The sequence below is a fragment of the Pseudidiomarina aestuarii genome (genome assembly GCF_003987355.1).
In the GTDB taxonomy this organism is placed as follows: Bacteria; Pseudomonadota; Gammaproteobacteria; order Enterobacterales; family Alteromonadaceae; genus Pseudidiomarina; species Pseudidiomarina aestuarii.
This window is the reverse complement of sequence record NZ_PIPR01000005.1, coordinates 1-57,671: the sequence shown is the minus strand read 5'-3', so window position 1 is coordinate 57,671 and position 57,671 is coordinate 1. Positions and strand designations below refer to the sequence as shown.

Genomic DNA, 57,671 nt, shown 5'->3' with positions numbered 1-57,671 from the left:
CCCATAGGCCCACCGATCACGAATTTACCGGTTGGGTTGATGTGAATCTTCTTACTATCTTGCGGGAACCATTCAGCCGGTAGTACAGGCTTCAAGATCGTCTCGATAACGGCTTCGCGCAGATCTTTTTGGCTAATCGATTCTTGGTGTTGCGTCGACAACACAACGGTATCAATACCGACCGGCTTGCCATCCTCGTAGACGAAAGTCAGCTGACTTTTTGCATCGGGACGTAACCATGGCAATGTGCCATCTTTGCGCACTTCAGCTTGGCGCTGCACCAGTCGATGCGCATAGGTAATTGGTGCTGGCATCAACACATCCGTTTCATTCGACGCGTAACCAAACATTAACCCTTGGTCGCCCGCTCCTTGTTCTTCTGGATGCGCACGATCAACGCCTTGATTGATATCTGGTGATTGCTTTCCAATGGCATTCAAAACCGCACAAGATGCGCCATCAAAACCCATATCGGAATGCACGTAACCGATTTCACGAACCGTATTCCGCGCGATCTCTTCGATATCGACCCAAGCATTGGTGGATACTTCGCCACCGACCAAAACCATGCCCGTTTTTACATAGGTTTCACAGGCCACGCGAGCGCGCGGATCTTGTGTGAGAATTGCATCAAGGACAGCATCAGAAATCTGATCCGCGATTTTATCTGGATGTCCTTCAGAAACAGATTCAGAGGTGAATAAGTGGCGTGCCATGCAAAGAGTACCTGTATTGATTCAAGGAATAACTTGAGAATAAAAAGTGGGCGTAGTGTACGCAAACTACGCCCACATTTCTAGTTTTAGACGTCTAAAAGTCTTTATTGCTGTTTCAATGATTTCATATCAATGACAAATCGATACTTCACATCACTTTTCAGCATCCGCTCATACGCGTCATTAATTTCATCGATATCAATCATTTCGATATCAGACGTAATGTTATGCTTGGCACAGAAGTCCAACATATCCTGCGTTTCGCGAATACCACCAATCAATGAGCCAGCCAGTGACCGACGTTTGAAAATGAGGTTCGCAACACTCGGTGATGGATGTGGCGAAGCGGGCACACCAACCAAAGTCATGGTGCCGTCTAAGCGCAATAATTCCATGTACGCATCGAGATCATGTGGCGCGGCCACAGTATTCAAAATGAAGTCTAATCGATTGCGCCAGGCTTTCATTTGGTCTTCGTCTTTCGAAATCACGACGTGGTCTGCACCCAAACGTTTCGCATCGTCAACTTTGCCAGGCGATGTGGTAAATAACACCACTTCAGCACCCATAGCTTTGGCGATTTTCACTGCCATGTGACCCAGTCCACCGAGTCCAACAACACCCACTTTGTGACCTTTGGTGACGCCCCAATGGTGCAGTGGTGAATAGGTGGTGATACCCGCACATAACAATGGAGATACCGCAGCAAGATCTTGATCGTCAGCAATTTTCAGCACGAAATCTTCGCGCACGACAACACGGTTTGAGTAACCGCCATAAGTGGCACCACCGAGATGTTTGTCTTCACCGTTGTACGTGGCGACAAAGCCGTTCTCACAATATTGTTCGTGCCCTTGCTCACAGCTGATACAGGTACCACATGAATCGACCATGCAACCTACACCCACTTTGTCACCAACTTTGTATTTGGTGACGTCGTTACCAACGCGCGTGACCGTGCCGACAATTTCATGACCGGGTAGACAAGGGAAGACGGTACCGCCCCACTCATCGCGAGCTTGATGGAGATCAGAGTGACACACTCCGCAATAAGCAATTTCAATTTCAACATCGTCAGCCTTCGGCTCACGACGTTCAAACTCAAAATAACTCAACGGTTTGTCTGCTGCGCGAGCGGCGTATCCAATTGCTTTTGCCATTATTCATCCCCTTCTTGATATAAAATTGCTTCATTGACCGATTGGGTCAGTGGGTGATAGCCAGAGCGTGCCTCTTGATAGACTTCGCGAGCCCATTTCAGATTATCTGGAGTACGAGCCAACTCGCGATATAAAGGCGCCACTAACTTGTTCCGACCAATGGATAACAGGTAGCTACGCAAACGCTCACGCGCTGGTTCATATTTTTTAATGATAGACAGCTTTAACCAAGCGTGCGCAATTTCTGCATTATCACTGGTGGTGAGCGCATACTCACGATCTAAGCGCGCCAAGTTCACTGCCGAGATGTCGAGCGGTAAGTTGTTGATAAAATGAAGCCATTCGTGCGTGGTCCATTCTGTGGTTTGCAATTGGCCACCTTTCAACCAAACCATCATTTGCTTTTCAACCTGCTCAAAGGCATCAGAAGTCGGGCGTGGCGCATCTTCTGGCAGACCTTCACCATGAATCCACTCGTCCACCTTCTCCATGCTCACCACACCAGGATTTTGCGCGAGTAAGTTTTGCTGCAGATAGTTTTTGAATTGTTCGGTAGAGATACTTTGGAACGCAAAAGCATCAAAATAATCTCGGAGGAATGCATCAAAAACATCACGACCAAACTTTTCCTCCAAATACACGAGGAACAATTGTCCTTTCACGTATGGGATTTGTGAAAATACGTCGTCTGGATGACGGGTGCCGAGATCAATATTCATGACAGTATCAGCAGGCGCTAGCGTTTCTAGGTCACCGAGTAAGTCTTGATAACCCAACGCCAGCTCCATTTGCGCACGACGCTTGCCAAAAATAGCCTCCATGATGCGATTTTCAACGTAACTGGTGAAACCCTCGTTGATCCATAAATCGCGCCAGCTGGCATTGGTGACTAAGTTGCCAGACCAAGAGTGCGCCAACTCGTGCGCAATTAAGTTGATGAGGCTGCGATCACCCGAGACTACTGTTGGGGTGATGAAGCTCAAACGCGGGTTTTCCATGCCACCAAAAGGAAAACTGGGTGGCAGCACCAATAGGTCATAACGATCCCAACGATACGGCCCGTACATTGCCTCGGTCACTTCAATCATTTTGGGAGTGTCCGCCCATTCCCAAGCCGCATCATCAATGATGTAAGACTCAGCAAAGACAGCCACTTTGTCGCTGATGGATTTTACTTCGAGATCACCCACCGCAATAGCAATGAGGTAAGGCGGGATCGGTTGTGGCATGGATAACTCATAGGCATCACTACGTTCTGCCGTCAGCGCGTTATCAGCGCTCATCACTGCGCGCAATTGATCCGGTGTTCGAATGGTTGCGTCATAAGTGAGTCGCAGTGCTGGCGTATCTTGAATTGGAATCCAACTGCGCGCGTGAATGGGTTGTGATTGGCTAAACATAAAGGGATGTTTTTTCCCTGCTGTCTGCTCTGGCGTCAACCATTGCAGGCCACTCGCTGTCGGTGCCGTTTCATAGTGAATACGGACTTTTTCGCTGGAGTCACCTACTTGAATCGTGAGTTTTTGGCCTAATGTTTCATGCGGCTCCGCAAGGGTGAACGGGGTCTCTTGCCATTTATCATTCAACCACAGCTCAGTTTTATGAATGGTAAGATCGCTGGTATCCAAAACCAGCTCATCTGCATCGGCGTGACGAGAAACATTATAAGTGGCGGTGCCCTCAAGTTGCTTTTCAGCAAAGTTCACAGTCAAATCTAACTCTAAATGTGGGGTACTTACGCGATCAAGCTCAGCAAAACTATGTTGATCTTCTGCCTGAACGGTAGCACTGAGTGTCATTCCACTGACTACAATGCTCGACAATAATAAGAGTCTCGACATCGACCTGTATCTCCTCATGTAAGTGACGATTTTATAAATACGATAAGTGACTAGCTTTTAACGATTGGCTATTAGCACGGCATACTCGGGTGATGTTACTATGCAGTTAACCAATGACCGACTGAAAGAACGAGCATGCGAATTCCGCGAATTTATCATCCAGCCGAACAGCCACTGACTATTGCGACTCAGTATACGCTGTCTGATGATGCTGCCAACCATGTTGGCCGAGTTCTGCGTATGCAAGTCGGCGATCCCCTGCAATTGTTTACCGGAAACGGCTATTTATATACTGCAGTCATTACGACTGTGAGCAAAAAATCGGTCACCGTTGAGGTTAATGACCAGCAGATGGTTACGAACGAATCACCGATTGCCGTGCATCTCGGTCAAGCGATCTCTCGAGGGGATCGGATGGACTTTGTGTTGCAGAAATCGGTAGAACTGGGGGTGACGAGTATCACTCCGTTGTTTACTGAGCGCTGTGGCGTCAAATTAAGTGGTGATCGGCTCGAGAAAAAAGTACAACAGTGGCAAAAAATCGTTATTGCCGCCTGCGAGCAGTCGGGTCGCGCCAGAGTGCCGACAGTGCATCACCCAGTGACACTAGCGGCTTGGTTTGCGCAATTGGAGCCAGCATTGCGTTTAACCTTAGATCCCTATGCCCAGCGACCATTGCGAGAAATGGAACTGATTGATCGCAAAGTACAGCTGGTGATTGGGCCCGAAGGTGGCTTTACTGAAGAAGAAGTTGCGCTCACCGCGGCGCATGACTTTATCCCGGTCAAGCTGGGACCGCGGGTACTGCGCACCGAAACCGCAGCACTGGCAGCGCTGAGCGTACTGCAATACCAGTTCGGCGATTTAAGCTAAACCCAAGAGCGCTATTAGCTATTGGTTACTGGTTACTAGAAAAGACGAAAACTGCGCTCGACTTACGAGTAACGAATAACAAGTAACGCTCTTTTTATTACGAGGTGATTATGAAGTTAGCGATGATTATGGACCCCATGGCCAGTGTCAAAACGTACAAAGACACTAGCTTTCGGCTGCTGCTGGAGGCGCAGTCGCGTGGCTACGAAGTTTTTTACCTCGAGATGCAGGACCTGTCGATTGTTCTCGGTGAGCCGATGGCTCGCGCTAAGCCTGTGACGGTGAAAGATCAAGCTGAGAACTTCTACCAGTTTGGTGACACTATCGACTGTTCGTTGGCGGACTTTGACGTCATCATGATGCGCAAAGACCCGCCGTTCGACACTGAATATGTCTATGCTACTTATATGCTCGAGCTTGCTGAGCAACGCGGAACTTTGGTCGTGAACAAGCCGCAAAGCCTACGTGATTGTAATGAGAAGTTATTTACCGCGTGGTTTTCAGAGCATACGCCACCAACTATTGTTACGCGGCGCGCTGAACAGATTCGTGCGTTCCATAAGGAACATAAAGATATTATCCTCAAGCCATTGGATGGCATGGGTGGCGCCTCTATTTTCCGCGTTGGCAACGATGGTCAAAACCTCGGTGTCATTATCGAAACGTTGACAGCACATGGCAATCGCTATTGTATGGTGCAGCGTTACATGCCAGAAATTAAAGATGGCGATAAGCGCATTCTGATTATCAACGGTGAGGCGATGCCATATTCCTTGGCTCGTGTTCCCTCGGCTGGTGAAACGCGTGGCAATTTAGCCGCGGGTGGCAGTGGCCGGCCACAGCCTTTAAGCGAGAGCGACTGGGCTCTGGCCCGCGCAGTGGGCCCGGAACTGAAAAGGCGTGGTTTATTACTCGTCGGATTGGACGTGATTGGTGATCGCATCACTGAAATTAACGTGACCAGCCCAACCTGTATGCGCGAAATTGAAGGTGCCTATGATATTAATATTGCCGCGAAGCTGTTCGAAGCCATTGAAGCTTTGCGCTAACACAGACTAAAGAGTTGTATTGAGCCTATGGAAACACTGTCGAGCCTACAAAATCACTTTTTGATTGCGATGCCCACTCTTGATGACCCGTTTTTTCAACGTTCGGTTACCTATATTTGTGAGCACAACGAAGATGGCGCGATGGGTTTAGTCGTCAATCAACCCGTCGACCTCACCGTCGGTGGTCTCCTCAAGCAACTTGAAATTGTTGTGCCGGACGCATCGAAAACGCTTGACCTTCCCGTGTACGCGGGAGGTCCTTTGGCTCGTGACCGCGGTTTCGTATTACATGCACCCGTAGACCATTGGCGCAGCTCACTCCGGCTCAGTGATGATTTCATGATCACTACCTCCAAAGACATTCTCGAGTCGATGGGGCAAGGTACGCCGCCCGACAAATTTATTCTCACCCTCGGTTATGCGGGTTGGGATGCTGGACAACTCGAGCAGGAATTGGCGGAGAATAGTTGGTTAACCATTCCGGCCGACCCGGACATTTTGTTTAATACCCCGGTTCGTGAGCGCTGGCAAAAAGCCGCTGCGCGACTCGGCATTGATGTTTGGCAACTAGGACCCGATGTTGGGCATGCTTAAAAATAGATGAGCGTCATTATAGGATTTGATTTCGGGACTCATAGCATTGGTGTTGCTGTAGGGCAAACCATCACTGGTAGCGCGCAGCCTATAGCAGCGTTACGTGCCAAAGAGGGTCAGCCCGAGTGGTCCGCTGTCGAGAAGATTTTCCGTGAATGGCAACCTCAGCGCTTAGTAGTCGGGTTACCGCTAAACATGGATGGAACGGAGCAGCCATTGACTGATCTCGCGCGCAAATTTGCGAATCGACTGCATGGCCGCTTTGGTCTACCTGTTGATCTACAAGATGAACGACTGACAACTGTTGCTGCGCGCGAGGAGTTATTTGCCAGCGGTGGCTATAAACAGTTGAGTAAAGGTAAGGTGGACAGCGCCGCTGCCCAACTTATCCTGCAAGATTACTTATCCTCTGCTGAATCTCAGAGTAAGCAGCCTTAGAGATTTTCTTCCGCGTACTGAGCCAGATTACTGCGCACTACACCATTGAGATTCACAGTCGCACTGCCTGGATAGTCTTTAAAACGCTCCACAATGTAGGTCAACCCCGAGGTGACCGCCGTCAAATAGTAGCTGTCTATTTGCGCGAGGTTACCGGAGCAGATAATTTTGGTTCCAGTACCGCAGCGGGTAATAATCGTCTTCAGCTGTGACGCAGTTAGGTTTTGCGACTCATCCAAAATGACGATGGCATTCTGAATACTACGTCCACGCATAAAATTCAGTGACTTCAGCTGGATATTGGCTTTGTTCATGATGTAATTCATGCTCGATTCCATGCTTTCATCATGCTTGTGTAGTACTTCTAAGGAATCGGTGATGGCCGCTAACCAAGGCGCCATCTTCTCCTCTTCAGTGCCGGGCAGGTAACCAATCGATTCGGCAATCTCCGGCGTGTTCCGCGTGACAATGATCTTTTCATAAATACCTTGCTCCACCACCATTTCTAGGGCCGCAGCGAGTGCCAGTAACGTTTTCCCACTACCCGCAGGTCCAGTTAAAATAACCAAGTCAATGGTCGGATCCAGTAGCGCGTTCATTGCCATCGCTTGATAGATATTCTTCGGCTGAATGCCCCATGCTTTATAAGACATCATGCGGTCATAGCCGAGGTCATGTAAGCGTACGACTTCGTTGTCATAAGCGACGACTTTGGCAGCAAAGGTTTCACTCTCATCAATCACATATTGATTGCGAAATGCGCCGGGCAGAATCGTTCGGTCTACCTCATGAAAGGTCTCACGGCCTTCCTGCACACTCTCTACATCGCCAACTTTGGCCCAGAAATCACCCTCAATTTCGACAAATCCCTTCGATAAGTAGCGAATATCGTCAATGAGCTGGTCAGTACGGTAATCCTCAACGTACTTGACCCCAGCCCCCTTCGCCTTCAACCGCATGTTGATGTCTTTCGTGACCAACACCACTTTACTGTCTTTAAATTTCTTCTGCAGTTCCAATGCCGACTGAATGATGCGGTGGTCGTTCTCAGATAAATTAAGCACCGCTTCGGTTTGCTTCAATGCGTAATCTGGGAAGATAGCCAGCGTGCCTTGCGCGTGATGGGCACCCTGCATGTTACTCAACGGCACACCTTCAAGAATTTGCTCTGGAGTGGCATCTTTTAACGCGTCTTCAAGTGAACGAATGGCGACTCGAGCTTCACGACTGACATCTTTATTGCGGTCTTTGATGTTATCGAGTTCTTCCAGGACAACCATGGGTATGATGACGTTGTGTTCTTCGAAATTCAGGAAAGCGAGCGGTTCGTGTAGGAGGATATTCGTGTCGAGCAGATAGTACTTGGAGTGTTTTTCAGTCATGCGTAACCTCAAGCAGCAGTGTTCTTCTATAATTATTTTCACGTGCCTTACACAATTAAGACTAGCGCAGATTTTATGAAAAAGGTGTGAAGATTTAAGTTTTTTTGCAAAATTTTTAGACCTCGGTTTTTGACCTCGTTTTTCTCGCTGGCTTTTTGGTATCATGCGCGCCCTGAATTCATTCGACAGCAGCAAAAGGTAATTTGATGAGCGATACAGCAACCCCGTATGCCGTGGGCCAACGATGGTTAAGCGAAACCGAGACTGAACAAGGCTTGGGTCTGATTACTCAAATGTCTGGGCGCATGCTGACTATCTTATTTCCCGCTACGGATGAAGTTCGCCACTATGCTGCCGCAGAAGCGCCACTGGCTCGCTACCAGTTGCTCGCGGACGAACAAGGACAACATGCTGACGGATGGTATTTTCGCGTTACCGAAGTGACTCAACAACATGGCATCAACACCTATATTGGTGTGCGCGAAGACACTCAAGAGTCCGTGCGTGTGCCTGAGCCACAGTTGTCAGCACAGGTTGCTGTGAATCACCCAATGACGCGCCTGCTAGCCGGTAAGACGGACCGCTTGGATATGTATCGGTTACGACAACAAGCACAACAACATTTGCAGGCTTGGCAACAATCGCAAGTGGCAGGTTTGCTGGGCGCACGAGTGAATTTACTGCCACACCAACTGTATATTGCGAACCAACTGGCTGATCGCTATCAGCCACGCGTGATGCTTGCCGATGAAGTGGGCCTCGGGAAAACCATTGAAGCCGGCTACATTATGCAGCGTCGCTTACTGAGTGGCCGCTCCCAACGAATTATTGTGATTGTGCCAGACTCACTCACCCATCAGTGGATCATCGAGCTACAACGCCGGTTTGCATTGCGCTTTAGCCTCTTTGACGAAGAACGATGTGAACAAGTTGCTCTCGACGGCGGCGATGTGTTTGCCTCTGAACAGTTGGTATTAATTCCACAGTCCTTATTACGGCACCGCACCTGGGGGCCGCAACTGGTCGCGGTAAACTGGGATTTGTTGGTATTTGATGAGGCGCATCAATTACACCCTGAGCAACCCCAATTCGCTTTGATGCGCGAACTTTGCCAAGTGACCGCTGGCATTCTGCTCCTCACAGCAACCCCAGAGCAAGCCGGCGCGGAAGCTCATTTTGCGCGGTTGCGATTACTCGATCCAGATCGCTTTTACGATCACCAAGTCTTTGTTGCAGAGCAGCAGCGCTATCACGAATTAGCCCCACTCGTTGGTGCGCTCGCTGATGCTGCAGGCGATAGCAACCCACTGAATGCGACACAAACTGACGCGCTCGCTGAATTCCTGCAACGCTCGCTGTCAACGGCTGTATTAGGAGACCCAACTGCTCGGCAGGCGCTGCTCGATGAACTGTTGGATATGCATGGCACCGGTCGTGTGATGTTCCGAAACGCACGTGCTCATGTCGGCGGTTTCCCCGAGCGCCATCTAGTCCCGCATGAGCTGGACGATGAAGCGTCAGCGATTGACTGGTTGCAACAATTGCTGAAACAACATCGGCCGGATAAGTTTATTCTGATTTGTAAAAGTACAGCGGGAGCCCTCGATCTCGCAGAGCAGTTGCGGATTCGGTTCGGACTCCATGCGGCAGTCTTTCATGAGGGACTCAGTGTGCTCGAACGCGACCGTGCTGCCGCATTTTTTGCCAGTCCAGAAGACGGCTGTCCGCTCTTGATCTGTTCAGAGATTGGCAGTGAGGGCCGTAATTTCCAATTCGCGCACCACTTGATTCTATTTGATTTGCCTGAGCATCCTGATCTGTTGGAGCAACGGATCGGTCGCTTGGACCGCATTGGTCAAGAACATCCTGTTCAAGTGCACGTGCCTTATGTGGTTGATGGTGCCAGCGAAGTTTGGTTCCGTTGGTACGATGCAATGACCGCATTCACGGCACCGAATGCGGTCGGTGATGCGCTCTACGAAACCTTTGTGGAATCCGTTCGCGAGCTCGCTGAGCAGCAGCCTCTCGATGCGATGGCTGTTGAGCAACTAGCATTGGCAACGGAAGACAAAGCAGAAGCGCTGCGCGCCGAAGTCGCACAAGGTCGTGATCGGCTACAAGAGCTCAATGCCTTTCGGCCGCAACCGGCGCAAGCACTGGTGGACCGAATCGAAACCTTTACCGAGCAAAACTCGGTAGCAGCATTCATGCAAGAATTTTGGGCGCGATTTGGTGTGGATTACGATGAACTCAATGCCGACAGTGGTTGGTTACGCCCGACCGATCAATTACGGACTCCACTTGCCGATTTACCTGAAGAGGGCATCACAGTCACCTTCTCACGAGCCTATGCTCTGGCGCACGAGGACGTCATTTTGTTGAGCTGGGATCATCCACATGTTCAACAAGCTCTCGAGTTACTCACCGAAGATGCATTTGGCAGCACTTGTGTTGCGATGCTACAGAATCGTGCCTTACCTGCGGGAACCTGGTTCCTAGAACTCACCTTTAGTAGCCGTGCGGTGGCACCACGCGAATTGGCAGTACAGGAATTCTATCCACGTCAGGCTATTCGAGTGCTACTCGATAGCCAAGGCCGTGATTTAAGCCAGAAAGTTCCAGCATCTTCGCTCGACAAGCAATTGCAGTTTATGGACAAGAAACAAGCGCGGATGATCATCAAGCAGTTGCGTCCGGCTTTGCAGCAGGCAATGGTCAATGCTGTGGCGCCAGCCGAAGCTCTGCAACGACCGCTCATTGAACGGGCCCAACAGCAGATTGAAACGGTACTGAGCCAACAATTGGCTCGTTTGCAGCAACTACAAACACGGAACCCGATGATTCGTGACGACGAACTCGACGCCATTGTAACGCGCAAAACCGAGTTGCTTGCAGCACTTCAGCAACCGCTGCTGCAGCTCGATACCGCGCGCGTGATCGTGAATATTCCCGCATGACTTTAGTGGCCTATTCACCGCCGCAGACGCCGTACTTAGAGATCCTGTATCAGGATGACGCAATTTTGGTCGTGAATAAGCCGAGCGGATTGCTGAGCGTGCCCGGCAAAGCGAAAGAACATTATGATTCTTTGTGGTCCAGACTCCATCGTGTGCTGCCGACAATCCGCATTGTGCATCGACTGGATATGGCAACGTCGGGACTATTGGTCTTTGCCTTAACTAAATCTGCTCAAGCGCATTTGCAGCGACAATTTGAACGACGCTCGGTAAAGAAAGCGTATCGAGCTCGAGTGTGGGGAGATTTACCTGCAGCATCGGGGTCAGTGAACATTGCACTGCGCTGTGATTGGCCCAATCGACCGCGACAAATAGTCGACCCTTTACTCGGTAAACCCGCGACGACAAATTACCGAGTTCTGGCGTCGACACAGACACTGGGTAAGCCGTACAGCGATATCGAGTTGGAGCCATACACGGGCCGTTCGCATCAACTTCGCGTGCACATGCAGTGGCTTGGCCACCCTATTCTCGGTGACAAGTTCTACGCGCACGATGAGGCCTTCCATGCAAGTGACCGCTTACTTCTCCATGCCGAGTCACTGGCTTTTTATCATCCAATCCGAAACGACTGGTTAACCTTTAACGCTCAAGTTCCTTTTTGATGAGCTCGTAGGCAGCTTGTATTTCCTGTGCTTTGGCTTGTGCAGATTCGCGCATTTCAGGGGGTAGACCTTGCGCAGCCAATTTGTCGGGATGGTGTTTCGCCATTAATTTTCGGTACGCCTTTTTCACTTCTGCGGCACTTGCGGTGTCACTCACGCCGAGAACCGCGTAAGCATTGCGCAATTGGTCTTCAGGACTAGGTGCTGACCGACCGGCTTGACCACTGCCGGTAAAGCGCTGTCCAGCTTGTGCCATGGAAAGCCACGCGTCCAACTGCTGTTGACTGAAACCAAGCGTGGCGGTGACGCGTCGTAGCACTTCGTACTCGGCCGGCTCCACAGTGCCATCATGCATAGCAATGATCAGCACTTGCTCCATGAAAAACTGCAACAAGTCACGGCGCCAAGCGAATTGGCGGCGTAGTGCTCGGACCTTGTCTTCCAGTGGGTAGTCACTGGCTTTACCTTCGCTGAACGCGGCTTGCGCGCGCTTTTGCGCGTCACCTTGCAACCGTAGTCGGGTCATCAATGTCGATACATAGTCGATGTCTTGTTCGGTCACACGGCCTTTCGACTTCGCCAAATGGCCTAATACCCCAAACAACGTGGTGGTGTAGTGCTGCGCGCCCTGCGCAGATGGTCCCGAGCGCATGGCACTGCGCAACGAAGTGTCAAACCAATGCCCAATCATAAAACCAATAATTGCGCCAAATAGTTTTCCAACCATGGCGCCAAACAAGGTTCCCAGAACCTTTCCGACAATCATCCTAACTCCTTATTCAGCTCGGCAAGACGTTCTGGTGTTCCCACATCTACCCAACGCTGTGAAAAAACTGAGGCGCTGATACGTTGCTGTTGCAACGCTTCATTCAGTAAGGGGCGCAACGGCAGAAAAAGTTCCACTCCAGCTGCATACTTGGCAAAAAATTGTGGCCGATATAAGCCTATTCCACTGAACGTGTATGACTTCTCGTCAGTCTGACTATCCACCAACAGACCGTTCTTTATGGCAAAATCGCCTTGCTGATGATGTGGGGGATTATCAACCAACAACAGATGTGCATCAATATCACTTGCCAGTTGTTGCGGTAACGCGTGAAAGTCCAAATCGGTGTAGATATCACCGTTTATGACCCAGAATGGCTCGGCTCCTAACAACGGCAAGGCTCGAATAATGCCTCCCGCTGTTTCCAGGCCCCCTTCCGGCTCTGGAGAGTAAAGGATCTTGATACCGTAGCGCGAACCATCGCCTAAATACTTTTCAATCTTATGGCCCAACCAAGCGTGATTTATCACCACCTCGCGCACACCCAACTGTGCCAGTTTCAACAGGTGATATTCAATTAAACTATGCCGCCCAGCTCGCAACAGAGGCTTTGGCAAGTCATCGGTCAAAGGTCGCATGCGTTGACCACGCCCAGCGGCCAGAATCATTGCGCGCATCAAGACTGCTCCGCCAAAGCTGGCATCACACGCTGTTGTAACCACAACCGATACTCGGTCAATTCTGGGTATCGCGCTGCAACATCATGCAGATAGCTGACGGTGCGCGGGATATCTTGCAAGTAGCCCTTTTTCCCATCGCGATGATACAAACGGGCAAAAATTCCTGCTGCTTTAGTGTGACGCTGCAGACCCATCCAATCAAACCAACGCTGCCACTGTTGCGCAGTTACCGACATCGGCAGTAACTGTTTGGTCTGTAAAGTTCCCCGAAAGTCTTGCATTAATTCATCAACTAATTCGCTCGGCCAGCGCACGTAGCAATCACGCAACAGACTCACCGCATCATAGGTAATAGGGCCTTTGACGGCGTCTTGGAAGTCGATATAGGCCAACTGCTGTTCGGGCAGTACCATGATGTTTCGCGCATGAAAGTCACGATGGACACCAACTTGAGGTTGTTCTAACGCGTTTTGCACCATTTTGGTGCAAAAATCATCCCAAAGGTCACGCTCAGCATCACTGAATATCAAATTGAGGTGTTTTTCGCACAGCCAGTCGTGAAATAGCCCAAGTTCGCGCCGTAAAAGTGCTTCGTCATACGGTGGTAACGCTCCCTCACTCGTCGAGGTCACTCGCATGATCGCCGGCAATGCAGCCAGTGCTTTGCGGTAGTAACTTGGGGCATTGGCTTCTGTCAGTTCGCTAAGCAGCAACGTCGAGCCCAAATCGGTCAATAGCATAAAACCGTGTTCGGCATTGGCTGCAATCACCTCTGGAACCTGCACACCAGCGTCGGCATAGGCTTCTGCAATAGCCATAAAGGGTTGTAATGATTCTTGCGGTGGCGGCGCATCGACAGCAACCACACTGCGCATGCCGTCATGCGTTCGAAAGTAGCGCCGAAAGCTGGCATCCCCGGAAACCGGTTGCAAGCGTCCTTGACTGTGTCCAGTAACCGCTTCGCACCATGCTTGCAGCTCTATTTCACGTTGATTTTCCACACACGATCCTTTCTGGCAGGAGACAATAAATTGCTTTATCATACCCTGCACATAAGAAAGGACAACTCTGGATACGCACACAAATGAGTAGAAGGTTGCAGGAGAGAAGCTGGCTGGCTGTGCTGATATTAACCAGCACTGCGTACGGATCAGTCGCAGCTCAAGAGACATCAGCTCCTGCTATTTATACTGGCTTGTGCCCAATCCCCGCGCCGCTTTTGAGTCAACCGATCCAACCGTTCGAGAACCTACCCGCAGAAGCGATTGGTGTGCGTGCAGACGGCGCAGACATTGATTCAGAAACGCAGCTTGCTTCGTACTTTGGCAATGTCGAAGTGCATTATGGTCAGCAACAATTACGCACCGAAAACGCCCAGATTAACCAAGAAACTGGCAATATTAATGCCAGCGGCGCCACCCAATTTACCGATGGGTACGTGCAAGTTCAGAGTGAAAACTTTCGCCTCAACTCAGGTGAAAACCGTGCTTATTTGAGTGGTGCTCGCTATCAAATGAGCGGCGCCGGCGCCCGCGGTCGGGCCGAAGTATTGTCCATTTCTCCAGCTGAAGTACTCTTAGAAGGGTCAACTTTTACCACCTGCCCAGAAGAAGAGCCGACTTGGCAATTGAGCGCCGAAACCATCGCTATTAGCGAAAATGAGGCGTTTGGTGAGGCTTGGAATGCCAAGTTTGAGTTATTTGGAGTGCCTGTATTATGGGTTCCTTACCTCAATTTCCCGGTGACCGACGAGCGTAAATCTGGTTTCTTGTTCCCTACCATTCGGTCATCACAAAAGAATGGCTTTGAGGTTGAACTACCCTATTACTTCAACATTGCACCCAATATGGACGCGACGCTGGCACCGCGGTACATGGCAGAACGTGGTTTGCAATTGCAGGGCGAATACCGCTATCTCAGTCAGCAGGGCGGTGGTGAATTTAACCTCGCTTATTTGAACGAAGATGATAGCTTGCCCACTGATAACTCGCGGTTCTTGTGGCGGGTAGAACATGAGCAGCAATGGAGTGAGCAGTGGCGTTCGTATGTGAATGCCATTGGAGTTAGTGACGACGATTATCTGAATGACATTGGTAGCGACTTCGCCGGTCGCGCTGATGCCCAGCTTTATCGTCAAGTACAAGCCAATTACCTCACGGATGATTGGCAAGTGACCATTCGCGCCGAAGATTTCGAGCTACTTGGTAATTTCCGCTCACCTTATCGAACGCTGCCGCAAGCGAGTAGCTTCTACACCTTTACTGATGAGCTCGGACTTGAGTACTCACTATTCTCAGAACTCAGTCATTTCCGTAACCAAGACGTCAGTAGTGACTACGCAACCCGAATCCACCTTGAGCCGCAGGTCAAGTTTGCAGTTGAACGCCCAGCTTACGACTGGTTGGCGGAAGTCGGTTATTCGTACACACGCTATGATCAGCAAGCCAATATAATCGATGGTCGCACTGAGAACCCTGATCGCGGTCTGCCGACGGTACGATGGCGTGGACGCCTGAATCTCGAACGTGACTTTGAGTGGAATGGCACCGAATATCATCAAACTCTGCAACCGCAAGTACAGTATTTATATGTGCCCTTTCGCGATCAAACCGGCATTGGTATTTATGACTCCACTATCATGCAGGATGATTATCGCGGCCTCTTTCGTGCCCGTCGATTCACCGGTCTCGACCGTATAGCGGATGCCAATCAAGTCACTGTGGGTGCCAGTAGCAGTATCTTTGATGCGCAGGCCCAAGAGCTCGCGCGCATCAGTTTGGCACAAATTTACTACTTTGAAGACAGTCGTACGCAGCTGTTCGATGATAGCAGCGCCGTGATGACGAATCGCTCGGATATCGCGCTCGAAACACGGTTCCGACTGAGTGACAGCTGGTTTTTTAATAGCGCAGTGCAATACGATATGGAACTCAACCGCACTCAGAAGAGTCAGACTGCACTGGAATACCGCAAAGATAATATGAATCTGGTTCAATTCAGTCATCGTAACGTGACCAATATTCTTGATGACAATATTGAACAGCTAGGTTTGCAGGCCGTGGTCGAGTTATCACCACGTTGGCAAATGGCGTCGAATTGGTATTACGATTTGCAAAACAAGCGCAGTAATGATGCCCTATTGGCATTACAATACAGCGATTGTTGTTGGGCAGTTCGCTTCAGTGCGTATCGTCGAATTAATCGGAACGTTGAGCAACAGCTGATCGACCCGATTGCAAACGCGCCAGAATTCGACAACGGAATTAGTGTACAATTTATTATAAAAGGGCTCGGCAGCGATGACCGGAGTTTACTCGATATGCTCGAGCAAAGCCTGTTTGGCTATCGCCACCCTTTCCATTTAAGTAACTAGGTAGTATTCATGAAACAACTTTATGTCCTGCTGTGCGCAGCCATTATTGGCTTCACCAGTGTTACCGCGTCAGCACAAGAGCTTGATCGAGTCGCCGTTATCGTCAATGACGGTGTGGTACTGGAAAGCGAAGTACAACAAATGTTGAGACAGGTTAAGCAAAACGCTCAACGCGAGAATATGAGCTTGCCGGCTGACGAAGTGTTACGGGTGCAAGCCATTGACCGGTTGGTATTACGTGAACTGCAGTTGCAGATGGCGCAGCGAATGGGCATTGAAGTGAGCGACGCACAACTGCAAGCTACGTTGACTAGCATTGCGCAAGACTCAGGCGTGACTATCGACCAGATGCGCGAGCAAATTGCCAGCGATGGCATGAGCTGGGACAACTATCGCGAATCAGTTCGCCGCGAAATGATCACTGGGCAAGTACAGCGTAATGCAGTACAGCAGCGCGTGTATGTATCGCCGCAAGAAATTAATAATCTCACAAAAATGATTAGCGAGATGTCTGAGCAAGAGGTTGAATATCGCCTTAGTCACATCTTGATTGGCGTTCGCGATGGCGCCAGCAGTGCTGAAACACAAGAAGCACGCGAGCGCGCTGAGCAGGTGTTAGAGCGCTTGCGCAACGGCGCAGACTTTGCCGAAGCGGCGATTACCACTTCATCAGGTAACACTGCTCTGGAAGGTGGTGATTTGGGCTGGATGAACATCAACGCAATGCCAACCTTGTTCGCTGAAGTGGTGCGTGACAAACGCAAAGGTGAGTTGGTGGGTCCTCTGAAAAGTGGCGTCGGTTTTCACATTCTGAAGGTTGCTGATACCCGAGGTATCGAATCCGTTGAAATTGAAGAAGTGAACGCTCGCCATATTTTGATTCAACCTTCTATTATTCTGTCCGATAAACGCGCCGAAGAAATGTTGCAAGACTACCGCCAACAAATCATCAGTGGTGAAGCAACCTTCGCTGACTTGGCTCGCGAACATTCAGCCGACCCGGGGTCAGCTGCCGACGGTGGTAATTTGGGCTGGAATGAACCGAATATTTTCGCCGATGCATTCCGTCGGGTCGTCGAAACTGCGCCGGTGGGTGAAATCAGCGAACCGTTTAAATCAGAATTTGGCTGGCATATTGTCGAAGTTCTGGATCGCCGCACTCAAGATGCGACGGAACGCAGCCAGCAGAATCGTGCGTATCAACTGTTGTTCAGTCGCAAGTATCAAGAAGAGCTTGAGAATTGGCAGCAGGAGATTCGCGACCAAGCTTATATTGAACAGGTCGGTGAATGAAAGTAGCGCGGATTGCGTTTACGCCGGGTGAACCGGCAGGCATCGGCCCCGACATCATCATTATGCTGGCACAACAAGCCTGGCCTTGCGAATTAGTGGTGATTGCGGACCCTGCTTTACTTGAGTCACGTGCGGCAACCCTCGGGTTGCCGTTGCGTCTTTTACCCTACCAAGCAAGCCAAAGCCCGCAAGCGCAAGCCGCTGGGACGCTGACTATCGCGTCCGAAACCATGGCTGCCCCTTGTCAGCTCGGTCAATTAAATAGCGCTAATAGTGCTTATGTGGTTGCCACCCTGACCCGAGCTGGATCAGGCTGTCTCACAGGCGAGTTTGATGCCGTCGTGACTGGGCCTGTGCACAAGGGTGTCATCAACGATGCGGGTATTACTTTTAGCGGTCATACTGAATTCTTTCAACAGCAAGCAGACGTCCCACAAGTAGTCATGATGCTCGCAACCGCTGGACTCCGAGTTGCACTGGTGACCACGCATTTACCTTTGCTAGCTGTTCCGGCGGCCATAACGCACGCGAAAGTCTTGTCAGTACTCCGTATTGTTCACTCCGACTTACAGCACAAATTTGGCATTGCCGAACCGCGTCTTCTGGTCTGCGGCTTGAATCCGCATGCTGGTGAAAGTGGGCACCTCGGTCGAGAAGAAATCGAGGTCATTGAACCGGCCATTCAGCAGGCTCAAACCGACGGTATGAATGCCAGCGGTCCATGGCCTGCGGATACGGTTTTTCAACCGCATTATATTGATCATGCTGACGCGGTAGTGGCGATGTACCATGACCAAGGCTTACCGGTGCTAAAATATAAAGGCTTCGGACAAGCAGTGAATATCACGTTAGGATTACCCTACGTGCGCACCTCAGTCGATCACGGCACCGCACTGGATCGCGCCGGATCATCGACTATCGACATTGGCAGCGCGCAAGTTGCGCTAGAAACTGCCCTAGCCATGGTGAATGCATGAGTAAAACGCATTTAGGCCACCGCGCACGTAAGCGCTTTGGTCAAAACTTCCTCCACGATACTTTCGTCATCAACGATATTGTGGACGCCATCAACCCCATGCCAAATGAACATCTCATTGAGATTGGTCCGGGTTTGGCGGCACTGACCGAGCCGGTCTGTGAACGCATTGACCACCTCACAGTAGTCGAATTAGACCGTGACCTCGCTGACCGCTTGGAACGTCATCCGTTTTTATCGAAAAAGTTAACAGTGCATCGTGGTGATGCACTCAAAACCGACTTCCGTCAGTTTGTTCGTGACGATCAGCCATTACGTGTATTCGGGAATCTGCCCTACAACATTTCCACGCCGCTGATCTTTCATCTCCTTGAGCATCTTGATGTCATTCAAGACATGCATTTTATGCTGCAGAAGGAAGTGGTCGAGCGCCTCGCTGCAGAGCATGGCAGTAAGGCTTACGGTCGGATCAGTGTGAGTGTGCAACAAGCGTGCGCCGTTGAATTTGTGCTCTTGGTACCACCGGATGCGTTTACACCGCCGCCCAAAGTTGAATCTGCGGTGGTTCGGTTAGTCCCTTATAAAGAGTCACCGTATCCTGTGCATGATCGCAAAGCTCTGCACACCATTTGTCTGATGGCCTTTAATCAACGACGGAAAACCATCCGTAATAATTTGAAATCGATTCTGTCAGATGAACAATTACGAGCCTTGGATATCGATCCTGATGCTCGTCCCGAGACGCTCTCTGTAGCGGATTTTTGTCGCCTTGCAAATTGGTATTTTGAGAATGAACCACATCGAGATTGACGTCAAAACGCAGTATCTAAACGCCCAATCCGTGCCGTCCGAAGGACAGTATGTTTTCGCCTATACCATCACCATTACCAATAATGGAGAGCACCCTGTGCAACTCCTAAATCGGTCGTGGCAAATTACGGATGCTGATCACAAAATTACCCGCGTCGCCGGTGACGGCGTAGTCGGTCAACAGCCAAGAATAGCGGCTGGCGAGAGCTTCACGTATACCAGTGGAACCGTGATTGCGACGCCGCTGGGTATGATGCATGGCCATTACGGCATGGTCACCCATACGGGTGATCAGTTTATTGTCGAAATTCCGTCGTTCCGACTCGCTGTTCCGAATATTCTGCATTAAGGTCAAGCCATGGCAAGGTATCTGGTAGGCGATGTTCAAGGTTGTCGAGTCGAACTCGACAGATTGCTTGAGCGCGTCAGCTTTAATCCTCGTCACGATGAACTTTGGTGTGTCGGTGATCTCGTTGCACGTGGAGCAGACTCACTCGGCTGTTGGCAACTGGTGCGTGAACTCGGTACCAGCTTCAAAATGACGTTGGGCAACCACGATCTCAATCTGTTGGCTATTTTACTCGGTCAACGAGAGCCCAATCCGAAGGATAAATTAGCCCCTCTTCTTGACCAATCCGCCGCCGATCGCGACGCTTTGATTGAGTGGCTTTGTCAACAACCCTTGCTACGACAAGATTACGACTGTGTCATGAGCCATGCGGGTATCTATCCTTGGTGGACAACGGCTCAATCTGCAAATTACGCACGCGAAGTAGAAGCGCTCCTAAAGAGCGCCAGTGCGGCAGAATTAGAAGTCTTTCTGAGTGAAATGTACGGTAATTCACCAGCTCGGTGGCAGGATGACCTTACTGGTTCCGAGCGTTATCGCTTTATCATCAATGCGTTTACCCGGATGCGGTTTTGTACCAGCGACGGAGCGCTCGATCTGAAAGCCAAGATGGCTCCCAGTGCTGGTGATAAGCCGGACCATCTTATCCCCTGGTTCGAACTCTGGCCGGTTACTGAACAAACATTAATTTTTGGTCATTGGGCCGCATTAATGGGTGAAACTGGACGAGATGATGTCATTGGCCTCGACACGGGGTGTGTCTGGGGTGAACATTTAACCCTGATGCGGTGGCCGGAGCGACGTTTCGAGCAACAATCGGCATTGCCACCCGAAACGACCTAATTTTAGCGCTTAACCGCTTAAACTATGCCAAGGTAATTCGCGCAAATTTGCGTTTGCCGACTTGGTAAACTGCCGTGGAACCGGCCTGAACTATCAAGCGCGTGTCGTCTACTTTCTCACCATCAATTTTTACCGCGCCCTGCTTAATCATGCGCATTGCATCTGAGGTCGAGGCGACTAAATCTGCAGCTTTGAGAAGATTTGCGATAGCCATTGAGCCGTCGTCACTGGACAAGGTCAGTTCAGTCATTTCATCCGGAATGGCATTCTTACTGAAGCGTTGAATAAAGTCTTGCTCAGCAGCATCCGCAGCCGCGTCATCATGAAACCGCGCAATCAGCTCTTTCGCCAGCAACACTTTATAATCGCGAGGATTCGCACCTGCAGCGATAGCCTGCTTGAAGCCAGCAATCTCTTCTAGCGGACGGAAACTCAACAATTCGTAGTAACGCCACATGAGCTCATCCGAAACCGACATGACCTTACCAAACATATCGTTGGCAGGCTCTGTGATGCCAATGTAGTTACCGAGCGATTTTGACATTTTTTGAACGCCATCGAGGCCTTCAAGCAATGGCATCATCATGACTGTTTGTGGGCGTTGGCCTTCGTCTTTTTGTAGCTCGCGACCCATCAATAGATTAAAGCGCTGATCGGTGCCGCCTAATTCGACGTCAGCTCGCAGAGCGACAGAGTCCCATCCTTGCACCAACGGATACAAAAACTCATGGATAGCTATCGGCTGACCGCCTGCATAACGCTTTTTAAAGTCATCGCGTTCCAACATCCTTGCGACGGTTTGCTGTGCCGCAAGTTTAATCATTCCAGCGGCACCAAGATCGTTCATCCACTCGGAATTAAAACGAATCTCAGTTTTCGCCGGATCGAGGATTTTAAACACTTGCTCTTTATAGGTTTCTGCATTTTTCAGCACATCTTCGCGCGTTAGCGGCTTGCGCGTGACATTTTTTCCAGTCGGATCACCAATCATGCCGGTGAAATCACCAATTAAGAAGATGACCTTATGACCGAGGTCTTGAAAAGCCTTCATTTTGTTGATGAGGACGGTATGCCCGAGGTGCAAATCAGGCGCAGTTGGATCGAAACCAGCCTTAATAACCAATGGTTTACCGCTCGAAAGTTTATCTTTTAGCTCATCGGCAAGAAGTATTTCTTCCGTGCCTCGCGCCAACTCTGCGAACGCATCCGCCACTGCCATTGTCATAGTTTCGTTTCTCCTGACCTACAGAATCTTGGTGTAAACGCAGCATTGTATGGTAAAGCGACTGGAAAATCAGCACACTTCGTATTATTCTGCGGTCAGAATAAAAGATAATTTGTGCGCTAACTAGATGGAATAGTATGAAGTCAGTTCCTCGACAACTCGCAGCGACAGCAGCGCAGCGCGCTACCTCGCTGGTGAAACAATTACCACGTCGACACCAAGTGCTGCTCGCCGCGGTATGCTCGTTCACGCTTTTGTTTCTGTTTATTCCAACGGAACCTGCGAGTGCCTCCAAACAAACAACTGACCCGCTGATCCCGACCCAAGAACTCATGCTCGGGCAACGTTATCAGTTGGAGTTAAAATTGCCGGAAGCGAAGCCCGAGGCTCCAGCAGAGGCAGCGGTTACCGACATTGAATTTGCTCCCGACCCAGCTGCGGTTTTAAATGATATTAACTGGACCGGATACGAGGTTCGCCGAGGAGATAGTTTAGCTCTGATTTTTGACCGCATGGGGCTCACTCCGCAGCAGCTTTATCAAGTCACGCGTGACCCGCAAGGTGAGAAAACTCTGCGCAAAATTCATCCTGGTGACACGCTTAGATTCGCGCGCAATGACGCAGGTGAGTTGGTACAGCTTGCCTACCAGTTGAATCCTATCGAAACACTGATCATGACCAAGACTCCAGCCGGCTATGTCAGTGAAGTAGAAAGTAAGTCGATAGAAGTCCGTGAGAGCTTTGCTCACGCAACCATCAAGTCGAACTTCTGGAACGCAGCCATTGATGCAGGTATGAACGAGAGCCAAATCATGGCACTCGCTGATATGTTCGGTTGGGACATCGATTTCGCTCTCGATATTCGTTCGGGTGATGAATTCAGTGTGCTTTATGAAAAGCGTTACGCAGATGGCGACTTTGTCGGGTATGGTCGAATTTTGGCGGCAGAATTTGTGAATCGCAGCAAATCGTTTGTTGCCATACTGCATGACAATGGTGATTACTATACTGCTGATGGTCGGGCAATGCGTAAGTCATTCCTGCGTTCACCAGTAAAATTCACCTATATCAGCTCCAGCTTCAATCCGCGCCGCATGCATCCGGTCACGGGTCAGGTGCGTCCGCACAATGGTATTGACTATGCGGCAAATGTAGGAACGCCGGTGATGTCCTCTGGCGACGGTAAAGTTATTGCGAGTGCGTACAACAATCTGAATGGTCACTACGTGTTTATCCAGCATGGCGAACGTTACGTCACCAAGTACTTACACCTCAGTAAGCGCCTCGTAAAAAATGGTCAACGGGTTCGTCAAGGCGACCTGATCGGTCGCGTCGGTGCGACAGGTCGAGTCACGGGCGCACACTTACATTACGAGTTCTTGGTAGATGGTGTGCACCGCAATCCGCGGACGGTTGAACTCCCGCAAGCAGAAGCTTTGGCAAAGACAGAAATGCCGCGCTTTAAAGAAATCGCTAACCAACGGATGGCGATGTTGCAGGATAATAAACGCGTTCTCCTCGCGATGAATTAATACGATGTCAGCGCGTTATCTTGGACTCATGTCAGGCACCAGTATGGACGGCCTTGATATTGTTCTCGCCGACTTTGTTCCACGACCGCAACTACATGCGCACCATCACTTTCCACTACCTGCAAGGCTTGCCGATCAGCTCGACGCACTCACTCGATCACAAGCCAACGAAATGCATTTGGCGGCGCAACTTGACCGCCAATTTGCCGAGTTTTGCGCAGACTGCGTGTTGACCTTTCTGGCTCAGCAAAATATCTCGATTGAAGCCATCCGTGCCATCGGTAGTCACGGCCAAACGATTCGTCATGCCCCCGCAGCCGCGACACCATACACCGTGCAAATCGGCGACCCGAATACATTAGCTGCACTGACCGGTATTGATGTCGTCGCTGACTTCCGACGCAAAGATGTCGCATTGGGCGGACAAGGGGCTCCGCTGGTGCCCGCCGTGCATCATGCACTGTTTGCCGAGCCCAATACGGCCCGAGTGGTTCTCAATTTAGGTGGTATAGCCAACCTAACCTGGCTACCAGGTCAAGCTAGCGACGTATTAGGTTTTGATACTGGACCTGCCAACACCCTGCTCGACTTTTGGTGGCAAGCGCAACATCCCAATGCTTCAAAAACTTATGACGTCGACGGAGCTTTCGCTCAGCAAGGAACCGTCCAAGCAGAGGTCTTAGAACAGTTGCTAGCGGATCCGTTTTTTTTACAACCACCCCCCAAAAGCAGCGGGCGCGATTATTTTCATTTGGGTTGGTTGCAACAGCAGGTGGCACAGCTGGATCGTTACGCGCCAGCCGACATACAGCGGACACTAGTGGAACTGACCGCGATCACCGTGGCGAAGGCTATGAGCACTTGGCTGCCCGCGCGCCCGCAACAAGTCTTCGTTGCCGGTGGTGGTACCTTCAATCCGGTTTTAATGGAAGCCTTGCGCCAACACCTGGCCGACAGCCAAGTGCACTCTATCGCTGAGTTGGGTATGCATCCACAACACCTCGAAGCTTTTGCGTTTGCGTGGTTGGCGCATGCCTATATGGAGAAGATTCCGGGGAATTTACCAGCAGTTACCGGAGCCCGCCGCAGCGCAGTGCTGGGCGGACTGTATTCGGCGAATTAACTCTTAGAGTAAAAAACTACGACTCGATTTGAGCGAATGCATCGCGGGTGAGATTTTCATTGTTACCGTTCTCACCGACCACAACACTATCCTCAATACGCACGCCACCATACGGCCGTAACTCGTCAATACGCTGCCAATTAAAGTCATTGTTCCCGGCAAAGTCTTCGAGTAACTGATCGACAACATACAAGCCCGGCTCGATAGTGAATACCTGTCCCACCTCAACGTCGCGGAGTAAACGTAAGAATGGATGCCGCGGGTCACGATCGTACATATCGCCTCGATCGTTGCGCTGATGGCCACCTACATCGTGCACTTGCAGGCCAATAAAGTGGCCTAAGCCGTGCGGGAAGAATGGGCTGCTGTAACCCTGCTCGTAAATACTCTCAGCACTACCCTTGACCAAATCAAAATCACTCAGGATTTGCGCAATTTTCAGATGCTGTGACACATGGAGTTGGTAATAATTGATACCCGGCTTAATTTCGCTCAGAAGATCTTGCTGGGCTTGGTCAACGGCTTTGATCAGATCGGCAAAAAAGCCATCTGTCCGCGCATAGGTTCGAGTAATATCGGCGCAGTAGCCACGATAGAGCGCACCAGCATCAATCAAAAAAGAGCGCGACTCTTGCGGCGCCTGGGTTTGATAAACGTCATAGTGCAACACCGCACCATGTTCATTCAGTGCCACAATGCTGTTGTATGGTACTTCAGATTCACGAAAGTTGATGGCGGCCAAGTAAGCGGCATGAATTTCCAATTCGCTCTTACCGGCAAAGAAAGCGTCACGCGCAGCATTGTGGGCGGTCGCAGCTAGCAGGTTGGCCTGGCGCATGTTTTCCACTTCCCAACTGGTCTTAATAGCCCGGTGGAAATGCAAATGATCGATCAAGGCTTGCGGGTTTACTGCAGCAGTCTTCCAACTTGCCACTGGCTCTGCAAAGTTCTCCCCTAAAAATGCTGAACGCTCGAGCTTACTACCCAAATAACTTGCGATTTTTTCGGGTGCATCGACAACCACTAACTCGACATGGTTTTGCCATTCTTCATGTGGCACGTCGACATGAGCATGCCAAAAATCACGCGGCTGATGGAGGAATACGATAGGTTTTGAACCAGGCTCATAATAAACCGCGCTTTTCGGACTTTGAATCACTGGAACCCAATATTTGAATAACGGGTTTACTTTATAGGGCGCTGGATTATCGTCCAGAAACGCGACTCGAGGTTGGCCAGCATAGACAAGAGCTGAATCAAAACCACTGGCGGCAAGTGCCGCATCGAAACGCGCCTGAACGGTCGCAATATGCTGTGCGTAAGAACTCATGAATGACCTCGCATCGCTAAACTAAGATGATGATCATCTTACCTTAACTGCAACACGAACTCACCCTTTGCAAGCGCGGGATTAGACGGCGAAACTAGCTCCACAACCACAGGTGGTGGTTGCATTGGGGTTATCGACGAAGAAGCGTGCACCTTGCAAACCTTCTTCATAGCTAACGATGCCGCCAACAAGGTATTGCAGACTCATTGGATCAACCACCAGCATCACGCCATTTTTTTCGATTTCGGTGTCACCCGGATTCACTTTTTCGTCAAACGTGAAGCCATATTGGAAGCCAGAGCAGCCACCACCAGTGACATAGACCCGGAGTTTCAAATCAGGGTTCTCTTCATCGGCAATTAACGTTTTTACTTTGTTCGCAGCCGCTTCAGTAAATTGAATCGGCATTGCTTGTGCTGCTGCAGTCATAATCTTTGGTACCTCTCAGTGACGGTGCCTATTTTCGCTTACCTGAGTAAAAGGGTCAAGTATTGTCCACTGGGAGTTCCGCTTCATTCTCAGGTGACGAGCTGTCAGTTGGACTCTCAGCGGGCTTTAACAACTGGTTCCAATAAAAACTCTTACTCAATTGTTGATTGCTACCACTCGACACGGTCACCTCAACATCAATGCGCTCTGGCAAGAAGTTCTCTGGCAAGACAAAGTCACCCGCTTGGACTGTGAAGTAACGCATACTGAACTGCTTATCGGAGTCGGTGAGGTTTGCCAATGCATGCAAATCAAACGATTGCGCGTTACCCGCTTCGGATCGCCCACTCAATCGAATAGCCACACTGCCTTTGGTCAGACTACGTTGGCGCTCCATCTGCACCACTGCCAACCGAAAATGAAAATGCCCCTCGGTCCGATTGGGTTGCAGTTCAAACGAATCAATCACGACACCGCTGGCTTCCATTTCTGGTGCCATAATTTTCTGATAGAAGGTCAGTTCGCGCCGCAGTGCAAAGTTTTCATCTTGCGCTGAGAGCAACTCTTGCTGCAGACTTTGTGTCGCCGCTTTCTCGATGCCCAACTCAACACTTGCCATATGCTGTTGGTAGTCGAACACTTCAGCGCGCTCATACAGACTATCCACTTGCTTTTCGAGTTGCGCCACTTGGTCCTGCAGCACAAAGACATGCCAATTGCCCGCAAGGTATCCCACCAGCGCCCCAATCGCTAATGTCCCAGCAATGACGACCCATTGCATACGCCGCGTGAGCGTGGCTAAGTCTGGAATTTTACGGCTCGCTTTCATTGTGAATTCGCTTCCCTTACACTGCTAGCTTGCTGCGTAACTTAATGGGATTCGACACGAATGGCAATCTTATGGTTCAAAGCCTTACACCTCATTTTCATGGTGGCTTGGTTTGCCGGTATATTTTATCTGCCGCGTCTGTTCGTGTATCACGCACAAACCGAGTCCAGCGACGTTGACGCTCAACTCAAAATTATGGAGCGGCGACTACTTTATTTTGTGACGCCATTTGCCATTTTGACGCTGGTATTTGGGTTGCTGTTGATACACGCCTACGGCATGGCCTGGCTGCAAGCCAGCGGTTGGATGCAAGTCAAGTTAGTGCTAGTGGCAGGACTCTACGCCTATCATGCCTACTGTTTTAAACTACTGGCTGACTTTAAGCATAACCGTAATCGGCGCAGTCACAAATTCTATCGGGTATTCAACGAGGTGCCAGTTTTAGCGCTATTCGCAATCATTTTACTTGCGGTACTCAAACCGTTTTAAGCGCGCTATAGAATCTGCTAAAATGGCGCTCCAGTGTTTCACTCACTGTAAGGCCTCTCTCATGAATTTTACTGGTGCGAATATCCTCTCGGTTGAGCAGTTTGACCGCGATAGTATTGCTGAGATTTTTGCCACTGCCGACCGCATGTTGCCCTATGCTCGCCGACAAAAGCGGACGCGAGTACTCGATGGTGCCATTTTAGGAAATCTGTTCTTTGAGCCATCGACTCGGACGCGCGTCAGTTTTGGTACCGCTTTTAACTTATTGGGTGGTGAAGTTCGCGAAACGACTGGCATGGAAAGCTCGGCTCTGACCAAAGGGGAGTCGCTCTACGACACCGCAAGGGTCCTCAGTAGCTATAGTGATGTGATTGCCATGCGGCACCCGAAGTCAGGTTCCGTTGCCGAGTTCGCGCAAGGATCTCGGGTACCCGTGCTCAATGGTGGTGATGGCGCGAACGAACACCCCACGCAAGCTTTACTCGATCTCTATACCATCAAAAAAGAACTCGCCTACCATGGGCATGACGTTGATGGTATGCACATCTGCATGATGGGAGACCTCAAGTTTGGTCGTACCGTACACTCATTGTCACGCTTACTAGCGATGTACAATAAAGTGCGATTCACACTGATTTCGCCACGCGAACTCGCGATGCCAGACAGTGTATTAGACGTGTTAGCGCAAGCTGGACATCAGGTGACAGTGACTGACCAGATGAGCGGCAGTTCGGATGCGGACATTATTTATCAAACTCGCATTCAGCAAGAGCGTTTTACCACGCCACAAGAAGCCGACATGTATCGCGGTAAGTTCAGACTGAACAGCGAAATTTATACCAAACATTACAAACCGAACACGGTCATCATGCATCCATTGCCACGTGATTCTCGCGCTGAGGCAAATGAATTGGATAATGATTTGAACCAAAACCCGAATCTCGCCATATTCCGTCAGGCTGACAATGGTGTCTTGATCCGGATGGCGCTATTTGCGTTAACGCTTGGCGTCGCTGATATTGTCGACCGTTACGAAACGGAAGTGCCGTGGTTCAGCGACAAACGCAACGTGTGACCCCAACTAAATAGAGGAAGTCGATGTCTCGTTCCGAAGAATTATTTGCTCAAGCCCAATTATCTATCCCCGGCGGTGTGAACTCACCTGTGCGTGCGTTTAACGGTGTCGGAGGCTCACCCATATTTATCGAAAGTGCCGACGGTGCTTACATGTTTGATGCCGACGGCAAGCGTTACATTGACTACGTGGGCTCATGGGGGCCAATGATTTTGGGTCACAATCATGCGGCTATTCGCGAAGCAACGCACAAAGCTGTTGATCGCGGGCTCAGCTTTGGTACGCCTACATCAACCGAAATCACCATGGCTGAGAAAATTAAAAGCCTGGTGCCGTCTATCGAAAAAGTACGGATGGTCAATAGTGGTACCGAAGCTACCATGACTGCCATTCGCTTGGCTCGTGGGTACACAGGGCGCGATAAAATTCTGAAATTTGAGGGTTGTTATCATGGCCATGCTGATGCGTTGTTGGTCAAAGCAGGCTCAGGCGCATTGACGTTGGGTGTACCCAACTCACCGGGTATCCCTGAAGATTTCGCCAAGCACACACTTACTGTGACCTTTAATGATATCGACTCGATACGCGCCATATTTGAAGAACTTGGCGACCAAATCGCGACCATTATCGTGGAGCCTGTTGCCGGTAATATGAATTGTATTCCACCGGTTCCGGGATTCTTGGAAGGGTTGCGCAGCATCTGTGATGAGTACGGTAGCGTCTTAATCTTTGACGAAGTGATGACCGGCTTCCGCGTTTCTCGTGGCGGTGCGCAAGAGTACTACAATGTCATTCCAGATTTGACGACGCTCGGTAAAGTCATCGGTGGTGGCATGCCAGTAGGCGCATTCGGTGGCAAGCGCGAGATCATGGATTATATCGCTCCAGTAGGCCCGGTGTATCAAGCCGGTACGCTATCTGGAAATCCGGTTGCTATGGCGGCAGGTTTTGCAGCGTTGTCGCAACTGCACAATGTGAACTTGTACGAGGGCTTGTATGACCTCGTTGATCGCCTCGTCAATGGCTTGCAGGAGCGCGCCGATGCGGCGGGTATTCCATTTACGACCAACCGTGCGGGCTCGATGTTCGGATTCTTCTTTAGTGGTGATGGCCCAATTACCAGCTATCAGCAGGCCACGCAGTGCAACATGCAGCATTTCAAACATTTCTACCACAGCATGTTGAAGCAAGGCGTCTATTTAGCGCCATCGGCGTTTGAAGCAGGCTTTATGTCTGCGGCTCATAGTGATGCCGATATTCAAGCGACATTGGATGCTGCGGAAAAAGCATTTGCAGAGCTAAAAGCGCTATAAACCACGCTCTAAATAAACACGGTGGGAGCTAAAACCAACGCTCCCACCATTTTTCTTCACGCACGGTTCCAGCACAAGTTTGACGCTCTGGCACTGCTCTTGTTAAGCCCGGTAACAAACGCCCTTCAGCGCAATCCAGTGGTATCAAAACACCCAAGTCGCGATGATAATTTTGCATTGTGAGCGCTTCGGGTAGTTGCATTGAAAGCGGCTGTATACTGGTATTTGCAAATACCTCACCCACGACCGGTAGAGCACCACTGCTGCCGGTGAGTTGCACCGGCTTATTGTCATCACGCCCAACCCACACAGTGACCACTTGTCGCGCATCGAACGCCACAAACCAACTATCACGATAATCATTGGTAGTGCCACTCTTACCTGCTAAACGGTCTTTACCAAAACGAGCTGCTAGTGCGCGCCCAGTGCCTTCGTTCACCACACCCCGCAACCCATAGACCACCTGCTGTGCTGCAATCTCGCTGAAGGCCTGCTTGGGCTGCTGCTGACCACGTCTATATAACGCCAGGCCAGCATGATTGGTCACCGCAGCGATAGTTCGCAGTGGTTGTTGACGCCCATAATTCGCTAGCGTGACAAAAATTTCACTGACGGTAACCGGCGCCAGCGGCACCGCACCGAGCGTTAATGATGGATAAGCAGGAATCGGCGAATCCACACCAGCTGCTTGCAACGTATCGACCAGTCGATCTACGCCCGTACTCATACCCAACCGCACTGCTGGCACATTGCGCGATTCAATAAAGGCGTCGTAAAGCATGATGTTGCCTTTAAATTTCTTGTCGAAATTCTCTGGCGACCAGCGCTGATCCGCACCATTAGCCAATGTAATCGGCGTGTCCTCTATGATGCTGGCGAGTTCGTAAGGCGTATCACCCGATAGCGCGTTCACGTAAACAAAGGGCTTAATCAAGCTACCCACAGGACGAAAGGCTGCCACTGCGCGGTTAAAACCAACACGCCGTGGATTCCGGTCACCTACAACCGCTGTAATTCCATAGTGATTCGCGTCAGCGACAACCACAGCTCCCTGCAGGTCTGGATCATCGCTAACTCGGCTGAGCTGTGACTGCAGCGCTTGCTCAGCGGCGCGTTGTGCAACGGGATCGAGGTAAGTAAAGATCCGCAAGCCTTGCTGCTGCCAGTCAGTTGGTAACATCGTTTGTGCCAGTTCATGTCGGACTAACTCTAAGTAATGTGGCACATTATCGGCCACCAACCGACCTGATTCGCCATAAACTAAAGGCTGCTCAACCGCAGATTCATAGGTAGCTCGAGTAATCAGGTTTTGCCCAAACATCAACTGCAATACCATGTCACGGCGTTGTTGTGCGCGCTCCGGATAGCGGCGCGGATCGTAGTAACTGGGCCCTTTGATAATAGCGATAAGCAGCGCAATTTCAGCTTCATCCAATTCTTGCACCTGTTTACCGAAGTAGAATCGACTCGCCAAACCGACACCATGAATCGCCGAGCCACGGTCTTGTCCGAAGTACACTTCATTTAAGTAGGTTTCGAGAATTTCGTTCTTGCTAAAACGGTAATCGATGATCAGCGCCATCAGTGCTTCATTCGCTTTGCGCCACAGGGTCTGCTCACGCGTGAGATAGAGGTTCTTGACCAATTGCTGCGTCAACGTGCTGCCGCCCTGAACCGTTCTCATAGCGGCTAGGTTGGCAAGCGCCGCGCGACCGATTGAGGTCAACGATACGCCAGCGTGATGATAAAAATCTTGGTCCTCTATCATCAGTAGCGTTTCGATGAGGAGATTCGGCACTACTTCAAGACCAACTAAGAGGCGATCTTCACCGCTCGCTGCAGCTATGCGTCCAATAAACGGCGGTTCCAGTTCAAAGCTCTCGAGTGGCAGGTTCGCTGGCAATCGACTCATCGATTGAATGCCATTGGCATCGAAGTCTATTTGCACTGCTTCGGCCATAGCTGGCCCGTTAGGAAAGTCGAACGGGCGACGGTAAATATGCAATCGCTGCGACCCCTTTGCGTACTGCCCAGAGTCATTCACTTGACTTACTTTGCGGTATTGGAGTTGCTGCAATTCCAGCTCGACTTGCGCAAGAGTCAACGGTAAACCGGGCTCGAGCTGCAAACTCCGCCCATAAATCAGTGCTGGTGCTTGATAGCGGTTCTGCTGAAAGCGCTCGGTCAAGGAGCTATCGAGATAGATCAAATAAATGGCTAGCAACGCTGTGCCAACCAGACTCAACTTGAGTCCGGTGACCAATAGATACTTCATGACGCGATTGCGGGTGCCTGCCATTACAACTGTCTCTTGGTTTTATGTGTAGCGATTGCTTGAACCGGATCATCCGGCCATGGATGCTTAGGATAGCGACCTTTCATTTCTTTTTTGACATCTTGGTAGGCGTTCTGCCAAAAACTAGCTAAATCTCGAGTCCGTTGCAATAGCCGTCCAGCCGGTGAGAGTAAATCTAAGGTAAGCGTGACTTGTTGACGAGCTAGTCTTGGTGAGACGGGCTCACCGAATACTTCTTGTAGCTTCACCGCAACAGTAGGTTGTTCTGCAGTGTAATCAATAGCATGAGTGCGGCCACTGGGTGCTTGCCATGTTGCCGGACATTCCTGCTCCAGTTGTTGTTGTTGAGCATAGGTAAGTTGCTGTTTGAGTGCCAGTAACGGATCCCATTGTTGTAACTCATTCAAAGTCTGAATGGACTGCCAGTAGGGGGCTGCCCAGAGCGCTAAGTTTTGTTGCAACCAGACCGGATTGAGGTCCGGTAAGTCGAGTTCTTGCGCATGTTGGCGCAACATGGCAACCCGCGCGAGCCATTGTCGGCATGCTGCAGTCCAACGCAGCGGGAGATCATCGACAGTACGCGCAGATTGTTGTTGGCAAACACTCAACAAAGCTTCAATACGTTCATCGGCTGGAATACTGCCGGCTAGCTCCTGTTCTTTTAATACAATAGCGCCGAGTCGCCATTGTCGACGGCGTTGCAAACGTTGTTGTGGTCCAAAAAAACCAGCAATAGTCTGCTCTTGGATATGCACTGCTGGATGCTCAAGATCAGCCTGAGACAATGGAATGACTTGTCGCAACAACGCATCAGGGCTGTTCTCATTGAAAGTTAAATCGATTGCCAGCAAGTAATCACTGCGCGCTAAAGCCGCGGTCTCGTGTAAGCGGGCGCCGCCGCCGTAAACGAGAACATAACGATCACTGGAACCTCGGCGCTGCGCAATTCGATCAGCAAAGCCGTGCAACAGGAGTTGTGCCGTATCTGCATTGCGCCAACTCTCCTTCGCTTGTTGCTCGTCGATTTTGAAATACTGAAGCCAATAGCGCCAGCGCTGCAACGTCAGGCCTTGCAACCGTTCAGGCGGCAGCGGGAACTCGGCATCTGCACCACGTGGCGGCTGCTCCAATTGTGCAACGACTAAAGCGGCTAAGCTCTTAGTTGCTCGGGAGTCTGCTTCCGCTGCGCGGATGATGAAGCCATAACGAATATCGGTACCCAACTGTGCGAGTGCTCGCCCAACTGCCGTGACCGCAGTTGATGTGCCGTTATGGGCGAGTGCCCCCCAATCGGTCAAGAGTGACTCACAAACCTCAACATGGGTCTGATTGGGTGGCGTCAAGAAACGCATCTGAGCGGGTTCACTGCCCCAGCGTTTACATTCGAGAACAAACTGCGTCAGGTCAGCAATTTCGATTTCTGCTGGATTGAAATCACGCATACCGTGTTCGTCTTGAGCAGCCCACAATCGCAAGCAGATCCCCGGTCCTAAACGCCCTGCTCGGCCTGCGCGCTGCGTGGCTGATGCTCGACTGATGCGTTTGGTTAGTAAGCGACTGATACCATGCTGTGGGTAAAAATGCGCGACGCGCTCACGTCCGCTGTCGACCACTACATCAATACCGGGCAAGGTGACACTGGTTTCAGCAATATTCGTCGCGACAATCACGCGTTTTTGGGTCGCCGGTTTGAGCACACGCTGCTGGTCTGCTCGCTGCAATTGACTGTGCAAAGGCAAACATTCGATATCGTCACGATGTGCAAATGATTCCAAAACGCGTTCAATTTCGGCAATTCCAGGTACGAATACCAACACGCCCTGTTCGGCTCGCTGAATCGCTTCGCTGACCACGGGAATCAACGCCTTGAGATAAGGCTGATCAGAGCGCACAGGGCGATACTCAATGCTGATCGGATACTGGCGGCCCTCACTGCGGACTATCGAATCGGTTTCTAACCAAGCCGCGATAGCCGCAGCAGGGATCGTAGCTGACATTACGACAACACTGAGATCGGTGCGGAGACTCAAGGTTTCCTGCAACATAGCTAAGGCCAAGTCGCCAGCCACATTGCGCTCATGAAACTCGTCAAATAACACCAAACTCACATTCGCTAGTTCAGGATCGTTCTGCAATTGCTGCACAAACAAGCCTTCGGTCATAATCAGGAGTCGCGTACTGGCGCTGAATGCACTATCCCCCCGAATTTGATAACCGACTTGCTGTCCGACGGACTCGCCCAATTGTTCCGCCAGAAAATGTGCGATAGAGAGTACGGCAAGACGTCGCGGCTGCAGCAAAACAATGCGACCGGGTCGCTGCAGCTGTTGCAATAGGGCTAATGGCAGCGCAGTCGACTTGCCGGCACCGGGAGGTGCTTCAATGACAAGACGTGCTGCCGGTGCTGCCAGTTTCTCTATAATGGAGGGCAGCAACGCTGCAATAGGCAGCGCTGCAAGAGTGGTCATTATTGACTGCGTAATAAGCGTGAAATGGTGCGGATACCGAGCGCAGTCGCGCCGGCAGGGTTGAGTCCGTTCGCACTAGCGTGATACGCGCCGGCAATATCAAAATGCAGCCAACCTTCACCATTGCGCGGGGCAAAATTCAGTAAGAATCCAGCAGCATTGCTCGCACCACCGGTACCGCCGCCTTTCTGTGGTCGGCTATTCGCGGTATCAGCGAACGGAGATGGGCAGTTTTTCTTGTGCCATTGCTGCAACGGTAAACGCCATAATAATTCATTGGTTTCAGCAGCGAGTGCGAGAGCTCGATTCGCCTGCTGATCATCGACACTAAACAAAGCATTGTATTCATTGCCGACGGCCACCTGTGCAGCACCGGTCAACGTCGCCGCATCAATAATCAACGGAGCGCCAGTTTCACCGGCATATTGCAGTCCATCAGCCAGAACTAAGCGGCCTTCGGCATCCGTGTTCACAATTTCCACGGTCATTCCATTCTTATAGGTAATAATGTCGCCAAGTTTGTACGCATGCCCATCAATCAAGTTCTCGGCACAGCATAGAACCAGCTGCACCCGTTCATTCAAACCTTGTTGAATAGCTAATGCTAAGGCGCCTGCAACGGTCGCGGCACCTGCCATATCGCACTTCATGGAGACCATGCCTTCACTAGACTTGATACTGTAGCCGCCGCTATCAAAAGTAATCCCTTTACCAACCAAGACCGCTTGCGTCGGAGCGTCTGCTTGACCCGTTGGGTTGTAATCAACAATGAGCATGAGCGGAGGCTTAATGCTGGCACGACCCACGGTATGAATACCGGTCCAACCTTCCTTCAGCAGCTCGTCACCTTTGATCACTCGGCAGTGGATGTTGTTCTGTCCGACTGCAGTCAATTTTTCAATCACCCGCTCAGCGAGCGACTCAGGATAAATTGCATTGGGAGGCAAGTTGACAAGTTCACGAGCCCAGACGGTTGTATCCAAGAGTTGTTGGAGGTGCTCCACTGCTGCTGCATCGTGTGCAGCCCAGTCGATGGTATTTTTACTGAGTGTATCCATGTAACCGCGAGCAAAAGCCCACTGCCGCTCTTGGTCCCAGTCACTGCCGGATAACGCCACACTATGAATGCTGAGTCCGTCAAGCTGACGTCCAGCACGCTGAATTTTGCGCAAGTTCTCTGCTTCATCCGCCTCAAGGTAAATAGTCGCTGATTGATCACCCGGATAAACAGCTGCACTCGCTTTCCAACCGTTCACGGCAGGTTTGGCGGAGGATAAATGAATTGGATACGCAGTAGACATGTGACACAGCTCCCAGTATGTTTGCGAATTCTTTCTATGGTATCCAACCAGTGTGGGGCTGACAATGAAGTTTATCAAGCCACTTATCGGCGCAAGGCTGGAAAAACGCTACAAACGCTTTTTAGCGGACGTGAAACTGGAACATGACGGCACGGAACTCACTGCCCATTGTCCTAACACCGGCGCAATGACAGGTTGCGCTGAACCCGGCATGCGCGTTTGGTTAAGTGACTCCAATAATCCCAAACGAAAATATCGCTATACCTGGGAGTTAGCAGAAACCAGCACAGGTGATCGCATCTGCATTCACACGCACCGCGCGAATACGGTGGCTGGCGAAGCATTACAACAAGGCTTGGTACCTGCATATGCTGACGTAAAAGCATGGCGCGCTGAAGTAAAATATGGCAGCGATAATCGCAGAATTGACTGGATTGGTGAGGATACTGAAGGCCGCTCTGTCTATATTGAGGTCAAAAGTGTCACGCTTGCAGAATCGACAGGTGACGGCTTCTTCCCAGATACCACCAGCATCCGCGCAACCCAACATCTCCATAGTCTGATCGAGATGACCTCCGCAGGACATCGCGCAGGTGTTCTGTATGTTGTTCTCCATAGTGGGATCGAGCGCGTCAGTGCTGCTGCGCATATCGACCCGACCTACGCAGACACAGTGGCGTTGGCTCGTACCCATGGTGTCCAGTTTCATGCGTTGCAATGTGCTATTTCACAACATGGGATTGATCCGGTTGGGGAGCTTCCCGTAATGTAGTGCACACTCTCACGGGCAACTTTTACGGGCAAGGAAGCGCATCCCGTTACGAATAAAAAATTGCGCTAGTTTTTAGATTCTGGTATACAGTTTGCCCTTTTCGACAATGTCTCATACAGGAGATCCATAATGCCTCAAGGAACGCCGAAGAAAACCCATGGCATTCTGGCGCTAGCCGGCTTAGAGCCCTATGAAGAGAAGGCTGGCGAAGAGTATATGAATGAGAAACAACGCGCGCACTTTAAAAAGATTTTGGAAGTGTGGCGTACGCAACTTCGTGAAGAAGTCGATCGCACCGTTCACCATATGAAAGATGAAGCAGCCAACTTTCCTGATCCTGTCGATCGCGCAGCGCAAGAAGAAGAGTTCAGCTTAGAACTGCGCACTCGTGACCGTGAACGCAAGCTCATCAAGAAAATTGAAAAGACGTTGCAAAAAATTGAAGCAGATGACTTTGGCTTCTGCGATAGCTGCGGAATCGAAATCGGTATCCGTCGTCTGGAAGCGCGTCCAACAGCCGATCAATGTGTCGATTGTAAAACGCTTGCGGAAATCAAAGAGAAGCAAATGACCGGCGCCTAATATGGCCGCTCGCTACCAGTATTGTGGTCGTTTTGCCCCGACCCCGTCGGGGCCTCTTCATTTTGGCTCACTCGTAGCCGCCCTCGCCAGTTACCTAGATGCAAAAGCTCAACAAGGTCGATGGTTAGTTCGCATCGAAGATATTGATACGCCGCGCGCAGTTGCCGGTGCTGACCAACAGATACTCGAACAACTCGACCAACACGGTCTGCATTGGGACGGCGAAGTGCTCTATCAGAGTCAGCGTCATGACCGTTATCACTCCGCCCTCGAACAATTAACCCAGCAGCAACTGACGTATCGGTGTATCTGCACACGTCGTGAAATTAAAGCGCGTGGTCCGTTCTACACAGGCATTTGTCGAGCACACGACTATACGCAAGAGCAAGCGCCGCGCGCAGCCATTCGATTTAAAAATGACTCACCACAATTAAGTTTCCACGATCGCATTGCCGGCTCAGTAACCATTGAACCTGATTTTGGCAGAGAAGATTTTGTCTTGTTTCGCCGTGATGGGCTGTTTACTTATCAGCTTGCTGTGGTCGTCGATGATATTGAGCAAGAAGTTACCGATATTGTTCGGGGTGCTGATTTACTTACTGCCAGTAGTTGGCAACTTGCCTTGTGGAATACACTGGCGGGACGGCAACCTGTATTCGCTCATGTTCCGGTTGCCGTCGATTCCAAAGGTCGCAAATTATCGAAGCAAAACCATGCGCCAGCGTTGCAATCGAATCAATGTCTAGCCCAACTGCAACAGGCAGCAGAGTTTCTTGGTTTAGGTAGGCTCGAAGCAACTACCAAAGAGCGTTTTATCGAGCAAGCAATTCGTGCGTGGCAAACGAAGTATCTTCCCTGACATCAGCAGGCACGCTACAATAGCCTTCTTTTTAAACAACCGTCATTCTTGCTGGAGACGACGTTATCATTAAACGGATCAAAGCACTTGCGCAGCGCGCAATGAAGCGCCAACCGGATGCTCAAGGGTTACCTGCTAATATTCTCGCGAAACCTATTGTGGTGACTCGCGATCAACACCCGATCTCTCGCAAAGCTATTCCCGAGCACGCGCTAAAAGTATTGTATCGGCTTCACAACGCAGGATTCGAAGCCTATCTTGTGGGTGGTTGCGTTCGTGATTTATTACTCGGTTTAGAACCGAAAGACTTTGATGTAGCGACCAACGCAAAGCCAGAGCAAGTTCGTGGACTATTCCGGAATTGTCGCCTCGTCGGGCGTCGCTTTCGCCTGGCTCATGTAGTATTCGGGCGCGAAATTATTGAAGTGGCAACATTCCGCGGCCACCACGAAGTCGAAACCGATGAACAATCAGCGAAAGTAGCCAAAGCTGATGATGAAGGGATGTTGGTTCGTGACAATGTGTACGGCACCATTGAGGAAGACGCCCAGCGCCGCGACTTCACCGTCAATGCCCTGTACTACAATATTGCAGATTTCGCGATTTATGACTTTGCCAATGGCGTCAAAGATTTGAATGCTGGCGTCTTGCGAATGATTGGTGATGCGGATCAACGTTATCGCGAAGATCCCGTACGGATGCTCCGCGCCATAAGGTTTGCCACCAAACTCAGTATGCGCATGGATAGCAGCGTTGAAGCGCCTATTCGACAGCTTGCACCGCTGTTGCAAAACATCCCTGCTGCGCGTTTGTTTGAAGAAGTCTTGAAAATGTTCGCTGCCGGCAAAGGTGTCGCCAATTTCGAGATGTTGAGTGACTACCACCTATTTCAGCAATTGTTCCCGCTGCTCAAAAACTACATCAAAGAACCCGATGAAGCGCCTTATCAGATGATTCGACAGACCTTTGCGGATACCGATGAGCGGATTCGAAATGATCAACGCATCACTCCCGCTTATTTGTTTGCCGCACTGTTATGGTGGCCGCTGCAAGCACGCATGGAAATTCTGATGGCGGAGAGTGGATTACCACCAGTCGATGCTATGAATTTGGCTGCTGCAGATGTATTTGGTAAGCAAGTACAAACAGTTGCAGTACCCAAACGGTTCAGTATTCCAGCTCGAGAAATTTGGCAATTACAACAACGCATGGAGCGCGCTCGCGGTAAACGCATTCAGTCATTGCTGACCCATCCGCGTTTCCGCGCTGCTTACGACTTCTTATTGTTGCGCGCCAAAACCGCAACCCCCGCTGAGCAACAACACTTGCAACAGCAGGCTGACTTTTGGACTCAGCAACAAGCGAAGTTTCCAGGAGCAGTCGCGACAGCGAGAAATGCTCACTCGGCAGAAGACAGCGCTGCGCCGAAGAAAAAACGCGGTCGCCGCGGTGGGCGCCGCCGCAAACCTCGCACCGACTCGGATTAAATAGCTGTGGCACGCATTTATATAGCGGTTGGGGGTAATCTCGGCGACCCGTTGCAGACTGTGCGTGACGCCATCTATACCTTGCAGAATCACTCCGCATTGACGGCGGTAGCGGCGTCATCTTGCTATCGTAGCAAACCGATGGGGCCACAAGATCAACCGGACTACGTGAATGCGGTGGTTGCTGCTGACACCCAATTAGCGCCACTGGAAGTATTGGACGCGCTACAAGCGGTTGAGCAAGAGTTTGGTCGCCAACGTCAACGCCGTTGGGGTGAACGGACGTTGGATTTGGACTTGCTCCTGTATGCCAACCTCATTTATCAAGATGATCGGCTCACCCTGCCCCATCCTGGGCTCGAAGTGCGTGATTTTGTGGTGCTACCATTATACGAACTTGTGCCTAACTTGACGTTACCCAATGGCAAGCGTTTGCAAGACTGTTTAGCGAGCGTCGCCGATCATGATTTGCAGAAAATTAACTGATACAATCAGCCCCTCACTAGGACACATGACACACAGCAGGAGTCATTTATGGCCGCGACGACCATTGCTACCCTCAATAAAATGAAAGCAAACGGCGACAAAATTGTCTCGATCACTGCCTATGACTCTAGCTTCGCTAAACTATTTGACAGCTGTGGCATGGATTTCATGTTAGTCGGTGACTCACTCGGGAATGTCATTCAAGGCGCCAGCTCCACTCTTCCTGTAACTATTGCCGATGTTGCCTACCACACCCGCTGTGTTCGTAACGGCGCGCCAAACGCGTTTGTGATTGCTGATATGCCGTTTATGTCTTATAGCACTCCTGCGCAAGCCTACACGGAAGCCGCTGAGCTCATGCGAACCGGCGCAAATATGGTCAAGCTTGAGGGTGGTGAGTGGCTCATTGAAACCATTCGAGGTTTAGTTGAACGTGGCGTACCGGTCTGTGCACACTTGGGATTGCTGCCGCAATCTGTGAATGTATTGGGTGGCTACAAGGTGCAAGGTCGTGAACAATCAGCGGCAGAACAAACGGTTCGGCACGCACTCGCTTTACAAGAAGCCGGAGCGCAACTATTAGTTTTGGAGTGCGTTCCCAGTGAATTAGCAGAGTTGATCAGCACGAAACTGCATATTCCAGTGATTGGAATTGGAGCGGGTAAAGACTGTGATGGGCAAATTCTTGTCATGCACGACATGCTCGGTATGAACAGTGATTACCTCCCGAAATTCGTTAAAAACTTTCTCGCCGAGTCCGGCTCACTCGAAGCCGCTGTTCGCCTTTACATTGATGAAGTGAAAGCAGGCACCTTCCCCGGCGCAGAACATACGTTCTCATAACCAAACGGACACTCATTCATGCAGGTTCTGAAAAGTCTTGACGAACTCCGTGCTTGGCGCAGCCTTCTTGAGGGCTCCGTTGCGTTAGTACCGACCATGGGGAACTTACACGAAGGACACTTGAAGTTAGTCGATATGGCTCAGCAACAAGCCGACCACGTTGTCGTCAGTATTTTCGTAAACCCCATGCAGTTTGGCAAAAATGAGGATCTGGACGCCTATCCGCGTACCTTTGACGCCGATTGCGCTGCCCTGATTGAACGCGGCACGGCAGCAGTCTTTGCGCCCACGGTCGCCGATGTATATCCACGAGGTTTAGCGGAACAGACGTCCATCGAGGTACCGGGTATTTCAGATATTCTCTGCGGCGCCAGCCGTCCTGGACACTTTCGTGGTGTTGCAACCATCGTGGCCAAGCTATTTAATATGGTACAGCCTGACGTCGCTATTTTTGGCGAGAAAGACTTTCAACAGCTCCAAGTCATTCGGTTAATGACGGCAGATTTGAGCATGTCGGTTACTGTTCTAGGCATGCCAACAGAGCGCGCCGACGATGGTCTTGCCTTGAGTTCGCGAAACGGCTACTTGTCCGAGTCGGAACGTGCGCAAGCACCGATTATCTATCAAACACTCCAACAATCCGCCGCCGTGATACAACAAGGTATGGTGATTGAAACTGCTGAACAGCAAGCTCGGGAAATCTTATCTCAGCAAGGTTTACGCATTGATTATGTCGAAGTGCGCCGACGCTCAGATCTACAAAGTCCGCAGCCTGAAGACCGTGAATTGGTGATGTTAGTGGCCGCGTTCTTAGGGAAGACGCGCTTAATCGATAACCTCGCGTTTGACCGCTAATCGCGAATCAACCCGAGTTCCCGCATTTCAGTAAACAAAGCTGCACGCAAGCTCATGGCTTGCGACGCAATGTCTCTTTGCTCTTGTAGGATTTCTTCGAGCATCGCAGTGGTCGTCAACGGATTCGCCAGAACCACACGGAACACCACTGTTGGCTCCCGATGATAATGTGCTGGTAATAACTTCGTACGCGATACGAAAGAGTTCCCCGTCTCCCGTTGGCGTTTTTGAATAAACCGCGTTAGCGCGTTTAAATGCGGGGTAATACGGCGGATTTGCTCTGGTGTCGCCGCTTGAATTGCTTGGCGCATTCGTGCTGGCACAAAACGATAGGTCAAAATACATAATTTGGGATCGGTGATGACCTCAAAATCCGGTTGCTGACGAATCAGCTCGGCAAAATGTTTGGCTTTATCGATACTTTGATCAATCAGCAACTCGTAACCACGTCGGCCCATGACATGCAATGCTGAATAAACCAGCATCGCCATACCTGGACGAGAGCCTTCCATGGTGTGAGCACCCAAGTCTTTCGAGCCATGGCGAATCACATACTCAGCATGATGTTCAATCGCACGAACCATGCTCGGATCACGGAACAAGACCATGCCAGCGCCCATGGGCACATACATTTGCTTGTGGGCATCAATGGTTACTGTATCGGCGCGCTCGACCCCGGCCAACAAATGACGATGGGTGGATGACATCAAGGTTGCTCCACCCCAAGCAGCATCGACATGGAAGTGAGCGCCAATTTCTTCAGCGTAGTCGGCCAGCTCTGGCAATGGGTCGATATGCCCAGTTTCGGTTGCACCGCCCACACCAATAATGGCGAGCACCCGGCCGCCGTCCGCAGCGACCTTTTCACAGGCTTCGCGTAACTTATCAATACGAATACGATTGTGTTCATCGGTAGGAATCGCGACTAAGTTTTTACGACCAATACCTAACACGTCGGCTGCCTTAGCCAGTGAATAATGACCACGCTCAGACACCATCACCGTCAAACGCTTGTAGCCATAATGTGCCAAACCAGCGGCTAACCCTTCGTTGGCAATACCAGCAAAGTTCGCATCAGGCTTCAGTAACAAGTTACGAGCCACCCACAAAGCCGTAATGTTGGCCACCGTACCACCTGAGCACATCGCACCCAGTGAATGCTGCGCACTGTGCATCCAGCGTTGATAAAAAGCATCATCGCGTTGGTAAACCAAGTGGTGCAACATCCCCAGAACATTCCGTTCAAGCGGCGTGAAGGCTTTCGACGTCTCAATTTTAACGAGGTTCTGATTGAGTCCGACCATCAGTTTGGCCAATGGCATAAGGAAGTACGGTAAGGCCGACGTCATGTGCCCAATAAAGCGAGGCGAGGACGTATGGACGGAATGCGCCACGAGGTTATTTAATAGGAATTCGGTGTGGTCAGAAACATAACGTGGGCTTTCGGGCACCTGACTGGCGCAAAAGCTCTGCTCTATTTCATGTAGCGGCTTCTCGCGAGCAACAATATGCTCACCCAAGAATCCCATGAGATTCTCAGACAAATGCTTTTCGATTTTCCCCAAAGTAGAATCCGGCGCCTCTGGAATCGTGAAGATTTTCAGTAGCGCTTCTTGACTCACTTCAGCAAAAACTGGATCGCTCAAGCCATATTCCTTGTGTGGTTCGGTGCCATCAATCGAGCCGACTATTCTGCCTCGATTGCGGGGAAATAGCGACCATCTTCCGGCAAATGTGCACGTAATTCCCACAGTAATTGTTTACTGCGTTGGTATTTACGCTCAAACGGCGTGATCGGTTGATGCGTTAACAGCAGTGGTTGCACTGCCGCGGCGCAGTTCACAATAGCTAAACTGCTGGCTACTTCGGTTAAGTAAATACTCCAATTCGATCGCATGACCAGCTCACCACCCAGCGCGATGACATAAGGCCAGACTGGACTGCCATGCCAACGTCGTGACAAATGCGCTGCTTTCGGCCACGGATTTGGGTACAAAATGTAGTGCTTGTGCAACTGCCAATTGGCTTCCACAGCCAACCGCCAAAAGTCATTTAAATCGGCCCGCACTAGAACGTACTGTTGCCCAGCCCCAGCAGTCTCATAATGCGCATGACGCGCCAGCCGATGAGATGACTTATCGACCCCAATAACTAGCGCATCTGGGTGTTGCTCCGCTAACCATGCGGTGCTCTCGCCAACGCCACAGCAGGAGTCCAGAATTATCGGCCCGGTCCAGTCTGCAACTAGCTTCTGGACTTGCGCGAACGCTTCTCGATTGTGCTCCTGAATCGGCTTCCGAAACGGCGACCGCAAGTGCCGCATCACAATAGTGGTGAGGTCCTCATGGTTGCCATTTTGGTTCGTCGTTACGGCTCGAGACTCTACATTCACGAGCGAATTCCCGTACCACGCTGCAGCAGCGTATACGCGGTCACGAAGAACAGTACGTTAAACCCGACGATGACGCCCATCGCCAAACTAATGTTGACGTCGGAAATCCCGAGGAAGCCGTAACGAAACGCATTCACCATGTACAACACTGGGTTGAACTGAGCAACGCTCTCCCAAATTCCTGGGAGCAAGCCAATACTAAAGAATACGCCACCCAAATACGTTAAAGGTGTCAGGACAAAGGTCGGTACAATTGAAATATCGTCAAAGGTTTTGGCAAAAACTGCATTCACGAGACCGCCCAATGAGAACAGCGTAGAGGTCAGAATAACGGTTAACAGCAAGATGCCCGCATGATGGATCTGGACGTTCTCGACAAATAAAAACGATACCAAAGTCACAATAACAGCAACAATTAACGCACGCGCCAAACCACCGCCCACATAGCCAGCAATAATGACCGAAGTCGATACCGGAGCAACCAACATCTCTTCGATGTTGCGCTGAAATTTAGCGCTAAAGAACGACGAAGCTACGTTGGAATAGGAGTTAGTTATGATGGACATCATAATCAAACCAGGCACAATGAATTCCATGTACGGCCGACCACCCATCTCACCAATGCGCTCACCCACAATGCTGCCGAAAATCACGAAGTACAGCGTCATGGTGATTGCCGGTGGCACCAGGGTTTGCACCCAAATACGGAGAAACCGAGTGCACTCTTTAATCCAAATAGTTTTTAATGCGGTGTAGTTATAGCCACTGCTCATGATGCCGCTCCTGCTTTTGCTGCCTGCTTCGCTGCAGTATTTGCTGCTGTAGTCGCGCGTCCTTTCTCCACCATCTTGACGAACAGCTCCTCGAGTCGATTGGCCTTGTTGCGCATCGACATCACTTTCACTTGCTGCGCGGATAGCTGCTCAAAGACTTTATTCAATCCTTGGCTCTTCTCAACATCCACTTCAATCGTATGTTCGTCGGTGACTTTATGTTTGAAGCCATCTAAGGTGATGTCCTCAACTTTGATGTTAGCGAATTCGAGATCCAGTACGAATGTCTCCATGTTCAGCGTCGCTAATAAGCGTTTGATTGAGGTGTTTTCGACAATCTCACCCGAGTCGATAATGGCGATGTTCCGGCACAAGGTTTCTGCTTCTTCCAAATAGTGTGTCGTCAAAATGATGGTTATACCCTGCTTGTTAATTTGCTCAAGGTAGTCCCACATGCTGCGGCGCAATTCGATATCAACACCTGCGGTCGGTTCATCTAGAATCAATAACTTAGGTTCATGCAGCAGTGCGCGGGCAATCATTAAGCGCCGCTTCATCCCGCCGGATAACATTCTTGCCGCCGAGTTGCGCTTATCCCATAAACCGAGTTGCTTGAGGTACTTTTCTGAACGTTCCATCGCAACAGAACGCGCTACACCGTAATATCCGGCTTGATTCACGACAATTTGACGGACCGTTTCAAACTGATTGAAATTGAACTCTTGCGGCACTAAACCAATTTGACGTTTGAGCTCGACCAACTGCGTATCGAGGTCATACCCGAATACGCTGACACTGCCTGCAGTTTTATTCACCAGCGATGCGATGACACCAATGGTGGTCGATTTCCCTGCTCCATTAGGTCCCAGCAATGCAAAAAAGTCGCCCTCATTCACGTCAAGGTCGATACCTTTCAGTGCTTCAAAGCCACCTTTGTAGGTTTTCCGCAACCCACGAATCGATAACGCTTTCATGTGTGCTTATTGCTCCTTTCCGTAGCCCCAACGAGGCTGAATTGTTTGCTCCAGACCTAAATGGTCGAGCACGCGCGCCACAACAAAATCAACTAAATCGGCAATACTTTGCGGTTGATGATAAAAACCAGGAGCCGCTGGCATAATAGTGACGCCTAATCGCGCCAATTTTAACATGTTCTCGAGATGAATGGCGGAAAGCGGCATTTCTCTTGGCACTAAAATGAGTTGCCCACGCTCTTTCAAAATGACGTCTGCCGCACGTTCAATCAAATTATCACTGGCGCCACTAGCAATCGCTGATAGCGTGCCGGTCGAGCAAGGACATACAACCATCTGCTTCGGCGCCGCAGAGCCAGACGCCACCGGTGAGAACCACTCTTCTTTACCATACACATGCAGTTGCTCGGCACTGACTTGAAAGTACTCGCGCATCGCTTCAGCTTGTGCCGCCGGGGCTGCCGGTAACTGCCAATTGATTTCGGTGGCGAAGACGACTCGCGCTGCGCTCGACATCAATACATGCACTGTTTGTTGTTGCGCCAACAGACACTCGATAAGTCGCACCGCATAAGGCGCACCGGAAGCTCCGGTAATCGCAACAGTAATGGCTGCCATGATGGTTATTCCTGTAGTTGAAGTTGCTCGAGCAAGCGCTGGTGGATATTACCAAAACCACCGTTACTCATCAGCAAGACATGATCGTGTGGTTGCAGGATACGCGCGAGTTCCGCGAGAAGTTCATCCACCGAGTGCCCCACAAAAGCCTGCGGCACAGCTTCACCGAATTGCCATGAACTGCCCTCGGGCTGAAGCACCAGAATTGAGTCTGCCGCCTGTAACGAGTCAGCAAGTGTATCTTGATGAATACCCAGCTTCATCGTATTCGAGCGCGGCTCTAATACTGCAACAATACGAGCAGTACCGACTTTTTTTCGCAACCCATCGAGCGTGGTGGCAATAGCGGTTGGATGATGAGCAAAATCATCATAAACCGTGATGTGATTCACACACCCTTTCACTTCGAGACGTCGTTTCGGTGTTTGAAAGGCACTGAGCCCGACACAAGCTGTCGCGCATGGCACGCCAACATGGTGTGCAGCGGCAATAGCCATTAAGGCGTTGTTTACATTGTGCAAACCAATCAGCGACCAGTTCACGCGCCCCTGCACCTGCCCTTGGTAAAGCACATCAAAGGCACTGCCGTCGGCGTGAATAAGTTCTGCCGACCAGTCACCCTGTTGTCCGACCGTCGCCAAGTCACTCCAACAGCCCATTTTCAGTACGTCGCTGATGGCTTGATCCTGTTTTGGCACCAAGACTTGTCCATAGCCAGGAACAATCCGCAGCAAATGGTGGAATTGCTTTTGAATGGCCGCAAGGTCTGGGAAAATATCCGCGTGATCGTACTCGAGGTTATTGAGGATCAACGTAGATGGGCAGTAGTGTACAAACTTAGAGCGCTTATCAAAAAAGGCGGTGTCGTATTCATCGGCTTCAATGACAAAAAAGTTACTCGAAGTTAGCCGTGCCGACGCATTAAAGTTAGGTAGCACGCCGCCAATAATAAAACTGGGCTCAAGGCCTGCATAATCCAACAACCAAGCAAGCATGCTGGAGGTAGTGGTTTTACCATGTGTCCCCGCTACTGCTAGCACCCATTTATGCTGCAAAATCTCGTCATGCAACCACTGTGCACCGGAAACATAGGGGATGCGCTGGTTGAGCATCTCCTCCACCGCCGCGTTGCCGCGACTCAAGGCATTGCCAACAATCACTAAATCTGGACGTGGTTCAAACTGCTCCGCGTCATAACCTTCATAGAGTTCAATACCTAGGCTGCGCAATTGGTCACTCATCGGCGGGTACACCTGCGCATCACTGCCTGTCACGTGATGTCCAGAGGCTTTTGCTAATGCCGCGATACCGCCCATAAACGTGCCGCAAATGCCAAGAATATGAATATGCATGATGAGTCAAAAATCCTTCTACGAGGCCTATCGCGCTGCCATTCGAAGTCCAGAGCGCTGAAAAATTGCCTTAGTGTAGCATGCAGTCGTAATTCCGTAAGATTCAGGACAGGCATTTTGCTGAAAATTGCGGTAAACTTACGCGCGTTTTTCGAATACCCAAACATGAGCACGCCGTCGTGGTCATCCATTTCAGAACGTAAGCATGAGGGTTATATGCAGCGCCTAATTCCGACACTGCGCAACGACCAGGTTGACGAAGCCTTAATTTCTGTCATCAATACCCTGCAAATTTGTGCCAAAGAAATCTCTTTCCGCTGCGGTCAAGGCAAGCTTGCCGGCGTTCTTGGCTCTACTTTGGATGAAAATATCCAAGGGGAAACGCAAAAGAAACTGGACGTATTGGCCAATCAACTCCTCAAGGATATTTTGCTGGAATGTAAGCATGTGCGCGCCGTCGCGTCTGAAGAAGAGGAAGGCATCGTAGGCGGGACTCTCGATGGCCGTTACTTAGTGGCATTCGATCCACTCGACGGCAGCTCCAATATCGATATTAATTCAATGGTCGGGACTATTTTCTCAGTCTTGCCTGCCCCCGCTGAGCCTGGCGCCGAAGTCGATATGTTTTTGCAGCCCGGCTCCAACCAAGTCGCAGCAGGTTATATTTTGTATGGCCCGCGCACCATGTTGGTATTCACCACGGGTAAAGGCGTGAAAATGTTCACCCTCGACCAAACCGTTGGTGAATTTTTGCTGACCGAAGCTGATGTCACTATTGCTGAAACAACTACTGAGTTTGCGATCAATATGTCAAATCACCGACATTGGCAGCCTGGCATGCGCCGTTATATCGATGATTTGTTGCTCGGCAAAGCAGGACCGCGCAATAAAGACTTTAACATGCGCTGGGTAGCCGCCATGGTTGCCGACGTGCACCGGGTCCTAACCCGCGGTGGGCTCTTTACTTATCCATGGGATAGTCGCAAGGCCAATAAGCCATTCAAATTACGCCTGATGTACGAAGGAAACCCGATGGCGTGGCTGGTGGAGCAAGCGGGTGGCTTGGCGGATACCGGAGAAGGACGAATACTCGATATTCAGCCAACCGATATTCATCAGCGTTGTGGCGTTATTTTGGGCTCTCGCGACGAAGTAACCACTTGCTTACAATACTTAAAGGGTTCGCAATAGCGCGCTCCAGCTATATAATAGCGACCAATTTTATTTCATTAGTTACCAAGTTTGATAAACAGGAACCATCATGAGCTTGAATAAGGTACCCGCAGGCAAAAATCTGCCTGACGAAGTGAACGTAATCATCGAAATCCCTGCCAATGCAGCACCCATCAAATATGAGGTCGATAAAGACTCAGGTGCATTGTGGGTTGATCGTTTTATGTCGACGCCAATGTTTTACCCAGCTAACTATGGCTATGTAAACGATACCTTGTCCTTAGATGGTGACCCAGTTGACATATTAGTTCCGACTCCATACCCACTGCAAGCTGGTTCTGTGATCACCGTTCGTCCTGTTGGCGTATTGAAAATGACTGACGAAAAAGGCGAAGACGCAAAAGTGATTGGCGTACCCGTAAGCAGCTTGACCAAAGAATACGACCACATCAAAGATGTGAACGATTTACCTGAGTTGCTGAAGGCGCAAATCACGCACTTCTTCGAGCGTTACAAAGAGCTGGAAAAAGGCAAGTGGGTGAAAGTTGAAGGCTGGGGCGATATCAAAGAAGCCAAAGAAGAAATCCAATCATCGTTTGATCGCGCACAAGCGAAGTAAAACGATGTCAGACTGCTGCGTTGCCATACATGGGTTAACCTTTGCGTGGCCTGGCGCGCAGCAGCCTGTTCTGGCCATCCCGCAGTGGTCAGTCAATAAAGGCGAACGGGTGTTAGTACGCGGCGCCAGTGGCTCTGGAAAATCAACGTTACTGAGCTTGATTGCAGGAATTCATTCCGCATCAAGTGGGTATATAAAAGTACTGGACCATGATCTAAGTACTCTGAGTCAACGTCAGCGCGACCGCCTCCGCGCCAATGAGATTGGCTATATTTTTCAGCAGTTTAATTTACTCCCTTATTTATCCGCACAACAAAACGTTGAACTAGCCGTGCAGTTCGCTCCGGCACGTCGTCAACGTATTGCGCAGCGTGGACAAACCGTTGCCGAAGCGGCGACAACCTTATTGAACCATCTGGGATTAACTGACGCTCAACAACAGCAGTCAGCACAGACATTGAGCGTTGGTCAGCAGCAACGGGTGGCGGCTGCGCGAGCCTTGCTGGGGGCTCCTGCTCTGATTATTGCCGATGAGCCCACATCAGCACTCGACGAAAGTCACCGCAATGAGTTCATTAACCTGTTGTTTCAAGAGTGCGCAGAGCAAGGCAGCACTTTGTTGTTCGTGACCCATGACGCTACTCTTGCCACACAGTTCCCACAGGTTGTCGAATTAAGTGAACTCAATACGGCGCCTCAGCAGGGAGAAGCGGATGTTTAAATTAGCACTCGCCAGTCTCTGGAACCGCCGGACAACCGCCTGGTTGACGGTTTTATCTATCGCGATCAGTACGATTTTATTGCTTGGCGTTGAGCGTGTTCGGGTGCAAGCACAACAAAACTTCGCCAACACTATTAGCGGTACTGACCTGATTGTTGGCGCACGTACTGGCTCAACTCAATTGCTACTCAGCAGTGTGTTTCATATTGGCGCACTCACCAACACATTAAGTTGGAATAGCTATCAGCACCTACAACAGCTTCCCGGAGTGGCTTGGACTATTCCCATGGCGATGGGTGATAGTGTGCGTGGTTATCCAGTTGTGGCCACGAATACCGATTGGTTTGCGCATTTCCAGTATGGGCAACAGCAAAATCTCAAGTTCGCCGCTGGGTCTGCATTTTCGGTATTGGATACTGCCGTTCTTGGTGCTGACGTTGCTGACAAACTAGGTCTCGACGTTGGCGACCCTCTAACGGTGTCGCATGGCAGCGGCGGTATGAGTTTCTCGGACCACGATGAGCATCCGTTCCAAATTCAAGGGATTTTAGCCCGAACCGGTACCCCAATAGATCAAGCTGTCTATATCCCGCTGGAGGGACTCGGTCTGGTGCATGGAGAGTATCAGCCGGCTGATGATGAACATGGCCCTAATCATGAGCATGAGCATGAACATGAGCATGAACATGAGCATGAACATTCAGATTCAATCACTGCAGAACCGCCGGTCTATACCTTGAGTGCGGTGCTCATTGGGCTTGAATCCAAGCCGTTGGCATTGCGATTAGTGCGTGACATCAATACCTATCGTGGTGAGCCACTGACCGCCATTATGCCAGGGCTTGCACTGCAAGAATTTTGGCGAACGCTGCAACTGTTCGAACGCGCTTTATTGATCATTTCGGTGCTCGTGGTCATTACCGGGCTATTCGGTATGCTCACCACTTTGCTCGCCAGTTTACGTGAACGTCGGCGTGAAATGGCGGTCTTACGATCATTAGGCGCAGGACCGTTCACCCTGTTTGGCTTATTGGTCAGTGAGGCGATAGTATTGACCGCAATTGGTGTTAGTGTTGGCGTCGGGCTCTTGTTTACAGTGCTTGCGCTTGCAGCACCTTGGTTCCAAGCAACCTTAGGATTCGTCGTCAGCCCAAGTTGGTTGAGCAGCACCGAGTGGCTGTACTTAGGGCTTATTCTGAGCGCCGCTATTTTAATGAGTTTCATTCCCGCGTGGCGAGCCTATCGTAACGCATTAGCAGATGGATTAACGGTAAAATTATGAAGCGTTTTGCAGTTCTTTTAATGACCTTGACGAGCCTCTTAATTGGCAGCCCAATGGTGCAAGCAGAAGAGTACGTGAATACACCGTGGAAAGAGCTTATTCCGGAAGGTTACAAGCCACCACCTGTACGCAGTCAGGCGTTTTATGACGCCAATCCAGAGTTAGCAAATCAGCCGGAGCTTGATGCACCCGTGGTTGAAGCTTTGCACAACAAAAAGGTCAAGATCCCCGGGTATGTCGTACAGTTGGAAGGCGACGCGACCAAAGTCACACAGTTCCTGTTAGTCCCTTACTTTGGCGCTTGTATTCATGTGCCACCGCCACCACCGAATCAAATCATCGAAGTCGATTTTCCAGACGGCGTTCCTTACGAAAATACGTTTGATGCGGTTTGGGTTGAGGGCACTTTGAGTGTTGAACGCAAAGAAGGGGATATTGCGGTAGTGGGTTACACCATGGATGCAGTGACAGTGACGCCCTACTACTAGGGCGTCATCAGAGATCATTTAGAAATGGATTTCGAGGCCGAGATAGGGGCCTTTGAATGAGATATCAGAATACAAACCGTCAGCGTCATCGAGTTCAATCTGCATATCGCGATAACCAAGCTGTAAATTCAAATAAATAGCTAGGTTTTCAATCAAGCGGTACTCAATACCTGCCTCAACGTCGCGGATGCTACTGTCGTCAATGCTGATCGCATTCGCGAGCGCATAAAGCGTTAAATCTGTTGCTGGAATACCAACGCGCACTTGCGAGTACAAGGTTGGTACCCAACCGTCACCGCTTGCTTCGTTATTGTTGTTTCCTTGACGAAACGCCAACGCACCATCAACGCGTTTCGCAGTTGCACCGAAGTCAAAACTAATCAGGTCGTTGTCAAAAAACTCGTAATACAAAGTAAAATCAGTATGCGACAGATCAACCATACCAGCGACTGTTGAGCCCGCCGTGTACGTTTGACCATTGAAGCTGTAATTCTGGTCGAGCGTCACAGTTCCCATTGCTTGAATATCATTGACTCGCACTTTTACATTCGGTACCAATGGAATCGGATGCTCGACAGCCACGTAATAACTGCCTTGCTGTTCATCGTCAAAATTAAATGTCTGTTGCTGACGGTCGGTACCATAAGCGCCAGAGCTTTGCGTATCCCAATATTGACCACCTGCATACACGCCAAAAATGGTGTCGGCCTGTGCACTGGTTACGGTCAGTAATGCTAGCGGAGCCAGCCATTGCAGTGTTTTCAATCGTCCGTTTTTCATATCTTTGCTCCTGTTATTCAATGGCTCTAACTTCGGCAGTGACCGCTTTCCGATCGCCGTCAGAGAAGATGAGTTCGAGACCAATTTCTTGGCCGACTTGGAATGGCTCTTTGACACCAAACATCATGACGTGAAAGCTACCTGGACGAAAAATGACGGTCTCACCAACGTCGATCATTAATTCAGGAACTCGACGCATCCGCATCATGCCGTCGTTCATGACATGCTCATGAATTTCAGCAGCACGAGCAGCTTCAGTAGCTGCGCCAGTGAGGGTAATAGCGGTGGTTCCAACATTGGTTAACGTCAAATACCCAGCACCGTTTTCGGTGCCAGGTATCGACTCTTTTATCCATGCATTTGAGATTTCAACATCTGCTGCGAGGGCCCAGGGAGAGGCTAACCACAACATCGCTGCTATCCATCCAAATCGTTTCATTGATCCTGCTCCACATTTGGTTGTGTACAGGACCTATATTACACAGGTTTTGGACGCTTGCGCACCATTACATAGATAATTGCTGCTAACAATATAAAGGGCCAGAGCCAGCTAAACAGAGCAAACACTAACGCTCCTGCTGCGACCATCAGTGCGATAGCAATACTACCGCCAATCATAATCACCAAAGCGAACGCGGCGACCGCAACTGCAATGGTCACAAGACCTGTAACGCCGATACCGATGATAGTACCTAACACCGCACCAATCGCACCGAGGATCTCATCACCAAAAAGCATCAAACCGATAACCGCTGCGACAATCCACCACACTTTATGTGAGCTTTTCACGGAGTTCTCCTTAGGCTTTCTTACTTGATTTTGCTTTCAGTGCAGCCAGTTCAGTATCAATAGTCTCTGAGTGCTCTAAGTCACGGAACTGCTGCTCCAAACTTGGATTCGATGAGCCGATATCAAACGCTTCTAACTTCGCTTCGAGCTCTTCGACGCGACGCTCATAATTTTCATAACGACTCATGGCTGTATTCATAGCATCAGCCGATTTAAGTTGCTGTGAACGCAATTTCACCGCAACCGAATCAAGACGCTTGTGTAATTCGCGTTCTTTCATGCGAGCTTCAGTCAACTTGGCCTGCAAACGCTCAATGTCTGCGCTCAGTGGGGCGAGTTGATTCGCAACATAGTCGGCTTCTTTACCGAGCGACTCAAGACGTTGGGTTGCTTGAAGCTTATGCTCTAACGCAGCACGCGCAAGGTCATCGCGATCATGGTCCAGCGCTTTTTCTGCCTTGGCTTGCCACTGGCTGATTGATTTTTCGCAATTATCGCGCTCACGATCGATGCGCTTTTGTTCAGCGATTTGCTGTGCCGCCAAACCACGTAGTTCGACAATTGCTTCTTCCATTTCTTGAATCATCAAGCGCACCATTTTTTCAGGCTGTTCCGCTTTGTCTAGTAATGCATTGACGTTCGCTTGGATGATATCGCTAGCACGTGTGAAGATACTCATTGTTCACCTCTTCTATTTTGCAAATAAGTTATGTGTTGCCACTTGTCGATAACACTTATTCAATTCTCGTGCCAAGTTTAAAATTTCAAATTAATCTATTGTTTTAATTGACTTTAAATGGTGAACGGAGTGGGTTTCATGGATCAAAAAAGCCGCCAGTGATTGGCGGCTTTTCATACTATTTCGTCAATTAGACGATTTTTAGAATGCGTAGGTCACTTCTGCATAATAATAACCGCCATTGAAACCAAATGGCGCATTCGTGTTTGGATAAATGAAGATGCCATTGAACTGGTTTGAGGGATCTTGCTCATCCGGATACACATCAAACAAGTTCTGAACCCCCGCACTTAACGTCCACTGATCGTTGTAGCGATATTTAGCAGATAAGTCAGTAATCCACTTGCCACCAAAGGTAGTGCGTAGACCTGCATTGTTTTGCAACACATAATCGCCGAAGTAGTTAAACGCCAAGCGGGTTTGTAAATCACCCAAGTCATGCGTAAAGGCAACCGAACCACTGTTCCGAGGAACCGATTCAGTCATCCGCGTTTGCTCCACACCATCGAAGAGTTTGGTTTCGAGGCCATCTAGGATAGCGGGCAAATTGACGTCATCAATCTCGGTTTTGTTATAACCATACGCGGCTTGCACACCGAGTGTACCATTGCGACCCCAGTCGAAATCTTTAGTCAGTACCACATCGACACCCTGAGTAGTGGTATCAACGGCATTGATAAAGAAGCGCGCATTGTCAGCACCTGCAGCTGCAAGGGCATCAGCCACCGCTGGTGAATCACCCGGCACTAAAGAACTCGACAGAATGATGCGATCATCGACTGCAATCTGGAATGCATCAATGGTTAACGACAAACCATCCAGACCATTCCAAACCAAGCCCATGCTAAAGCTCTGTGACTCCTCAGCTTCTAAATTACCGAGTTCAAGCGCTTGAGCAACTGGGCTGATGTTATTAAATGTACCTGACTGTTCCGGGACCAATTCACCATCGCGATTAATAAATAACGTCGAGATGTTGGTGAAATAGATTTGCTGAACACTTGGTGCACGGAAGCCGGTATTGGCTGTCGCGCGAACCGCTAGCTCATCGGTGATATCATAACGTCCAGAAACCTTCCAACTGGTATTGCTGCCAAAGTCTGAATAATCTTCGTAGCGAACTGCTGCACCCCACTGGAAATTCGTGGTGAGCATGTTCTCGACCTCGGCATAGAATCCAACATTATCGCGTGATTCGTCGACTTCAGACTCTGGCTTAAACCCTGTAAAACCTTGGCTGCCCGCTGGACGATTATCGAAACCGCCGTTTTCATAAGAGGCAGGGTCGCCAGCTTCAATAATATAAGTATTTTCGCGATAGCTGATACCTGCGGCAATGGCCAAATCAGAATTGTTCGCGAACGGGATGAAACGCGAAAAATCGATGGACGCGTTGGTCTCTTCCAGCTTCAGTGTCCCAGCATCAAACTCAGTTGGACTGGTAGGCCCAAACGAAGCATTGATAGAGTTTTCGAGACGATACTGGAACTCACTCACACCCATGCCAGCACTGGCATCAACCTGCCATTCACCCAATGAGAAACGATAACCACCGGTAGTGGAAATATCTGAAGTTTCTGGAGAGAGCAGTGGTAAGAAGCCATCCGGATAAACTTCGATAATATTGCGATTATCCAGCGCGCGACGATAGAAAGCACCGGACTGAGACGTACGGTCACTAACGCCACCAAAGGCATATAGTTCACCGGTACTGAGCGGTAGATTGGCATTAAAGAATACGGATGTGTTATCAAATTCTGCATCACCCACATGATGACTCAGCCGATCAAATTCATCTTCACGCGGATCAGGCTCACCATTCACGAGTGGATATTGTTGGCGAGGGTCTAACCCTGCACGGTTAGTTTTGTTCTTGTTATGGAACTCAGCTGCAACCGTGAAATTACCACCATTTGGCAATTCGAAACCGACATTGCCGTGTAGTTTATATTGTTCACCATCGCCTTCGAAGGTTTGCCCGCCATTCAGCGTGATACTGCCACCTTCATACTGATCTTTCAGAACGATGTTGATAACACCTGCAATGGCATCAGAACCATATTGAGCCGCGGCTCCGTCGCGTAATACTTCAATACGCTTGATGGCGGAAATAGGAATCGCGTTCAAATCAACGTTTGAACTACCGCGCCCGGTGGTACCGTTTAAGTGAACCAGAGCACTACTGTGACGACGCTTACCATTAATCAAGACCAACGTATGATCCGGAGATAAACCACGTAACGATGCAGGTCGAACCGCATCAGAGCCATCGGTAATAGACGATGACGGGAAGTTAAAACTTGGCACTGCATATTGCAGTGCTCGAGCAGTCTCAGTGAGACCACTTGCAGCTAATTGTTCACCGGAAATGATATCAACCGGTGCGGTACCATCAGTTGCGGTTCGTACACTCAAGCGTGAACCGATAACGGTGATGCGTTCATCCGCAGCGACATCAGCCTCGGCATCCTGTGCTAACGCGCTAGTTGGTAATGTAAAAGCCGTGCCGAGCGCAAGAGGCGCCAACGCAAAAGGCAATTTGAAACGAAAATTTGGAGATCGAGTACGGTAATCCATTTTATCCTCACTCTTATTTCTGAATTGTAAGTACTGAAAGCATAGCGTGCGGCTTACAAAGTACATACACGAGTTTGGACTGAATTAGATCAGAATGGAATTAGACGAAAGACGAAAAGCGTTACTAGTTACTAGCTATTAGCTACTGGTTTGGCTTTGCGAGTAACTAATAGCTAGTAGCCAGTAGCGTGTGTGCGCAGCGCACATAAAAAAACCCCAGCCCATTGGGCTGAGGTTTGTTTATTTGAAGCCTGGCGGTGTCCTACTCTCACATGGGGAGACCCCACACTACCATCGGCGCTGAAGCGTTTCACGTCTGAGTTCGGAATGGAGTC

General features: G+C 50.2%; 54 protein-coding genes and 1 rRNA gene (1 of these 55 running past the window's edge). 29 read left to right on the top strand and 26 right to left on the bottom strand.

The window, feature by feature from the left end; all coding sequences use genetic code 11:
* The 3 genes from metK to CWE22_RS11675 form a co-directional block, all read right to left on the bottom strand.
* On the bottom strand, window positions 1-716 hold the 5' portion of the coding sequence (gene metK, locus CWE22_RS11685; RefSeq protein ID WP_169931675.1) for a methionine adenosyltransferase. It extends 433 nt beyond the left edge of the window; the window shows 716 of its 1,149 coding nt (coding positions 1-716); its start codon is at window positions 714-716; the stop codon falls past the left edge of the window.
* A gap of 104 nt (window positions 717-820) precedes the next feature.
* Window positions 821-1,876 (bottom strand): NAD(P)-dependent alcohol dehydrogenase, encoded by a 1,056-nt coding sequence (locus CWE22_RS11680; RefSeq protein WP_244596071.1) that lies wholly within the window; start codon window positions 1,874-1,876, stop codon window positions 821-823.
* The gene (locus CWE22_RS11675) at window positions 1,876-3,717 is read right to left on the bottom strand and encodes a M1 family metallopeptidase (RefSeq protein WP_211618716.1); all 1,842 of its coding nucleotides are present in this window, start codon (window positions 3,715-3,717) and stop codon (window positions 1,876-1,878) included. Before CWE22_RS11675 ends, CWE22_RS11680 begins: the two co-directional genes overlap by 1 nt.
* 135 nt (window positions 3,718-3,852) lie before the next feature.
* Between CWE22_RS11675 and rsmE the strand changes: the two genes are divergently transcribed.
* From rsmE to ruvX, 4 genes are all read left to right on the top strand, one after another.
* Entirely contained in the window at window positions 3,853-4,590 is a 738-nt protein-coding gene (rsmE, locus tag CWE22_RS11670; protein ID WP_169931673.1) for a 16S rRNA (uracil(1498)-N(3))-methyltransferase, read from the top strand.
* A gap of 107 nt (window positions 4,591-4,697) precedes the next feature.
* Window positions 4,698-5,639: a glutathione synthase gene (gene gshB, locus CWE22_RS11665; RefSeq protein ID WP_211618718.1), complete on the top strand. Its 942-nt coding sequence runs from the start codon at window positions 4,698-4,700 to the stop codon at window positions 5,637-5,639.
* Between the two features lie 36 nt (window positions 5,640-5,675).
* On the top strand, window positions 5,676-6,233 hold the full coding sequence (locus CWE22_RS11660) for a YqgE/AlgH family protein (RefSeq protein WP_169931684.1): 558 nt from the start codon (window positions 5,676-5,678) through the stop codon (window positions 6,231-6,233).
* 6 nt (window positions 6,234-6,239) lie between these two features.
* A complete protein-coding gene (gene ruvX, locus CWE22_RS11655; RefSeq protein WP_169931671.1) occupies window positions 6,240-6,671 on the top strand; it encodes a Holliday junction resolvase RuvX in 432 nt (143 codons plus the stop codon).
* Here ruvX and CWE22_RS11650 read toward each other — a convergent pair.
* Window positions 6,668-8,053 carry a PhoH family protein gene (locus CWE22_RS11650; RefSeq protein ID WP_169931670.1) on the bottom strand — a complete coding sequence of 462 codons (1,386 nt, stop codon included), beginning with the start codon at window positions 8,051-8,053 and terminating at the stop codon, window positions 6,668-6,670. The genes ruvX and CWE22_RS11650 overlap by 4 nt on opposite strands.
* Before the next feature lie 206 nt (window positions 8,054-8,259).
* On the opposite strand from CWE22_RS11650, the gene CWE22_RS11645 reads away from it, so the two are divergent.
* Both CWE22_RS11645 and CWE22_RS11640 read left to right on the top strand, forming a co-directional pair.
* Window positions 8,260-11,010: a helicase-related protein gene (locus tag CWE22_RS11645; RefSeq protein ID WP_169931669.1), complete on the top strand. Its 2,751-nt coding sequence runs from the start codon at window positions 8,260-8,262 to the stop codon at window positions 11,008-11,010.
* A complete protein-coding gene (locus CWE22_RS11640; RefSeq protein ID WP_169931668.1) occupies window positions 11,007-11,675 on the top strand; it encodes an RluA family pseudouridine synthase in 669 nt (222 codons plus the stop codon). The genes CWE22_RS11645 and CWE22_RS11640 overlap by 4 nt, the downstream gene beginning before the upstream one ends.
* Here CWE22_RS11640 and djlA read toward each other — a convergent pair.
* The 3 genes from djlA to CWE22_RS11625 are packed head-to-tail and all read right to left on the bottom strand — an operon-like array spanning window position 11,653 to window position 14,122.
* Window positions 11,653-12,441, bottom strand: a complete 789-nt coding sequence (gene djlA, locus CWE22_RS11635; RefSeq protein WP_169931667.1) for a co-chaperone DjlA — start codon at window positions 12,439-12,441, stop codon at window positions 11,653-11,655. The genes CWE22_RS11640 and djlA overlap by 23 nt on opposite strands.
* Window positions 12,438-13,118: an N-acetylmuramate alpha-1-phosphate uridylyltransferase MurU gene (gene murU / locus CWE22_RS11630; protein ID WP_169931666.1), complete on the bottom strand. Its 681-nt coding sequence runs from the start codon at window positions 13,116-13,118 to the stop codon at window positions 12,438-12,440. Before murU ends, djlA begins: the two co-directional genes overlap by 4 nt.
* Window positions 13,118-14,122, bottom strand: coding sequence for an aminoglycoside phosphotransferase family protein (locus CWE22_RS11625; RefSeq protein ID WP_169931665.1), 1,005 nt, complete (start codon window positions 14,120-14,122; stop codon window positions 13,118-13,120). The genes murU and CWE22_RS11625 overlap by 1 nt, the downstream gene beginning before the upstream one ends.
* Before the next feature lie 83 nt (window positions 14,123-14,205).
* Between CWE22_RS11625 and CWE22_RS11620 the strand changes: the two genes are divergently transcribed.
* Genes CWE22_RS11620 through CWE22_RS11595 form a run of 6 tightly spaced genes read left to right on the top strand, consistent with a single transcriptional unit; the run spans window position 14,206 to window position 20,765 of the window.
* Entirely contained in the window at window positions 14,206-16,494 is a 2,289-nt protein-coding gene (locus tag CWE22_RS11620; RefSeq protein ID WP_169931664.1) for an LPS-assembly protein LptD, read from the top strand.
* Between the two features lie 9 nt (window positions 16,495-16,503).
* Entirely contained in the window at window positions 16,504-17,787 is a 1,284-nt protein-coding gene (surA, locus tag CWE22_RS11615) for a peptidylprolyl isomerase SurA (RefSeq protein WP_169931663.1), read from the top strand.
* A complete protein-coding gene (pdxA, locus tag CWE22_RS11610; RefSeq protein ID WP_169931662.1) occupies window positions 17,784-18,764 on the top strand; it encodes a 4-hydroxythreonine-4-phosphate dehydrogenase PdxA in 981 nt (326 codons plus the stop codon). Before surA ends, pdxA begins: the two co-directional genes overlap by 4 nt.
* Window positions 18,761-19,573: a 16S rRNA (adenine(1518)-N(6)/adenine(1519)-N(6))-dimethyltransferase RsmA gene (gene rsmA, locus CWE22_RS11605; RefSeq protein WP_169931661.1), complete on the top strand. Its 813-nt coding sequence runs from the start codon at window positions 18,761-18,763 to the stop codon at window positions 19,571-19,573. Before pdxA ends, rsmA begins: the two co-directional genes overlap by 4 nt.
* Window positions 19,554-19,922 carry a Co2+/Mg2+ efflux protein ApaG gene (apaG, locus tag CWE22_RS11600; protein ID WP_169931660.1) on the top strand — a complete coding sequence of 123 codons (369 nt, stop codon included), beginning with the start codon at window positions 19,554-19,556 and terminating at the stop codon, window positions 19,920-19,922. Before rsmA ends, apaG begins: the two co-directional genes overlap by 20 nt.
* A 9-nt stretch (window positions 19,923-19,931) precedes the next feature.
* A complete protein-coding gene (locus tag CWE22_RS11595; RefSeq protein WP_169931659.1) occupies window positions 19,932-20,765 on the top strand; it encodes a symmetrical bis(5'-nucleosyl)-tetraphosphatase in 834 nt (277 codons plus the stop codon).
* A gap of 22 nt (window positions 20,766-20,787) precedes the next feature.
* On the opposite strand, the gene tyrS is transcribed toward CWE22_RS11595, so the two are convergent.
* On the bottom strand, window positions 20,788-21,990 hold the full coding sequence (gene tyrS / locus CWE22_RS11590; protein ID WP_211618714.1) for a tyrosine--tRNA ligase: 1,203 nt from the start codon (window positions 21,988-21,990) through the stop codon (window positions 20,788-20,790).
* 137 nt (window positions 21,991-22,127) lie between these two features.
* On the opposite strand from tyrS, the gene CWE22_RS11585 reads away from it, so the two are divergent.
* Window positions 22,128-23,522 (top strand): peptidoglycan DD-metalloendopeptidase family protein, encoded by a 1,395-nt coding sequence (locus CWE22_RS11585; RefSeq protein ID WP_169931658.1) that lies wholly within the window; start codon window positions 22,128-22,130, stop codon window positions 23,520-23,522.
* 4 nt (window positions 23,523-23,526) lie between these two features.
* A complete protein-coding gene (locus tag CWE22_RS11580; RefSeq protein WP_169931657.1) occupies window positions 23,527-24,645 on the top strand; it encodes an anhydro-N-acetylmuramic acid kinase in 1,119 nt (372 codons plus the stop codon).
* Between the two features lie 16 nt (window positions 24,646-24,661).
* On the opposite strand, the gene pepQ is transcribed toward CWE22_RS11580, so the two are convergent.
* The 3 genes from pepQ to CWE22_RS11565 all read right to left on the bottom strand — a co-directional run bounded on the left by pepQ (window position 24,662) and on the right by CWE22_RS11565 (window position 27,233).
* The gene (gene pepQ / locus CWE22_RS11575; protein ID WP_169931656.1) at window positions 24,662-25,975 is read right to left on the bottom strand and encodes a Xaa-Pro dipeptidase; all 1,314 of its coding nucleotides are present in this window, start codon (window positions 25,973-25,975) and stop codon (window positions 24,662-24,664) included.
* A gap of 81 nt (window positions 25,976-26,056) precedes the next feature.
* Window positions 26,057-26,404, bottom strand: a complete 348-nt coding sequence (gene erpA / locus CWE22_RS11570; protein WP_169931655.1) for an iron-sulfur cluster insertion protein ErpA — start codon at window positions 26,402-26,404, stop codon at window positions 26,057-26,059.
* 55 nt (window positions 26,405-26,459) lie between these two features.
* Window positions 26,460-27,233 carry a LapA family protein gene (locus tag CWE22_RS11565; RefSeq protein WP_169931654.1) on the bottom strand — a complete coding sequence of 258 codons (774 nt, stop codon included), beginning with the start codon at window positions 27,231-27,233 and terminating at the stop codon, window positions 26,460-26,462.
* A gap of 60 nt (window positions 27,234-27,293) precedes the next feature.
* Here CWE22_RS11565 and hemJ point away from each other — a divergent pair, with 60 nt between their 5' ends.
* The 3 genes from hemJ to hemL all read left to right on the top strand — a co-directional run bounded on the left by hemJ (window position 27,294) and on the right by hemL (window position 30,110).
* Window positions 27,294-27,722 (top strand): protoporphyrinogen oxidase HemJ, encoded by a 429-nt coding sequence (gene hemJ / locus CWE22_RS11560; protein WP_169931653.1) that lies wholly within the window; start codon window positions 27,294-27,296, stop codon window positions 27,720-27,722.
* A 61-nt stretch (window positions 27,723-27,783) separates the two neighbouring features.
* Window positions 27,784-28,797, top strand: a complete 1,014-nt coding sequence (locus CWE22_RS11555; protein ID WP_169931652.1) for an aspartate carbamoyltransferase — start codon at window positions 27,784-27,786, stop codon at window positions 28,795-28,797.
* A gap of 23 nt (window positions 28,798-28,820) precedes the next feature.
* On the top strand, window positions 28,821-30,110 hold the full coding sequence (hemL, locus tag CWE22_RS11550) for a glutamate-1-semialdehyde 2,1-aminomutase (protein ID WP_169931651.1): 1,290 nt from the start codon (window positions 28,821-28,823) through the stop codon (window positions 30,108-30,110).
* A 28-nt stretch (window positions 30,111-30,138) separates the two neighbouring features.
* On the opposite strand, the gene mrcB is transcribed toward hemL, so the two are convergent.
* From mrcB to pepB, 3 genes are read right to left on the bottom strand one after another with little or no spacing between them, the layout of a single operon-like run.
* Window positions 30,139-32,409, bottom strand: a complete 2,271-nt coding sequence (mrcB, locus tag CWE22_RS11545; RefSeq protein ID WP_169931650.1) for a penicillin-binding protein 1B — start codon at window positions 32,407-32,409, stop codon at window positions 30,139-30,141.
* Window positions 32,409-34,874, bottom strand: coding sequence for an ATP-dependent helicase HrpB (gene hrpB, locus CWE22_RS11540; protein ID WP_169931649.1), 2,466 nt, complete (start codon window positions 34,872-34,874; stop codon window positions 32,409-32,411). Before hrpB ends, mrcB begins: the two co-directional genes overlap by 1 nt.
* Window positions 34,874-36,175, bottom strand: a complete 1,302-nt coding sequence (pepB, locus tag CWE22_RS11535; protein ID WP_169931648.1) for an aminopeptidase PepB — start codon at window positions 36,173-36,175, stop codon at window positions 34,874-34,876. Before pepB ends, hrpB begins: the two co-directional genes overlap by 1 nt.
* A 64-nt stretch (window positions 36,176-36,239) precedes the next feature.
* Here pepB and sfsA point away from each other — a divergent pair, with 64 nt between their 5' ends.
* From sfsA to panC, 7 genes are all read left to right on the top strand, one after another.
* A complete protein-coding gene (gene sfsA, locus CWE22_RS11530) occupies window positions 36,240-36,947 on the top strand; it encodes a DNA/RNA nuclease SfsA (RefSeq protein ID WP_169931647.1) in 708 nt (235 codons plus the stop codon).
* A gap of 129 nt (window positions 36,948-37,076) precedes the next feature.
* Window positions 37,077-37,529 carry an RNA polymerase-binding protein DksA gene (dksA, locus tag CWE22_RS11525; RefSeq protein ID WP_169931646.1) on the top strand — a complete coding sequence of 151 codons (453 nt, stop codon included), beginning with the start codon at window positions 37,077-37,079 and terminating at the stop codon, window positions 37,527-37,529.
* Window position 37,530: 1 nt separating this feature from the next.
* Entirely contained in the window at window positions 37,531-38,388 is an 858-nt protein-coding gene (gene gluQRS, locus CWE22_RS11520; RefSeq protein ID WP_169931645.1) for a tRNA glutamyl-Q(34) synthetase GluQRS, read from the top strand.
* A gap of 101 nt (window positions 38,389-38,489) precedes the next feature.
* Window positions 38,490-39,875 (top strand): polynucleotide adenylyltransferase PcnB, encoded by a 1,386-nt coding sequence (gene pcnB / locus CWE22_RS11515; RefSeq protein ID WP_169931644.1) that lies wholly within the window; start codon window positions 38,490-38,492, stop codon window positions 39,873-39,875.
* Window positions 39,876-39,881: 6 nt separating this feature from the next.
* Entirely contained in the window at window positions 39,882-40,361 is a 480-nt protein-coding gene (gene folK, locus CWE22_RS11510; protein ID WP_169931643.1) for a 2-amino-4-hydroxy-6-hydroxymethyldihydropteridine diphosphokinase, read from the top strand.
* Window positions 40,362-40,409: 48 nt separating this feature from the next.
* Complete coding sequence (gene panB / locus CWE22_RS11505; protein ID WP_169931642.1) at window positions 40,410-41,204, top strand: 3-methyl-2-oxobutanoate hydroxymethyltransferase; 795 nt, start codon at window positions 40,410-40,412, stop codon at window positions 41,202-41,204.
* Window positions 41,205-41,222: 18 nt separating this feature from the next.
* Complete coding sequence (gene panC, locus CWE22_RS11500) at window positions 41,223-42,059, top strand: pantoate--beta-alanine ligase (protein WP_169931641.1); 837 nt, start codon at window positions 41,223-41,225, stop codon at window positions 42,057-42,059.
* Here the strand turns inward: panC and panP are convergent.
* From panP to mpl, 6 genes are read right to left on the bottom strand one after another with little or no spacing between them, the layout of a single operon-like run.
* On the bottom strand, window positions 42,056-43,705 hold the full coding sequence (gene panP, locus CWE22_RS11495) for a pyridoxal-dependent aspartate 1-decarboxylase PanP (RefSeq protein ID WP_169931640.1): 1,650 nt from the start codon (window positions 43,703-43,705) through the stop codon (window positions 42,056-42,058). The genes panC and panP overlap by 4 nt on opposite strands.
* A gap of 41 nt (window positions 43,706-43,746) precedes the next feature.
* On the bottom strand, window positions 43,747-44,451 hold the full coding sequence (gene trmB / locus CWE22_RS11490) for a tRNA (guanine(46)-N(7))-methyltransferase TrmB (RefSeq protein ID WP_244596070.1): 705 nt from the start codon (window positions 44,449-44,451) through the stop codon (window positions 43,747-43,749).
* A complete protein-coding gene (locus tag CWE22_RS11485) occupies window positions 44,448-45,224 on the bottom strand; it encodes an ABC transporter permease (RefSeq protein ID WP_169931639.1) in 777 nt (258 codons plus the stop codon). The genes trmB and CWE22_RS11485 overlap by 4 nt, the downstream gene beginning before the upstream one ends.
* The gene (locus tag CWE22_RS11480) at window positions 45,221-46,198 is read right to left on the bottom strand and encodes an ABC transporter ATP-binding protein (RefSeq protein WP_169931638.1); all 978 of its coding nucleotides are present in this window, start codon (window positions 46,196-46,198) and stop codon (window positions 45,221-45,223) included. The genes CWE22_RS11485 and CWE22_RS11480 overlap by 4 nt, the downstream gene beginning before the upstream one ends.
* A 6-nt stretch (window positions 46,199-46,204) precedes the next feature.
* Window positions 46,205-46,816, bottom strand: a complete 612-nt coding sequence (locus tag CWE22_RS11475; protein WP_169931637.1) for a flavin prenyltransferase UbiX — start codon at window positions 46,814-46,816, stop codon at window positions 46,205-46,207.
* A gap of 5 nt (window positions 46,817-46,821) precedes the next feature.
* Window positions 46,822-48,168, bottom strand: a complete 1,347-nt coding sequence (gene mpl / locus CWE22_RS11470; protein WP_169931636.1) for a UDP-N-acetylmuramate:L-alanyl-gamma-D-glutamyl-meso-diaminopimelate ligase — start codon at window positions 48,166-48,168, stop codon at window positions 46,822-46,824.
* 216 nt (window positions 48,169-48,384) lie between these two features.
* Between mpl and CWE22_RS11465 the strand changes: the two genes are divergently transcribed.
* The 5 genes from CWE22_RS11465 to CWE22_RS11445 all read left to right on the top strand — a co-directional run bounded on the left by CWE22_RS11465 (window position 48,385) and on the right by CWE22_RS11445 (window position 52,451).
* Window positions 48,385-49,359 (top strand): class 1 fructose-bisphosphatase, encoded by a 975-nt coding sequence (locus tag CWE22_RS11465; protein WP_169931681.1) that lies wholly within the window; start codon window positions 48,385-48,387, stop codon window positions 49,357-49,359.
* Between the two features lie 70 nt (window positions 49,360-49,429).
* A complete protein-coding gene (ppa, locus tag CWE22_RS11460; RefSeq protein WP_169931635.1) occupies window positions 49,430-49,960 on the top strand; it encodes an inorganic diphosphatase in 531 nt (176 codons plus the stop codon).
* Between the two features lie 4 nt (window positions 49,961-49,964).
* Window positions 49,965-50,681, top strand: a complete 717-nt coding sequence (locus CWE22_RS11455; RefSeq protein WP_169931634.1) for an ABC transporter ATP-binding protein — start codon at window positions 49,965-49,967, stop codon at window positions 50,679-50,681.
* Window positions 50,674-51,963: an ABC transporter permease gene (locus CWE22_RS11450; protein WP_169931633.1), complete on the top strand. Its 1,290-nt coding sequence runs from the start codon at window positions 50,674-50,676 to the stop codon at window positions 51,961-51,963. The genes CWE22_RS11455 and CWE22_RS11450 overlap by 8 nt, the downstream gene beginning before the upstream one ends.
* A complete protein-coding gene (locus tag CWE22_RS11445; RefSeq protein WP_169931632.1) occupies window positions 51,960-52,451 on the top strand; it encodes a DUF3299 domain-containing protein in 492 nt (163 codons plus the stop codon). The genes CWE22_RS11450 and CWE22_RS11445 overlap by 4 nt, the downstream gene beginning before the upstream one ends.
* Before the next feature lie 18 nt (window positions 52,452-52,469).
* Here the strand turns inward: CWE22_RS11445 and CWE22_RS11440 are convergent, their stop codons facing one another.
* The 6 genes from CWE22_RS11440 to rrf all read right to left on the bottom strand — a co-directional run.
* Window positions 52,470-53,231 (bottom strand): TIGR04219 family outer membrane beta-barrel protein, encoded by a 762-nt coding sequence (locus CWE22_RS11440; RefSeq protein WP_169931631.1) that lies wholly within the window; start codon window positions 53,229-53,231, stop codon window positions 52,470-52,472.
* 13 nt (window positions 53,232-53,244) lie between these two features.
* Entirely contained in the window at window positions 53,245-53,670 is a 426-nt protein-coding gene (locus CWE22_RS11435; protein ID WP_169931630.1) for a copper chaperone PCu(A)C, read from the bottom strand.
* Between the two features lie 38 nt (window positions 53,671-53,708).
* A complete protein-coding gene (locus CWE22_RS11430; RefSeq protein ID WP_169931629.1) occupies window positions 53,709-54,020 on the bottom strand; it encodes a hypothetical protein in 312 nt (103 codons plus the stop codon).
* A 10-nt stretch (window positions 54,021-54,030) separates the two neighbouring features.
* Entirely contained in the window at window positions 54,031-54,699 is a 669-nt protein-coding gene (locus tag CWE22_RS11425) for a PspA/IM30 family protein (protein ID WP_169931628.1), read from the bottom strand.
* A gap of 201 nt (window positions 54,700-54,900) precedes the next feature.
* Window positions 54,901-57,336 carry a TonB-dependent receptor plug domain-containing protein gene (locus CWE22_RS11420; protein ID WP_169931627.1) on the bottom strand — a complete coding sequence of 812 codons (2,436 nt, stop codon included), beginning with the start codon at window positions 57,334-57,336 and terminating at the stop codon, window positions 54,901-54,903.
* A 249-nt stretch (window positions 57,337-57,585) separates the two neighbouring features.
* Window positions 57,586-57,671 (bottom strand): 5S ribosomal RNA (rrf, locus tag CWE22_RS12220); the annotation flags it as partial.

Excerpts from the sequence above, each read along its gene's own strand:
- CWE22_RS11675 (WP_211618716.1), bottom strand. The coding sequence starts at position 3,717 with ATGTCGAGACTCTTATTATTGTCGAGCATTGTAGTCAGTGGAATGACA.
- CWE22_RS11480 (WP_169931638.1), bottom strand. The coding sequence starts at position 46,198 with ATGAAAGCGTTATCGATTCGTGGGTTGCGGAAAACCTACAAAGGTGGC.
- CWE22_RS11485 (WP_169931639.1), bottom strand. The coding sequence starts at position 45,224 with ATGAGCAGTGGCTATAACTACACCGCATTAAAAACTATTTGGATTAAA.
- hemL (WP_169931651.1), top strand. The coding sequence starts at position 28,821 with ATGTCTCGTTCCGAAGAATTATTTGCTCAAGCCCAATTATCTATCCCC.
- CWE22_RS11640 (WP_169931668.1), top strand. The coding sequence starts at position 11,007 with ATGACTTTAGTGGCCTATTCACCGCCGCAGACGCCGTACTTAGAGATC.
- CWE22_RS11620 (WP_169931664.1), top strand. The coding sequence starts at position 14,206 with ATGAGTAGAAGGTTGCAGGAGAGAAGCTGGCTGGCTGTGCTGATATTA.
- CWE22_RS11585 (WP_169931658.1), top strand. The coding sequence starts at position 22,128 with ATGAAGTCAGTTCCTCGACAACTCGCAGCGACAGCAGCGCAGCGCGCT.
- CWE22_RS11440 (WP_169931631.1), bottom strand. The coding sequence starts at position 53,231 with ATGAAAAACGGACGATTGAAAACACTGCAATGGCTGGCTCCGCTAGCA.
- CWE22_RS11465 (WP_169931681.1), top strand. The coding sequence starts at position 48,385 with ATGCAGCGCCTAATTCCGACACTGCGCAACGACCAGGTTGACGAAGCC.
- CWE22_RS11445 (WP_169931632.1), top strand. The coding sequence starts at position 51,960 with ATGAAGCGTTTTGCAGTTCTTTTAATGACCTTGACGAGCCTCTTAATT.
- CWE22_RS11645 (WP_169931669.1), top strand. The coding sequence starts at position 8,260 with ATGAGCGATACAGCAACCCCGTATGCCGTGGGCCAACGATGGTTAAGC.
- CWE22_RS11455 (WP_169931634.1), top strand. The coding sequence starts at position 49,965 with ATGTCAGACTGCTGCGTTGCCATACATGGGTTAACCTTTGCGTGGCCT.
- CWE22_RS11595 (WP_169931659.1), top strand. The coding sequence starts at position 19,932 with ATGGCAAGGTATCTGGTAGGCGATGTTCAAGGTTGTCGAGTCGAACTC.
- tyrS (WP_211618714.1), bottom strand. The coding sequence starts at position 21,990 with ATGACAATGGCAGTGGCGGATGCGTTCGCAGAGTTGGCGCGAGGCACG.
- panC (WP_169931641.1), top strand. The coding sequence starts at position 41,223 with ATGCAGGTTCTGAAAAGTCTTGACGAACTCCGTGCTTGGCGCAGCCTT.
- mrcB (WP_169931650.1), bottom strand. The coding sequence starts at position 32,409 with ATGGCAGGCACCCGCAATCGCGTCATGAAGTATCTATTGGTCACCGGA.
- pcnB (WP_169931644.1), top strand. The coding sequence starts at position 38,490 with ATGAAGCGCCAACCGGATGCTCAAGGGTTACCTGCTAATATTCTCGCG.
- panB (WP_169931642.1), top strand. The coding sequence starts at position 40,410 with ATGGCCGCGACGACCATTGCTACCCTCAATAAAATGAAAGCAAACGGC.
- CWE22_RS11475 (WP_169931637.1), bottom strand. The coding sequence starts at position 46,816 with ATGGCAGCCATTACTGTTGCGATTACCGGAGCTTCCGGTGCGCCTTAT.
- gluQRS (WP_169931645.1), top strand. The coding sequence starts at position 37,531 with ATGGCCGCTCGCTACCAGTATTGTGGTCGTTTTGCCCCGACCCCGTCG.
- ruvX (WP_169931671.1), top strand. The coding sequence starts at position 6,240 with ATGAGCGTCATTATAGGATTTGATTTCGGGACTCATAGCATTGGTGTT.
- mpl (WP_169931636.1), bottom strand. The coding sequence starts at position 48,168 with ATGCATATTCATATTCTTGGCATTTGCGGCACGTTTATGGGCGGTATC.
- pepB (WP_169931648.1), bottom strand. The coding sequence starts at position 36,175 with ATGTCTACTGCGTATCCAATTCATTTATCCTCCGCCAAACCTGCCGTG.
- sfsA (WP_169931647.1), top strand. The coding sequence starts at position 36,240 with ATGAAGTTTATCAAGCCACTTATCGGCGCAAGGCTGGAAAAACGCTAC.
- surA (WP_169931663.1), top strand. The coding sequence starts at position 16,504 with ATGAAACAACTTTATGTCCTGCTGTGCGCAGCCATTATTGGCTTCACC.
- hemJ (WP_169931653.1), top strand. The coding sequence starts at position 27,294 with ATGGCAATCTTATGGTTCAAAGCCTTACACCTCATTTTCATGGTGGCT.
- CWE22_RS11580 (WP_169931657.1), top strand. The coding sequence starts at position 23,527 with ATGTCAGCGCGTTATCTTGGACTCATGTCAGGCACCAGTATGGACGGC.
- pdxA (WP_169931662.1), top strand. The coding sequence starts at position 17,784 with ATGAAAGTAGCGCGGATTGCGTTTACGCCGGGTGAACCGGCAGGCATC.
- dksA (WP_169931646.1), top strand. The coding sequence starts at position 37,077 with ATGCCTCAAGGAACGCCGAAGAAAACCCATGGCATTCTGGCGCTAGCC.
- hrpB (WP_169931649.1), bottom strand. The coding sequence starts at position 34,874 with ATGACCACTCTTGCAGCGCTGCCTATTGCAGCGTTGCTGCCCTCCATT.
- rsmA (WP_169931661.1), top strand. The coding sequence starts at position 18,761 with ATGAGTAAAACGCATTTAGGCCACCGCGCACGTAAGCGCTTTGGTCAA.
- CWE22_RS11435 (WP_169931630.1), bottom strand. The coding sequence starts at position 53,670 with ATGAAACGATTTGGATGGATAGCAGCGATGTTGTGGTTAGCCTCTCCC.
- CWE22_RS11450 (WP_169931633.1), top strand. The coding sequence starts at position 50,674 with ATGTTTAAATTAGCACTCGCCAGTCTCTGGAACCGCCGGACAACCGCC.
- CWE22_RS11565 (WP_169931654.1), bottom strand. The coding sequence starts at position 27,233 with ATGAAAGCGAGCCGTAAAATTCCAGACTTAGCCACGCTCACGCGGCGT.
- rsmE (WP_169931673.1), top strand. The coding sequence starts at position 3,853 with ATGCGAATTCCGCGAATTTATCATCCAGCCGAACAGCCACTGACTATT.
- apaG (WP_169931660.1), top strand. The coding sequence starts at position 19,554 with ATGAACCACATCGAGATTGACGTCAAAACGCAGTATCTAAACGCCCAA.
- CWE22_RS11650 (WP_169931670.1), bottom strand. The coding sequence starts at position 8,053 with ATGACTGAAAAACACTCCAAGTACTATCTGCTCGACACGAATATCCTC.
- CWE22_RS11425 (WP_169931628.1), bottom strand. The coding sequence starts at position 54,699 with ATGAGTATCTTCACACGTGCTAGCGATATCATCCAAGCGAACGTCAAT.
- CWE22_RS11420 (WP_169931627.1), bottom strand. The coding sequence starts at position 57,336 with ATGGATTACCGTACTCGATCTCCAAATTTTCGTTTCAAATTGCCTTTT.
- CWE22_RS11680 (WP_244596071.1), bottom strand. The coding sequence starts at position 1,876 with ATGGCAAAAGCAATTGGATACGCCGCTCGCGCAGCAGACAAACCGTTG.
- pepQ (WP_169931656.1), bottom strand. The coding sequence starts at position 25,975 with ATGAGTTCTTACGCACAGCATATTGCGACCGTTCAGGCGCGTTTCGAT.
- erpA (WP_169931655.1), bottom strand. The coding sequence starts at position 26,404 with ATGACTGCAGCAGCACAAGCAATGCCGATTCAATTTACTGAAGCGGCT.
- CWE22_RS11555 (WP_169931652.1), top strand. The coding sequence starts at position 27,784 with ATGAATTTTACTGGTGCGAATATCCTCTCGGTTGAGCAGTTTGACCGC.
- ppa (WP_169931635.1), top strand. The coding sequence starts at position 49,430 with ATGAGCTTGAATAAGGTACCCGCAGGCAAAAATCTGCCTGACGAAGTG.
- djlA (WP_169931667.1), bottom strand. The coding sequence starts at position 12,441 with ATGATTGTCGGAAAGGTTCTGGGAACCTTGTTTGGCGCCATGGTTGGA.
- murU (WP_169931666.1), bottom strand. The coding sequence starts at position 13,118 with ATGCGCGCAATGATTCTGGCCGCTGGGCGTGGTCAACGCATGCGACCT.